General features: G+C 33.9%; 60 protein-coding genes, 1 tRNA gene and 1 riboswitch (2 of these 62 cut by a window edge). Of the genes, 32 read left to right on the top strand and 29 right to left on the bottom strand.

What is annotated here, in order from left to right:
* The 4 genes in view from DICTH_RS07530 to DICTH_RS07515 are tightly spaced (at most 35 nt apart) and all read left to right on the top strand, a layout consistent with a single transcriptional unit that may run on beyond the window.
* Window positions 1-1448 carry the 3' portion of a sugar ABC transporter ATP-binding protein gene (locus tag DICTH_RS07530; protein WP_012547171.1) on the top strand. It extends 61 nt beyond the left edge of the window, so the window shows 1448 of its 1509 coding nt (coding positions 62-1509); the start codon falls outside the window, past its left edge; the stop codon is at window positions 1446-1448.
* Window positions 1449-1465: 17 nt separating this feature from the next.
* A complete protein-coding gene (locus tag DICTH_RS07525) occupies window positions 1466-2449 on the top strand; it encodes an ABC transporter permease (RefSeq protein WP_012548251.1) in 984 nt (327 codons plus the stop codon).
* A gap of 35 nt (window positions 2450-2484) precedes the next feature.
* Entirely contained in the window at window positions 2485-3882 is a 1398-nt protein-coding gene (locus tag DICTH_RS07520; protein ID WP_012547975.1) for a DUF4388 domain-containing protein, read from the top strand.
* 11 nt (window positions 3883-3893) lie between these two features.
* The gene (locus tag DICTH_RS07515; protein ID WP_012548040.1) at window positions 3894-4652 is read left to right on the top strand and encodes a metallophosphoesterase family protein; all 759 of its coding nucleotides are present in this window, start codon (window positions 3894-3896) and stop codon (window positions 4650-4652) included.
* A gap of 54 nt (window positions 4653-4706) precedes the next feature.
* Here the strand turns inward: DICTH_RS07515 and DICTH_RS10120 are convergent, their stop codons facing one another.
* The 9 genes from DICTH_RS10120 to DICTH_RS07470 all read right to left on the bottom strand — a co-directional run bounded on the left by DICTH_RS10120 (window position 4707) and on the right by DICTH_RS07470 (window position 11985).
* Window positions 4707-5345: a hypothetical protein gene (locus tag DICTH_RS10120; protein WP_012547514.1), complete on the bottom strand. Its 639-nt coding sequence runs from the start codon at window positions 5343-5345 to the stop codon at window positions 4707-4709.
* Between the two features lie 122 nt (window positions 5346-5467).
* On the bottom strand, window positions 5468-6259 hold the full coding sequence (gene thiD / locus DICTH_RS07505) for a bifunctional hydroxymethylpyrimidine kinase/phosphomethylpyrimidine kinase (RefSeq protein ID WP_012548194.1): 792 nt from the start codon (window positions 6257-6259) through the stop codon (window positions 5468-5470).
* Window positions 6237-7490 (bottom strand): phosphomethylpyrimidine synthase ThiC, encoded by a 1254-nt coding sequence (gene thiC / locus DICTH_RS07500; protein WP_012547463.1) that lies wholly within the window; start codon window positions 7488-7490, stop codon window positions 6237-6239. The genes thiD and thiC overlap by 23 nt, the downstream gene beginning before the upstream one ends.
* Window positions 7471-8142 carry a thiamine phosphate synthase gene (thiE, locus tag DICTH_RS07495; RefSeq protein WP_012548529.1) on the bottom strand — a complete coding sequence of 224 codons (672 nt, stop codon included), beginning with the start codon at window positions 8140-8142 and terminating at the stop codon, window positions 7471-7473. The genes thiC and thiE overlap by 20 nt, the downstream gene beginning before the upstream one ends.
* Entirely contained in the window at window positions 8135-8740 is a 606-nt protein-coding gene (gene thiF, locus DICTH_RS07490; RefSeq protein ID WP_012547978.1) for a sulfur carrier protein ThiS adenylyltransferase ThiF, read from the bottom strand. The genes thiE and thiF overlap by 8 nt, the downstream gene beginning before the upstream one ends.
* A complete protein-coding gene (gene thiH / locus DICTH_RS07485) occupies window positions 8740-9846 on the bottom strand; it encodes a 2-iminoacetate synthase ThiH (protein WP_012548582.1) in 1107 nt (368 codons plus the stop codon). Before thiH ends, thiF begins: the two co-directional genes overlap by 1 nt.
* A 4-nt stretch (window positions 9847-9850) precedes the next feature.
* On the bottom strand, window positions 9851-10624 hold the full coding sequence (locus DICTH_RS07480; RefSeq protein WP_012548236.1) for a thiazole synthase: 774 nt from the start codon (window positions 10622-10624) through the stop codon (window positions 9851-9853).
* 5 nt (window positions 10625-10629) lie between these two features.
* On the bottom strand, window positions 10630-10818 hold the full coding sequence (gene thiS, locus DICTH_RS07475) for a sulfur carrier protein ThiS (RefSeq protein WP_012546940.1): 189 nt from the start codon (window positions 10816-10818) through the stop codon (window positions 10630-10632).
* A 56-nt stretch (window positions 10819-10874) separates the two neighbouring features.
* A riboswitch (TPP riboswitch) is annotated at window positions 10875-10994 on the bottom strand.
* 43 nt (window positions 10995-11037) lie between these two features.
* Window positions 11038-11985: a YbgA family protein gene (locus DICTH_RS07470; RefSeq protein WP_012548550.1), complete on the bottom strand. Its 948-nt coding sequence runs from the start codon at window positions 11983-11985 to the stop codon at window positions 11038-11040.
* Between the two features lie 62 nt (window positions 11986-12047).
* Between DICTH_RS07470 and DICTH_RS07465 the strand changes: the two genes are divergently transcribed.
* The 3 genes from DICTH_RS07465 to DICTH_RS07455 all read left to right on the top strand — a co-directional run bounded on the left by DICTH_RS07465 (window position 12048) and on the right by DICTH_RS07455 (window position 16667).
* The gene (locus DICTH_RS07465) at window positions 12048-12983 is read left to right on the top strand and encodes a phosphotriesterase family protein (protein ID WP_012547626.1); all 936 of its coding nucleotides are present in this window, start codon (window positions 12048-12050) and stop codon (window positions 12981-12983) included.
* A 174-nt stretch (window positions 12984-13157) separates the two neighbouring features.
* Window positions 13158-14885: an ABC transporter ATP-binding protein gene (locus tag DICTH_RS07460; RefSeq protein WP_012547588.1), complete on the top strand. Its 1728-nt coding sequence runs from the start codon at window positions 13158-13160 to the stop codon at window positions 14883-14885.
* A 3-nt stretch (window positions 14886-14888) separates the two neighbouring features.
* Window positions 14889-16667, top strand: coding sequence for an ABC transporter ATP-binding protein (locus DICTH_RS07455; RefSeq protein ID WP_012548321.1), 1779 nt, complete (start codon window positions 14889-14891; stop codon window positions 16665-16667).
* Window positions 16668-16685: 18 nt separating this feature from the next.
* On the opposite strand, the gene DICTH_RS07450 is transcribed toward DICTH_RS07455, so the two are convergent.
* The gene (locus DICTH_RS07450; RefSeq protein ID WP_012548232.1) at window positions 16686-17237 is read right to left on the bottom strand and encodes a DOMON domain-containing protein; all 552 of its coding nucleotides are present in this window, start codon (window positions 17235-17237) and stop codon (window positions 16686-16688) included.
* 152 nt (window positions 17238-17389) lie between these two features.
* Here DICTH_RS07450 and DICTH_RS07445 point away from each other — a divergent pair, with 152 nt between their 5' ends.
* The 5 genes from DICTH_RS07445 (at window position 17390) to DICTH_RS07425 (ending at window position 21369) form a co-directional block, all read left to right on the top strand.
* Window positions 17390-17902, top strand: a complete 513-nt coding sequence (locus DICTH_RS07445; RefSeq protein WP_012547135.1) for a rubrerythrin family protein — start codon at window positions 17390-17392, stop codon at window positions 17900-17902.
* Window positions 17903-18030: 128 nt separating this feature from the next.
* Window positions 18031-18807: a mechanosensitive ion channel family protein gene (locus DICTH_RS07440; protein ID WP_012546937.1), complete on the top strand. Its 777-nt coding sequence runs from the start codon at window positions 18031-18033 to the stop codon at window positions 18805-18807.
* Between the two features lie 33 nt (window positions 18808-18840).
* Window positions 18841-19707: a TraB/GumN family protein gene (locus DICTH_RS07435; RefSeq protein WP_012548210.1), complete on the top strand. Its 867-nt coding sequence runs from the start codon at window positions 18841-18843 to the stop codon at window positions 19705-19707.
* Between the two features lie 45 nt (window positions 19708-19752).
* Window positions 19753-20811 (top strand): endo-1,4-beta-xylanase, encoded by a 1059-nt coding sequence (locus tag DICTH_RS07430; protein WP_012547782.1) that lies wholly within the window; start codon window positions 19753-19755, stop codon window positions 20809-20811.
* 18 nt (window positions 20812-20829) lie between these two features.
* Window positions 20830-21369 (top strand): PsbP-related protein, encoded by a 540-nt coding sequence (locus DICTH_RS07425; RefSeq protein WP_012548007.1) that lies wholly within the window; start codon window positions 20830-20832, stop codon window positions 21367-21369.
* A gap of 25 nt (window positions 21370-21394) precedes the next feature.
* Here the strand turns inward: DICTH_RS07425 and DICTH_RS07420 are convergent, their stop codons facing one another.
* The 4 genes from DICTH_RS07420 to DICTH_RS07405 all read right to left on the bottom strand — a co-directional run bounded on the left by DICTH_RS07420 (window position 21395) and on the right by DICTH_RS07405 (window position 25735).
* Window positions 21395-22096, bottom strand: a complete 702-nt coding sequence (locus tag DICTH_RS07420) for an SDR family oxidoreductase (protein WP_012548513.1) — start codon at window positions 22094-22096, stop codon at window positions 21395-21397.
* Between the two features lie 37 nt (window positions 22097-22133).
* On the bottom strand, window positions 22134-23621 hold the full coding sequence (locus DICTH_RS07415; RefSeq protein ID WP_012548485.1) for a sugar ABC transporter ATP-binding protein: 1488 nt from the start codon (window positions 23619-23621) through the stop codon (window positions 22134-22136).
* A 58-nt stretch (window positions 23622-23679) separates the two neighbouring features.
* Window positions 23680-24696 carry a sugar-binding protein gene (locus DICTH_RS07410; protein ID WP_012547127.1) on the bottom strand — a complete coding sequence of 339 codons (1017 nt, stop codon included), beginning with the start codon at window positions 24694-24696 and terminating at the stop codon, window positions 23680-23682.
* 82 nt (window positions 24697-24778) lie between these two features.
* Window positions 24779-25735, bottom strand: coding sequence for an ABC transporter permease (locus tag DICTH_RS07405; protein ID WP_012548190.1), 957 nt, complete (start codon window positions 25733-25735; stop codon window positions 24779-24781).
* Between the two features lie 140 nt (window positions 25736-25875).
* On the opposite strand from DICTH_RS07405, the gene pheA reads away from it, so the two are divergent.
* A complete protein-coding gene (pheA, locus tag DICTH_RS07400) occupies window positions 25876-26946 on the top strand; it encodes a prephenate dehydratase (RefSeq protein ID WP_012548250.1) in 1071 nt (356 codons plus the stop codon).
* On the opposite strand, the gene DICTH_RS07395 is transcribed toward pheA, so the two are convergent.
* Window positions 26922-27734, bottom strand: a complete 813-nt coding sequence (locus tag DICTH_RS07395; RefSeq protein ID WP_012547175.1) for a sugar phosphate isomerase/epimerase family protein — start codon at window positions 27732-27734, stop codon at window positions 26922-26924. The genes pheA and DICTH_RS07395 overlap by 25 nt on opposite strands.
* A 12-nt stretch (window positions 27735-27746) precedes the next feature.
* Window positions 27747-28301 (bottom strand): nitroreductase family protein, encoded by a 555-nt coding sequence (locus DICTH_RS07390; RefSeq protein WP_012546960.1) that lies wholly within the window; start codon window positions 28299-28301, stop codon window positions 27747-27749.
* Window positions 28302-28399: 98 nt separating this feature from the next.
* Here DICTH_RS07390 and DICTH_RS07385 point away from each other — a divergent pair.
* From DICTH_RS07385 to DICTH_RS07355, 7 genes are all read left to right on the top strand, one after another.
* A tRNA-Ser gene (locus DICTH_RS07385) sits at window positions 28400-28489 on the top strand.
* Window positions 28490-28537: 48 nt separating this feature from the next.
* Window positions 28538-29035 carry a metallophosphoesterase family protein gene (locus DICTH_RS07380; RefSeq protein ID WP_012548009.1) on the top strand — a complete coding sequence of 166 codons (498 nt, stop codon included), beginning with the start codon at window positions 28538-28540 and terminating at the stop codon, window positions 29033-29035.
* 14 nt (window positions 29036-29049) lie between these two features.
* The gene (locus DICTH_RS07375) at window positions 29050-30684 is read left to right on the top strand and encodes a formate--tetrahydrofolate ligase (RefSeq protein ID WP_012548652.1); all 1635 of its coding nucleotides are present in this window, start codon (window positions 29050-29052) and stop codon (window positions 30682-30684) included.
* A gap of 15 nt (window positions 30685-30699) precedes the next feature.
* A complete protein-coding gene (locus tag DICTH_RS07370) occupies window positions 30700-31551 on the top strand; it encodes a bifunctional 5,10-methylenetetrahydrofolate dehydrogenase/5,10-methenyltetrahydrofolate cyclohydrolase (protein ID WP_012547432.1) in 852 nt (283 codons plus the stop codon).
* The gene (locus DICTH_RS07365) at window positions 31535-32140 is read left to right on the top strand and encodes a methylenetetrahydrofolate reductase C-terminal domain-containing protein (RefSeq protein ID WP_012548583.1); all 606 of its coding nucleotides are present in this window, start codon (window positions 31535-31537) and stop codon (window positions 32138-32140) included. Before DICTH_RS07370 ends, DICTH_RS07365 begins: the two co-directional genes overlap by 17 nt.
* Window positions 32137-33003, top strand: coding sequence for a methylenetetrahydrofolate reductase (locus DICTH_RS07360; protein ID WP_012546904.1), 867 nt, complete (start codon window positions 32137-32139; stop codon window positions 33001-33003). Before DICTH_RS07365 ends, DICTH_RS07360 begins: the two co-directional genes overlap by 4 nt.
* A 16-nt stretch (window positions 33004-33019) precedes the next feature.
* Complete coding sequence (locus DICTH_RS07355) at window positions 33020-33703, top strand: acyltransferase (protein WP_012546896.1); 684 nt, start codon at window positions 33020-33022, stop codon at window positions 33701-33703.
* Here the strand turns inward: DICTH_RS07355 and DICTH_RS07350 are convergent.
* The 4 genes from DICTH_RS07350 to nifV are packed head-to-tail and all read right to left on the bottom strand — an operon-like array spanning window position 33700 to window position 37776.
* The gene (locus DICTH_RS07350; protein WP_012547992.1) at window positions 33700-34851 is read right to left on the bottom strand and encodes an iron-containing alcohol dehydrogenase; all 1152 of its coding nucleotides are present in this window, start codon (window positions 34849-34851) and stop codon (window positions 33700-33702) included. The genes DICTH_RS07355 and DICTH_RS07350 overlap by 4 nt on opposite strands.
* Complete coding sequence (locus DICTH_RS07345; protein ID WP_012548173.1) at window positions 34852-35352, bottom strand: 3-isopropylmalate dehydratase small subunit; 501 nt, start codon at window positions 35350-35352, stop codon at window positions 34852-34854.
* A 13-nt stretch (window positions 35353-35365) separates the two neighbouring features.
* Window positions 35366-36622: a 3-isopropylmalate dehydratase large subunit gene (locus DICTH_RS07340; RefSeq protein ID WP_012548539.1), complete on the bottom strand. Its 1257-nt coding sequence runs from the start codon at window positions 36620-36622 to the stop codon at window positions 35366-35368.
* A gap of 5 nt (window positions 36623-36627) precedes the next feature.
* Entirely contained in the window at window positions 36628-37776 is a 1149-nt protein-coding gene (nifV, locus tag DICTH_RS07335; RefSeq protein ID WP_012547427.1) for a homocitrate synthase, read from the bottom strand.
* Window positions 37777-38012: 236 nt separating this feature from the next.
* On the opposite strand from nifV, the gene DICTH_RS07330 reads away from it, so the two are divergent.
* Together DICTH_RS07330 and galU are read left to right on the top strand one after the other, a co-directional pair.
* Window positions 38013-38366 carry a cupin domain-containing protein gene (locus tag DICTH_RS07330; RefSeq protein ID WP_012548742.1) on the top strand — a complete coding sequence of 118 codons (354 nt, stop codon included), beginning with the start codon at window positions 38013-38015 and terminating at the stop codon, window positions 38364-38366.
* 11 nt (window positions 38367-38377) lie between these two features.
* A complete protein-coding gene (gene galU, locus DICTH_RS07325) occupies window positions 38378-39244 on the top strand; it encodes a UTP--glucose-1-phosphate uridylyltransferase GalU (RefSeq protein ID WP_012548093.1) in 867 nt (288 codons plus the stop codon).
* Here galU and DICTH_RS07320 read toward each other — a convergent pair.
* The 8 genes from DICTH_RS07320 to DICTH_RS07285 form a co-directional block, all read right to left on the bottom strand.
* Window positions 39222-42173: an AAA family ATPase gene (locus DICTH_RS07320; RefSeq protein ID WP_012547458.1), complete on the bottom strand. Its 2952-nt coding sequence runs from the start codon at window positions 42171-42173 to the stop codon at window positions 39222-39224. The genes galU and DICTH_RS07320 overlap by 23 nt on opposite strands.
* Window positions 42170-43351 carry a metallophosphoesterase family protein gene (locus tag DICTH_RS07315; protein ID WP_012547012.1) on the bottom strand — a complete coding sequence of 394 codons (1182 nt, stop codon included), beginning with the start codon at window positions 43349-43351 and terminating at the stop codon, window positions 42170-42172. Before DICTH_RS07315 ends, DICTH_RS07320 begins: the two co-directional genes overlap by 4 nt.
* The gene (locus DICTH_RS07310; RefSeq protein WP_012546928.1) at window positions 43351-45033 is read right to left on the bottom strand and encodes an ATP-binding protein; all 1683 of its coding nucleotides are present in this window, start codon (window positions 45031-45033) and stop codon (window positions 43351-43353) included. The genes DICTH_RS07315 and DICTH_RS07310 overlap by 1 nt, the downstream gene beginning before the upstream one ends.
* A gap of 3 nt (window positions 45034-45036) precedes the next feature.
* Window positions 45037-46146, bottom strand: coding sequence for a DNA double-strand break repair nuclease NurA (locus DICTH_RS07305; RefSeq protein ID WP_012548278.1), 1110 nt, complete (start codon window positions 46144-46146; stop codon window positions 45037-45039).
* 2 nt (window positions 46147-46148) lie between these two features.
* On the bottom strand, window positions 46149-47348 hold the full coding sequence (locus DICTH_RS07300; protein WP_012547190.1) for a glycosyltransferase family 4 protein: 1200 nt from the start codon (window positions 47346-47348) through the stop codon (window positions 46149-46151).
* Window positions 47345-47818: a divergent PAP2 family protein gene (locus DICTH_RS07295; protein ID WP_012548421.1), complete on the bottom strand. Its 474-nt coding sequence runs from the start codon at window positions 47816-47818 to the stop codon at window positions 47345-47347. The genes DICTH_RS07300 and DICTH_RS07295 overlap by 4 nt, the downstream gene beginning before the upstream one ends.
* A complete protein-coding gene (locus tag DICTH_RS07290) occupies window positions 47815-48849 on the bottom strand; it encodes an SIS domain-containing protein (protein WP_012547382.1) in 1035 nt (344 codons plus the stop codon). Before DICTH_RS07290 ends, DICTH_RS07295 begins: the two co-directional genes overlap by 4 nt.
* A 74-nt stretch (window positions 48850-48923) precedes the next feature.
* On the bottom strand, window positions 48924-49589 hold the full coding sequence (locus DICTH_RS07285; protein ID WP_012548691.1) for a SagB/ThcOx family dehydrogenase: 666 nt from the start codon (window positions 49587-49589) through the stop codon (window positions 48924-48926).
* 40 nt (window positions 49590-49629) lie between these two features.
* On the opposite strand from DICTH_RS07285, the gene DICTH_RS07280 reads away from it, so the two are divergent.
* Window positions 49630-49977 carry a NusG domain II-containing protein gene (locus tag DICTH_RS07280; protein ID WP_012547495.1) on the top strand — a complete coding sequence of 116 codons (348 nt, stop codon included), beginning with the start codon at window positions 49630-49632 and terminating at the stop codon, window positions 49975-49977.
* Entirely contained in the window at window positions 49974-51518 is a 1545-nt protein-coding gene (locus DICTH_RS07275) for a bifunctional ADP-dependent NAD(P)H-hydrate dehydratase/NAD(P)H-hydrate epimerase (RefSeq protein ID WP_012547098.1), read from the top strand. Before DICTH_RS07280 ends, DICTH_RS07275 begins: the two co-directional genes overlap by 4 nt.
* Here DICTH_RS07275 and DICTH_RS07270 read toward each other — a convergent pair.
* Window positions 51499-52200, bottom strand: coding sequence for an HAD-IIB family hydrolase (locus DICTH_RS07270; protein ID WP_236608259.1), 702 nt, complete (start codon window positions 52198-52200; stop codon window positions 51499-51501). The genes DICTH_RS07275 and DICTH_RS07270 overlap by 20 nt on opposite strands.
* Window positions 52201-52317: 117 nt before the next feature.
* Here DICTH_RS07270 and DICTH_RS07265 point away from each other — a divergent pair, with 117 nt between their 5' ends.
* The 8 genes in view from DICTH_RS07265 to DICTH_RS07230 are tightly spaced (at most 6 nt apart) and all read left to right on the top strand, a layout consistent with a single transcriptional unit that may run on beyond the window.
* On the top strand, window positions 52318-53067 hold the full coding sequence (locus DICTH_RS07265; RefSeq protein WP_012547549.1) for a YebC/PmpR family DNA-binding transcriptional regulator: 750 nt from the start codon (window positions 52318-52320) through the stop codon (window positions 53065-53067).
* Window positions 53068-53544, top strand: coding sequence for a crossover junction endodeoxyribonuclease RuvC (gene ruvC, locus DICTH_RS07260; protein WP_012547027.1), 477 nt, complete (start codon window positions 53068-53070; stop codon window positions 53542-53544).
* 2 nt (window positions 53545-53546) lie between these two features.
* Window positions 53547-54128 carry a Holliday junction branch migration protein RuvA gene (ruvA, locus tag DICTH_RS07255; protein ID WP_012548642.1) on the top strand — a complete coding sequence of 194 codons (582 nt, stop codon included), beginning with the start codon at window positions 53547-53549 and terminating at the stop codon, window positions 54126-54128.
* Window positions 54129-54130: 2 nt separating this feature from the next.
* Window positions 54131-55129, top strand: a complete 999-nt coding sequence (ruvB, locus tag DICTH_RS07250; protein WP_012547779.1) for a Holliday junction branch migration DNA helicase RuvB — start codon at window positions 54131-54133, stop codon at window positions 55127-55129.
* Complete coding sequence (locus tag DICTH_RS07245; RefSeq protein WP_012548342.1) at window positions 55119-55667, top strand: epoxyqueuosine reductase QueH; 549 nt, start codon at window positions 55119-55121, stop codon at window positions 55665-55667. Before ruvB ends, DICTH_RS07245 begins: the two co-directional genes overlap by 11 nt.
* Window positions 55664-56527 carry a diacylglycerol/lipid kinase family protein gene (locus DICTH_RS07240; RefSeq protein WP_012547521.1) on the top strand — a complete coding sequence of 288 codons (864 nt, stop codon included), beginning with the start codon at window positions 55664-55666 and terminating at the stop codon, window positions 56525-56527. Before DICTH_RS07245 ends, DICTH_RS07240 begins: the two co-directional genes overlap by 4 nt.
* A 6-nt stretch (window positions 56528-56533) precedes the next feature.
* Window positions 56534-56755 (top strand): DUF2905 domain-containing protein, encoded by a 222-nt coding sequence (locus DICTH_RS07235; protein WP_012546934.1) that lies wholly within the window; start codon window positions 56534-56536, stop codon window positions 56753-56755.
* A 1-nt stretch (window position 56756) separates the two neighbouring features.
* Window positions 56757-56942 carry the start of a SpoIID/LytB domain-containing protein gene (locus DICTH_RS07230; protein WP_012548008.1) on the top strand. Its footprint extends 906 nt past the window's final position, so 186 of the gene's 1092 nt are visible here — the first part of the coding sequence; it begins with the start codon at window positions 56757-56759; its stop codon lies off the right edge, out of view.

Below are 56942 nucleotides of genomic sequence, written 5' to 3'. Positions count from 1 at the left end.
ATAGAGTAGATTTTGAAGCATATGCGGGCGAGGTAATGGCACTTGTGGGAGAGAATGGAGCAGGCAAATCGACCCTTGTTAAAATTTTAAGTGGGGTTTACAAAAGAGACTCAGGCAGAATTTATTTTGAGGGTAAAAGGGTTGAAATACAGGATCCTTATCATGCTCAACTTATGGGAATTAGTACAATTCATCAAGAATTGATGGTTACTCCCAATCAGACTGTTGCTCAAAATATATTTCTTGGAAGAGAAATCAGGAGAAGAGGAATATTGGGAGTCTTAGGTTTTGTGGATAAAAGGGAGATGGAAAGGAGAGCAAAGGAACTTTTAGAAAGGGTAGGGGCTGACATTCCTCCTGATGAATTGGTTAAAAATTTATCGGTAGCTCAGAGACAACTTGTAGAAATAGCAAAAGCCTTATCCTTTAAGGCGAAGGTAATAATCATGGATGAGCCGACATCTGCTCTTGGTCCAGAGGAGGTAGAAAAACTTTTTGAAGTAATAAAACAGTTGAAAGAACAAGGTATTGCTATTGTTTTTATCTCTCATAGGTTGGAGGAAGTATTTAGGATTGCTGATAGAATAACAATTCTAAGAGATGGTAAATTGGTAGGATATATGTCCAGAGAGGAGGCTACTCCCGATAAGGTCATTTATCTTATGGTAAATAGGCCTATTGGAGATATGTTTAGGAAAGAAGAAGTGGTAAGGGGAGAACCAATTCTTGAAGTTAAAAACTTAAGTAGTGATGTAGTTAAGAATGTTAGTTTTACTCTTTATAAAGGAGAGATTCTTGGTATTGCTGGACTTGTAGGTTCTGGCAGAACAGAACTTGTAAGGCTAATCTTTGGTGCTGATCCTAAGAAATCTGGTGAAATATTAATTGAAGGTAAGAGAGTAGAGATAAATTCTCCTGAAGACGCTGTCAAATTGGGAATTGGTTTAGTTCCTGAGGATAGGCAAAATCAGGGATTAATATTAAAGATGTCTCTCCGGGAGAATATAGGTATAACTATTATAAAGAAGATACTGAAATTTCTTAATTTTGTTGATAAAATTAAACTCACAAGAATTTCTGAAGATTTTGTTAGGAGATTAAATATCAAAACTCCATCAGTATTTGAGAAAGTTCTTTATCTTTCTGGAGGAAATCAACAAAAGGTAGTTCTTTCAAAGTGGCTTGCCTCTGAGCCAAAGATACTTATCCTTGATGAGCCTACCCGAGGTATAGATGTGGGAGCAAAGGCTGAAATACATGCAATTATGAGTCAACTTGCCAAGTCTGGGATTTCTATAATTATGATATCTTCAGAGATGCCTGAAGTACTTGCCATGAGTGACAGAATTCTTGTCATGAATGAAGGGAAAATTGTGGCAGAGGTACCCAGGAGGGAAGCTACTCAAGAGAAGATTATGGCTTATGCTTCAGGAAATATAGTTAATTAATGAGGGGAGGATTGTAAATGAAAGAAGGGGTAAAAAGTAAAAGATTGATAAAGACGTCTAGAATTCAGGAGCTCGGAATTCTTGTCATATTATTTTTATTATCTCTATTTCTAAGTTTGACCACTGAGACTTTTTTGACTTCTACTAACATTTTTAATATTTTGCGCGCTTTTTCATGGATTGCTATTAGTGGTTTTGGAATATTGATGGTTATTATTACGGGAGGAATAGATCTTTCGGTTGGTTCAGTAATGGCTATGGCAGGTTTGATAACAGCTATGATGCTTAAGGCTAATTTTGGTGTATTTCTTTCTATTCTTGGTGGAATATTTATTGGAGGATTAATAGGCTTTATAAATGGTATATTGATAAGTAAAACTAATCTTCCGCCCTTTATTGCTACTCTTGGTACAATGAATATTGCGAGAGGCTTTTGCTATGGTGTAACGGGAGGATGGCCTGTTAGAGATTTACCGAAATCTTTCATTACTCTTGGGCAATATGACGTGCCTTTTTTAGGGGTAGGTATTCCTCTTCCCGTTATATTTATGATAGTGCTGGGTATAATTACATCGATCTTCCTTAATAGAACCTCTTGGGGATATAAAATATATGCTGTTGGAGGAAATGAACAGGCTGCAAGGCTTTCTGGTATCAATACTGGAAGAATAAAGGTACTGGTTTATACTCTTTGTGGAGCTCTTACAGCTATTGGTGGTATCCTAATGACTGCAAGATTAGGGGTAGCTGCTCCTACGGCAGCTTTGGGATATGAACTTGATGTTATAGCTGCTGCTGTTATAGGGGGAGCTTCACTTACTGGAGGTGAAGGAACTGTTCTTGGAGTTATTATTGGTGCGGCTATTATGCAAGTTTTAAGAACAGGAATGGTGTTATTAGGCTTTCCTGCTTACTGGCAACCCTCTGCTATAGGTGCAATAATCATACTTGCTATTATGTTTGACCAGTATAGAAAGAGAAGAATGGGATTAATAAGATAATTAAATATTAATAAATTTTTAGAAGGGGAAATATTATGGGGATAAGAGGAGATTTGCAGAGTATTCCTCTTTGGGAAGTACTTCAGACTCTTTCTATAGGGAAAAAAACAGGGAGACTTGAGATAGATACTGGGGTAAAGAAGGCAGAAATATTCTTTGAGAATGGAAAAATAGTAAATGTTAGAAGTGGTTTTATAGAAGGATATAATGCAATTTTAGGTCTTGCTTTGTGGGATAGGGGGGATTTTGTATTCTATCCTGATGAAAAGGCACAAAATAAAATTTTGAACTTGGATCCTTTAGAAATTATTGTCAATCTTTCTCAAAATCTTGACTTGATGAATTATTTGGGTGATTTTGTTTTACTTCCTGTTAGAATAGATGGTCTTGCATTAGAGGAAGAGGTGGTGTCCTCGTCTTTTGATGGTATTGCCAAAGTAAGAGATGTGGTAATGACCTCTCCTTTGGGAGAATTAAAAACTTTAGAGTTGCTTCGAAAGCTGATAGATGAAGAGAAGCTTATTAGAGTAGATGATGATGAAAGGGTATTTTGGGTATACATATTGTGGAGATTTTGGAGATTTTTGACTCAGGAAGATGGTAGAAAGTATCTAACCAATGAGAGAGCTTTAAGAAAAGATATCCAGACTTTCATATCTAAGATGGAGGAGGATATTTCAGGATTATTAGAGGATTTGATAAATTCTGAAAAAACATCGTGGCACTACTTTTATAGGCATTTGTTGAGAATGGGAGCTAACGAGATTGAAGTGTTTATAAGAAATGTATTTGATTTTTTAAACAAGTATGTAAAGAGTGAAATTGATAAGACAAAGTCTGAACAGTTCTCCACAGTATTAAAATCTGAAGGAAGTGATATATTTCTTCCCGTAGGCAGAGATTTAAAAACCGACGAGTTTATAATATCTTACCTATTTAATGGGGAAAGAACCCTAAGGCAAGTTTTTGATTACTCACCTTTTGAAAAAATCCATACACAAAATGTGATTACAACGTTAATAAATAATAATTGTTTGATAAATATTAAAACTGATTATAAGCTTGCTTTGATCCACTCTTTTTATATTTTCTGGAGTAATTTAACCAGAGAGTTAAAAGATAAAAGCTTAATTCGGGAGATCGAAAGAGTATGGAGCGAGTTTAAGGAGGGCTGTTTGCTTGATGTGAAATATTTATTCGGACATATAATCTTGGATAAAAAACCGAATTTTATATACTTTTATAAAGAAAAGGACAAGTATGGAGAGGATGAGATTAAGAGTTTCATAATTAGTAGCATGGAGGTAATATATAATACATTGGAGGGTAGATTGGGGAAAGATATTAAAGAAGAAATTCTTAGTAAAATTATAAGAGAAATAGAGGATAAAATTGGGAAAACAAAGGAGATATATACTAATTTAATAAGGTAAAGAGATAACAAATGAAGCAAATAAAGAAGTTAATAACCATAATTCTCTTAATCATAGGTCTGTGCTCTTTTGCTTATGGTTTTACTTTTGCAGTAATAGGAGATAGAGCAGGAAGGCCTGTGCCAGGGGTTTTTGAAAGAAATCTTTCTGAAATTCTAAAAAGGAAGCCTGATTTTATTATCCAGCTTGGAGACATATTAGTAGAGGGTACTGAGAAAGAATATAAATATATAGGCGAACTTTTAAGAAATGTTAATATACCCTTTTACATTGTTCCTGGAAATCATGATCTTTATAAGGATCCAAGGGGAGAAAAATTTCAAAAATTTACTGGTAGGCCTTTGTATTATTATTTTGATTATGAAAACGCAAGATTTATAATTTTAAATAATTCTTCGGGAATTCTTGGAAAAACTCAACTTGAATGGTTAACTAATGTACTTAAAGAGAACGATAAGAAGTATAAATTCGTCTTTATGCATCAACCAGTTATATCTCCAGGTTTATTTTTTCTGCTTCATAAAGCTGATCCTGTGGAATCAAAGATGCTAATGAAGTTATTTGAAGAGTATAAAGTAAATTATGTTTTTTCTGGACATATTCATATGTACTACAGAAAAGAAATTAATGGGGTAGTATATATTATTTCTGGTATTGGGGGAGCACGCCCTTATGTTTCGTCAGATCTAGATGAAGGAAAACCTCATTTTGTTTTGATGGAAGTTACCGATAAGGGAATAAAAGAGGAAGTAGTGAGATTAAACTGGTAAGAGCGAGGAGCTTATACCTAAAATTGTTAAGCTCCTCGCTCAATCTTAGCTGATTTAGTAATTAATTGAATCAAGCCAGTATGAGCCCTCTAAAGTTTCGCCTGCTGGAGTTTGTCCACCCATTTGAATTTTAACTCCAATTGCTTTTATTTTAGTTATGTCTAAGTTATTATCACTTCCGCCACCTGACCAGCTCCATCCAGGATTGTCAAAGTTTAGAGACACTTCTATCCATTTACCTACTTTGTCATCTGTTACTGAGATCCATGGACCTGCTCCATAGGACCAGTCATCATCTTTTGCAAAGATTTGTATACCATTGTTTGTTCCTTTTATGGCAGGGTCAATATACATATGAATTGTTAATGTTTTTCCTGTCATATCTACAGGATTAGCAAAATATACTTCCACGCCTGCTTTTTCTTGTGTTCCTTTAATTAGTTTTACATCTACCTTTAAACTACCACTCCCTTTATATGCTTTTGAGGTATCCTGTGATACATTTATTACTGCTGAACCATCATCTCCACTTGCTTGTTGCCACCCTTGAGTTTCATCTTCAAAGTTATATATTGCTGTGTCTTGCTCGGGCTGTGGTGGAGTTGGTGGTTTGGAGGGAGCACAAGCAGTGCTGGATAAGATCAAAAAGAGAAAAGAAATGATTAATAGTGAGATTAACAAATTTTTTCTCATAAATTCTAAACCTCCCCCTTAAGAAAATTTACGGATAAATTATAACACAAGGAGTTCATAAATGTAAATAGTTTCAGATAAAAACTATTGTATAAACATTTTCTTTGCATTTTAGTTCTTTCTTATAAATTTATCACGTATTGTCCTTTTGAGATTTTTATAGCCCTTTTAATAAATTTGTTAAAATTGTTTTCTGTTTCATAAAATGCCTTCTCTATACTTAGATTTTGGGCAAGAAAAAAGGTAAGAATTGATGAAAAAAGGCATCCTGTTCCATGAATGTGCTTATTTTTCAAATATTCCTTTTTAAAGGATATAATCTTGTCTTCGGTATATAGCAAATCATATACTTCGTTTCCTATGGCTAAGTGTCCACCTTTTAGGATAATATTTTTGATATTAAATTTATCTCTAATTTTTAGTAAGGAAAACTCCATATCATCAAGGGACTTTATTTTTATTCCACTTAAAAATTCTGCCTCTGGTATATTAGGGGTTATAACACTGCAAAGGGATATAAGTTGAAGTAAGGAAGAAAAGGCATCCTTTTTCAGAAGCGGTTTACCTTTTGTGGGATTAATAACTGGATCAAGGATTATATTTTTGAGTTCGTATGTTATTATTAAATTTATTATTAAATCAATTATCTTTTTTGAATATAGTGCGCCTATTTTTACACCATCAAAGTAATCAACGTCCTTTATTAGGGCTTCAAAGGTTTTTAAAAAATATTTTGGGTTTATCTCATAGGTTTTGTAAACTTTTTGAGTGTTTTGAACAGTAAGACAGGTAGGAATACAAAAGGCATAACCTCCAAGATAATGGATTATCTTTGTGTCTAATAGTATTCCTGCACCGCCTGATGGATCAAATCCAGCTATGACTAATATCTTAGTTACTGTTTTTGATGGCACAAAGTTCACCACACATGGTACAAATGTTGTTAAGCTCTCCTCTGTACCTTTTAGCTTTTTCAGGATCTATAGATAGATTTATGATCTTTTCCCAATTTAAATCTCTTCTTGCTATAGAAATCTCTATATCTCTTTCTAAGGCTTTTTTAAAGCCTCTTGCTATATTTGCACTATGGGCTGCAATCTTGAAGGCAATAATTCCTTCTTTTACATCTTCCAGATCAGGCAATCTCAAATGTTCTGCTGGAGTAACGTAACATAGAAAGTCAGCTCCAGCAAGAGATGCAATCAATGCTCCCATGCTTCCGGATATATGATCATATCCTGCTGCTATATCTGTGGTAAGAGGTCCTAAAACATAGAGGGGAGCATCCTTACATATTTTCTTAATCATTTTAACAGTCCAGTATATTTCGTTGGCTCTTACATGACCAGGTCCTTCTATAATTACTTGTATGCCATATTCTCTTGCTTTTTCTGCAAGTTGGCTTACTATGTAGGTTTCTCTTATTTGTAGTTCTTCTCCTGCATCCTCTACGCATCCTGGTCTAAAAGCGTCTCCTATACTTATGGTTACATCATATTTTTTTAATATCTTAAGCACGTCATCAAAGTATTCAAAATATGGATTTTCAGCTTTATTTTCTTTCATCCATTTGTAGATCATAGATCCACCGCGAGATACGATGTTGAGTATACGGTTTTTAGTGCTTATCTTTTCAACGAGTTCTCTGTTTATTCCTGCATGTATGGTGACAAAATCAACTCCTGTTTCTACATGTTCCTCAAGGACTTCTAAAAAGTCTTTAGGTTTTGCTTTTGTAAAATCTTTAAATCTGCCAGAAAGATCATACACTGGTACACTTCCTACTATGAAAGAAAATTCTCTTATAAGTTTTTCTCTGAATCTTTGGGCAAAGGCGCCACAGGAAAGGTCCATAACTGATTCCACATTATATTTTTCACAAAGTTCGGCCTTCTTTAGCTCTTTATCAAAACTAGAATAATTTGCTGTTACTCCAATATTTGCGTTAATCTTTACGGTACAACCTTTTCCAATGGCATAATATTTTTCTCTTTTTCTTTTTTTATTTGCTGGAATAACTGTTTTTCCTTCGGATATATTTTGTAACAAGATCTCAAGGGATGGAATTTCTTCATTTTCAAAGGCAGATTTTATTTCTATGGATATTTCTTTGTTTTTGGCTTTTTCAAGCAAGGTTTTTTCCATTTTTATATCCCTCCAATATACGAATAATATTCTTTGTTTTCTCATAAATATCCTGAGAAGAAACTATTTCGGTTACCATTGCAATACACTTTGCTCCATGTTTTAGGACTTCGTAAATGTTAGATTCTTTTATGCCTCCAATGGCTACTATGGGAATATGGACGTGGTTTACAGCCCACTCAATTATCTCTAAGCCTATGGGAGGATGGGGTTTTTCCTTTGTATAGCTTGGGAAGATAGGACCAAGACCAATGTAGTCGGCTCCTTTTTGAAATGCTTCTATAACTTGTGTCTTTGTATGAGTGGTAAGACCTATAATAAATTCATCACCTAAATACTCTTTAGCAACTTCTATGGGATAGTCTTCTTGACCAATGTGTACTCCATCGGCTTCGACGATTTTAGCAAGGTCCAGATGGTCGTTTATTATGAGCAGGGCATTGTATTGAGCTGTTAATTCTCTTATTTTCTTTGCTTCTTGGTATTTTTCTCTCATAGTTTTTTTCTTTTCTCGGTATTGAATTATCCTAACACCTGCATTAAGAATTTCTCTTACCACATCGATATTTCTTCTACCTAAGGAGTAATCTTCACAAGTTAAACAGTACAAATTATAATCTTTAAATAAGCTTAGTTTTTCTCCTTTATTCATAAAGCACCATCCTCAATATTTCATCACACTGAAGACTTGATATGGCAATTACTTTAGGGGCATATGGTTTAAAAACCGAGTTGTCACTTTCAAAGTCTCCAATAATAGACACATTATTATTAATTCTTCTTATTTTTATCTTTTCAGAATTTCCATAGCCACACACTCCTGAGGCAGAAACTACTTTTTTATTAAGTTTTATAGCAGTGTTTAAAATGAGGGCTTTTGTCTGAGCGGAGTCTACTGCTTCCATGATGATATCTCCTTTATGCATAAAGCTCTCTATGTTTTCAGAGGTTATTCTTTCTACATACTCTTCAATGTAACAATCAGGGTTTATTTTTAATATGTTTTCCTTCAAGGCTTTTGCCTTAGGCATTCCTATTTGATTAAAAAAATAAGCTTGACGATTTAGGTTTGAAATCTCTACCTTATCATGATCTATGAGTATGAAATTTTTAAATCCTGTTCTGGTTAATGTGATGGCTCCATTTGAGCCAAGCCCACCACAGCCCATTATTACTATGCGGGTTTTTTGTATCTTATCAAGTTGTTCTTTGGTAAAATAGCTTAATAACATTTCTTCAAAAAAGTTCATTAATAAAGACCTCCTCTTATCCAATTTGTAAATTCTGGTCTATATCCTTTATTTTTTATTGCTTTAACAATTTCGTTTACACTTCTTTTATCATCAGTCTCAAACTGAGCGTTGGTATTTTCAATCTTGGAATATCCTCCTACAGTGGTTCTTGATCCTGCAGACATTTTAGTAACGCCATAGCCTATAATACTATCTCTAAACATACTGCTTTCTCTTGTGGATATAGTTATTCCTACGTGAGGTAAATATATTCTTGCACAGAGGATAAATCTTAAGAGAGATTTTTCGTTTACCTCATATTTAGGTTTGAAGCCTGTTTGGGGATCTCTAAATCTTGGGAAGGATATGTTAATTTCTGCCTTAGGATATTTTTTAGAGAGGTACTCTGCGTGAAGGATTGTTTTAAATACATCTTCCACAGGATCATGGAGTCCTAATAGTACTCCTACAGTTACCTCATAAACTCCCGCCTTTAGAGCTCTTTCTTGAGTATACAGTCTATATTCATAATCACTTTTTGGACCTATAGGATGAAGTTTTTTATAAGTTTCCTGATTGTATGTTTCTTGATACTGTACTACTCCTGTTAGTCCTTCTTTTACTAATATCTCATATTCCTCTTCTTCCATAGGGTAAACCTCTATGGAAATTTCAGAAAAATAATTTTTTGCAAGCTTTACTGCATCAAGTATGTACTCGAAAGGTGTATTTATTTTATCGCATCCCGTAAGAAGTAAAATACTATCAATATTCATTTCTTTGATTGCCTCATATTCTTTTACTATTTCTTGTTGATCAAGCTTCTTTCTAAAAATTTTATTTTTAGCTGAGAAACCACAATAATCACAAGGAGAAAAGCAGTAATTGGAAAGATAAAGAGGAGTAAAAAGAGTTATAGTCTTTCCAAAGTATCTCTCAGTAAGTTGCTTAGCTTTTTTAGCCATGAGTATAAGGTTTTCGTCAGAATTGTCCGTGAGAAGAATGATTAGTTCTTCCCTTGATATTTTAGCTTTCTCTAAGATTTTCTTTATATTAACCCCTTTATGTTCTAGATTATTAAGATTTTTCAAAATTTCATCTGCTTCTTTTAAGATTTCTAACATAATCTCACCTAATTCCTTTTATAAAATCTACTAATGGAGATGAAGCATCAGCATATTCTTTTTCTTGAGGAAGGCCAATTTCGTAAGCTAATCTTCCTGCTTTTACCGCTAAATCAAAAGCTTGTGCCATTTTAAAGGGATCATTTGATGTGGCTATAGCAGTATTTATGAGTACTGCATCAGCTCCTAATTCCATAGCTTTTGAGGCATGAGAGGGTTTTCCTATACCTGCATCAATTATTACAGGTAGAGATATTTCATCTATAATTGCTTTTAACAAGGTTTCACAGTCTATGCCTTTATTGCTTCCTATAGGAGAACCTAAAGGCATTACTGCAGAAACCCCTATTTCCTCTAATTTTTTTGCCACCACCAGGTCTGGTGATATGTAAGGAAATACTTTAAATCCTTCCTTAACAAGTATATCTGCTGCTTTTATAGTCTCTTCATTATCAGGTAATAGATATTTTAGTTCCCCTGATATCTCTATCTTTACCCAGTCAGAACCTGTCAGTTCTCTCCCTATTTCCGCAATTTTTACAGCTTCTTTGTGATTTCTTGCTCCAGAAGTATTTACCATTATTTTGGCAGTTTTGGGGAGGAAATCTAAAATAGAATATCCCTTACCACTTTCAGGATTTATTCTTCTTACTGCTACAGCAAACACTTCTATTTTGAGTTCCTCATGCATTTTAGGGATGATACTATAATCAGGTAATTTTCCTGTGCCTACAAATAAACGATTATTTACAACGGTGTTCGCAATAATCAAGCTCATGTTATTTAACCTCCTCCTACAAGGGAGACAATTTCTATATAATCTTCATCTTTTAACTTCATGTTTTCCCAGTTTTCCTTTTTTACAATCTCTCCGTTTACCAATACTACGATTTTCTCTGTGGGATAATTTAGAAAAAGAAGTAGGTCTTTTAGATTGCCTTTAAATTTTATTTCTCTATCGTTTACAAGCATGTTCTTCCCTCCTAATTAAACATAAAGGACCGCCCGGTTTATACCGAGCGGTCCTTTATTTTCCTTATGTTCTCTCCCTCCGCCGGCATTACCCGGGTCAGGTTCAAAGGGTCGAGACCGGGATTTTAGGTCTCCTCTCAGCCGAGCTTATCCCCTCAGCTCCCCTGGAAACCTATATTCAATTTTTAGTTTTAGAAATTATATCATAAAGATCGAGGTTTATTCAATATGTGTAAGTTCATCAGGATATGGATTTAGGTAGGTTTGATTTAAAAGGTACTGATCATCAAATCTATATGCCCAACTTTTTAAAATTTCAATAATTGGTCTTAAATTGATTTTTGCCTTTCTGTATAGATTGAGAAGATATAAAAAATGGTTTTTTTCTCCTTCTTTTAATTTTTTTGAAAAGTATCCATATATGTGGAAGATAACATTTGTATGGTTTCCTCTTTTAGGAATCACAGAAAGGGCCTCTCTGAAGAAAATGGTATATTTCTCTATTAATTCCTCAAAAGAGTATTTAGTTTGATTTGCCAATAGGTTTCCTAGCTCCTTTAGGTGTTTTTGGGAATAAGCCATAAGAAGATATTTATTATTCTGGTGAAATTCTATTAGGTCTCTTATTTTTGGGGGTCTTTCTTTTAGAATTCTCAAATCTGCCAATACAAATATTCTCGTCAAGAATCTTTCTCGAATTTCTGGATTTCTAAGTCTTCCCTCATCTTCTGCAGGAATATTGGGGAATTTTTCTAAAACTTTATGAGCAAAAAGACCTATTCCCTTAGAATGAAAGATTTTTCCTTCTTTATCTTTATAGATCATAGTATTTGATAAACCGCAAGAAGGTGATTTGCTTTTTAACAGAAAGCCATCTACCTCTGGAAGTTTACCTAAGAAATCTTCAGAAAAATCCAACATCTTATTGGTAAGGTCTAAGCCTGTTTTGGGCTGATAAACCTTTATTCTATTTTCTTCAACATATAATATTATTTTATCTCTTGGGACTCCAAGGCCTATAGAGATCTCAGGACATACAGTTATCACTTCGCAAAATTCTTTTAGCTTTAAGGCAAAGGCATCTCTTATTATGCCTCCATCATACCTCACAGGTTCTGAGGTAAGACAAGTGCTATATATTATTTTGGGTTTGTTAAACTTCCTCATATCTTATATTATATCTTTTTTTGTGAGAGAATATTTTAAAAAAAGAAATGAGGTGATCTATTATGATTATGACTGTAAGAGGGGCAGTAGATAGAAAAGAAATAGGGAAAAGTTTGGTACACGAGCATATTCTGGTGGATTTTTCCTCTGCTGAAGAACAGATAGTTATTGATGACAATTTAAGAAACGATATTGTGGAAGTTATGCTACCCTATTTAGTAGAAATCAAAGAATTGGGTTATAACAGCTTTTTTGAGTGCACTCCTAAATATGTGGGAAGAGATGTAAAGATTTTAAGAATATTATCAGAAAAAACCGGTTTGAATATTATAACAAATACAGGTTTTTATGGGGCAGGAGAGGATAAGCATGTTCCCAAAAAGTACCGGCAACTTTCTCCGGAAGATTTCGCAGAGATGTGGATTAATGAATGGAAAAATAGTATTGAAGATGGAATTAAACCTGGTTTTATTAAAACTGCTGTAAATCCTGGTCCTTTAAATGATATAGATGAAAAATTAATAAGAGCTTCTGCCTTTGCTCATCTTGAGACTGGACTTACAGTGGCGTGCCATACTGGAGAAAAGCAATGCGCTCTTGAAGTTGCAAAGATTTTTGAAGAAGAAAAAGTAGATCTTTCTGCTCTTATTATTGTCCATGCAGATGCTATTGAGGATTTTGATGTTCACCTTGAGTTATTAGATAGAGGGGCTTTTCTTGAATATGATTCCGTAGGAGGAAGGCCAATAGAATATCATTTAAATCTAATAGAGCGAGTTATAAAAGAAGGATTTATAGATAGGATTTTAATTTCTCATGATGCTGGTTGGTTTACAGTAGGAAAGCCTAAAGAATCTCAAAATATAAGGCCTTATACTGATATATCTTACAAGCTCATTCCTAAACTTGTAGAGAGAAATATTGGAGAGGATATTATTAATAGATTACTTGTAGACAATCCAGGTGAAGCCTTTGATATAAAGGTTAGAAGAAGGTAATTTTACAAATAGTAAATATTGTTTCTCGTGTTACAGTGGTTAATTTTTAATTGCATCAATTTTTTTGCTATTTTTGAAACTGTGATTTAAATTTTTAACTCTTATATTGACAAAAATTGAGTTTAAATTTTAAAATATTACAAGTAAAAATTAAAAATTTTAGAGGTGTGACGGATGAGAAAGGGATTTATTTATTCTATTTTAAGGAAAAATCTGTCTTTGTTATTGTCTATAATTCTTTTATCTCTTATGGTGGCATTTATTAATATTTATTTTAGAAATATGGAGAGATACCTGATAGATTTTGTTCTAGCAAAGAATCTGGAGGGCTTTAAGAGGGTTTTTCTTACAGTACTTTTAATCTCTATTGTAAGAATTTTTTTAGAGTATGTTAAGGCCTTTAACTTAGGAAAATTTGCCGAAAAATATATGAATGAGTTAAGGTTAGATATTGGTAAAAAGTTGACAAAAGTTAATTTAGAATTTATCGAAAAGAGGGCTACCGGAGATTTTATATCAAATCTTTCTAATGATCTATCTTTGATACAAAATTTTCTTAACTCTTCTTTAGGAGATATTTTTTACCAGCCTTTTGTGTTTATTTTTGGGGTAATTCTTGCCTTCCAGATAAGCTGGAAGTTGACTCTCTTTACTTTTGTCATAATCCCTATATGTATTTATCTTTCAATCATTATCTCAAAACCCGTGGAAAAGTATACAAAAAAACAGCAAGATGAGTATGGAAATGTGAACACTTTAGTTCAAGATACATTATCAGGGATAACAGTAATAAAAGCTTTTAATCTCAAGTCTGAAATGGTGAGTTTATTTGATGAAAAGATTAAAAGAGCATTCAAAGAGGGATTAAGATCTGCAAGCTTTGAAGTGATTCTTGATCCTATGAAAGAGATTATTTCTTTAAGTCCCTTTATAATGATGTTTCTATTTGGAGGAAGGTTAGTGATAAGTGGTGAGATAAGTGTTGGCGGAATAATATCTTTTATAGGATTAATCAATATTTTTATAGCACCCATGAATGTACTTCCTAACATTATAAACTCCTACCGAAAAGCTAAGGCAGCTTTAGAGAGAATTTGGGAAATATTGTCGGCAGAAGAGGAGAGAAGTGGAATTATCAATGAATACGATCCAGATTGTCCTTATGTTGTGGAGTTTGAGAATGTGAGTTTTTCTTATGATGGGGCTGATTACATTCTTAAAGATGTGTCTTTTAAGATTAAGAAAGAGGAGAAGGTGGCTATAGTAGGTGAAAGTGGTGGAGGTAAATCTACTATAGTAAAGCTTATTCTTGGACTTTATAAACCTACAAAAGGCCATATAAAGGTGTTGGGAATAGATCTTAATGAATGGAATCTTTCTTCTCTTAGAGGTAGGATATCTGTGGCAAATCAGGATGTTTATCTGTTTCCTGAGTCTGTAGAGGAGAATATAAGGTATGGAAACTACAATGTGGACAATAAAAAAATTGAGGAGGTTTCAAAGAAGGTTCTTGCTTATGATTTTATAATTTCTGACCTTGGAGGTTTTGATAAAGAGATAGGGGAAAGAGCTCTTAAGATTTCTGGAGGAGAGAGGCAGAGAATAGCCCTTGCGAGATTTCTATTAAAAGAAGCGGATATCTTTATTATGGATGAGGCTACCTCTGCTCTTGATTCGAATACAGAAGCTCAGATACAAGAGACTCTTTTTGAAAAGTTAAAAGACAAAACCCTAATTGTTATAGCGCATAGATATTCTTCTATAAAGTTTGTTGATAGGATTTTGGTTATAGAGGATGGCAAAATTGTAGAAGATGGAACTCATGAGTATTTGTTAAAGAAAAAGGGAGTTTATTATAAATTGTATTCAAAACAATTGGGAGAGGTTGAGTTGGGGGTATAGTCTATGAATAATAATAGGCTCATAAGACTTTTTTCTTTTATGTGGAAAGATGGGGGAAGTATATTTTTAGGGATTATGTACTTAGTTTCTTTGTTATTCTTATCCTCTCAAGTATTTCTATTAAATTATTTTGCAGCAATAAGTTTAAAATTAATCTCCGATGGAATGATAGAGAAGAGTACAAATAAGCTTGCCGAGGGAGTATGGTACTTGCTTACAAGATTTGGTTTGTTTCTTTTAATAATACCTATTTTTGCTTACTTGTATCAGTATGCTGTTAGAAAAACCACAATTATAATAAGAAGAAGACTTTTTGAGCACATAATAGATCTTCCTATGTATGAGTTTGAAAAAAATCATACAGGAGATTTTTTGTCTCGGATAAATTTTGATGTAAATACAGCAGAAGGAGTTTATTCCTGGCAATTAATGGTTTTATTGATGTCCATTGTAAGTGCTATAGGATGTAGTGTAGCAATCTTTCTTATCAACAAAATCATATTCTTCTATGTGGTTTTAGTAACTTCTGTGAATATTTTGGTAAATGCTATTTTTATGAAAAGGCTAAGAGAGATAAGTAATAAAATACAGGAAGCTTTTTCTAAGGTTACTCAAAAATTGTCAGATATTGTTGGAGGAGCTTACATAATACGTGCTTTTGATATCGCAGATATGATATTTAAGAAATATGTGGAGATAAACTCTCTCCTTTATAGACTTGCTCTAAGAAGGGTAAATTATAGCTCTATTCTGGCTTCTTTTAATTACACCGTAGGATATTTTATATTCTTTGGTATGTTGGCTCTTGGAGGTTATCTTATGATAAGGGATAAAATCACTTTTGGAAATATGGTGGCTGCTGTTCAGTTGATGGGACCTGTAGTATATTTTTTTGGCTCTTTGGGTAACTTCTTGACAAATTTACAAATATCTCTTGCAGGAGCGGAGAGAATATTTGAGATTTTAGATAAATCTAAAGAAGAGAATGAAAGAAAAAAATATGAAAAGAATATTCACATTATAAATAAGAATAATTGGGTGATTAGGTTTGAAAATGTTTCTTTTTCCTACGATAGTACTCAGGAGGTTCTTAAAGGCATCTCCTTTGAGGTGAAAGAAGGAGAGAAAATTGCAATTGTTGGTCCTAGTGGCGGAGGAAAAAGTACTATTTTTAAATTATTATTGGGATTTTATCCTCATTATGATGGAAATATCTATGTTTTGGGAAAAGAAATAAGATCATATACTTTAGAAGAGTTAAGAAATTTAATAAGTTATATGCCTCAGGATGTTTATCTTTTCAACACGTCGGTTTATGAGAACATAAGGTATGGTAATTTAAGGGCAAAGGATGGAGAAATAACTGAGGCTCTAAAAAGGTCTAATTCTTATGATTTTGTAATTAAACTTCCTGACGGTTTAAGTACAAAGGTGGGAGAAAGAGGAGTATTTCTTTCGGGAGGCCAGAGACAAAGGTTAAGTATTGCTCGGGCTATATTGAAGAATTCTCCTATTTTACTTCTTGATGAGGCTACTTCTTCTCTTGATTCTGAATCAGAAAACTTAGTAATTCAAGCACTAAATAATTTGATAAAGGATAAAACTGCATTAATTATTGCCCACAGGCTATCTACTGTAAAAGACGTTGATAGAATCATAGTCATAGATGGAGGAAAAATAGTAGAAGAAGGAAATCATTCAGAATTATTAGAAAAGGGTGGAAAGTATAAGGAGCTTTGGGATAAAGGGTTTCAAGTAAACGGAAGAGAGGGGAGAGAGTAGTTTCTCCCCTCTAATCTTTTAATTTATCTTTAGTTCACCGTATCCTCTCTTTACATGCATGGAGTTGGGATCATCGGAATTTCCTAAAGCCCAAACTATTTTTAGCGTTCCTGTTTTAGGAAATACCTTATCATACTTATCTTTTGTATCTAATTTTCTTCTAAACTCAATATAGGTGTATTCTTTATCTTCTGTACCTGCAAGCTCAAGAATATCGTTTTTTCCACCAAGTTTTTCGTCAAGAGTATGTCCCATATGTTTTTCAGGGGCATAATAGTCTAAAACTTGTGCTCCTTTATCGGTTACATATCCTATGATGTAGTCTGCATCTCCTGCTTTTACTGTAGGATTAATTCCTAAAGCTACATAACCCTTTGTTTTGCCTATCATGAGTATGTAGACTTCATCGCCTTCTATTTTCCAATATATCTGAAAATCTCCGTTGGAAAAAGAGGCATAATACGGATATTCATTTGGGGAAAGTTTTCCATCAATTTTAGGCTTTGAAGTTTGAGCAAAGGCAAAGGTTAGAAGAAACAAGGTTATGGCTAATATTAAAGCCTTCCTCATTTTTAGCACCTCCTTTTGTTAAATTTTTCACAATATAAATTATACCATTTTAATGTAGATTTTTGTATTAAAATTATATTAAGAATAATTTTTGATTGCATATAAAAAACTTAAGTGTTATAATTTTTAAAAATAAGTAAGGGGGTGGATCTATGAGGAAAATGACCGAAGAGTTTCTTCACAACGCTTTTGCAGGGGAAAGTATGGCTCATATGAAATATCTAATCTTCGCTGATGAGGCAGAGAGAAAGGGGTTAGTTAAACTTGCCAATTTATTTAGGGCTATTGCTTATGCAGAGTTTGTACATGCTAGGAATCATTTTAGAGAATTAGGGCTTTTAAAACAAGAGATGATAGATAATGTTCAACAATGTATAGATGGCGAAACTTATGAGATTGAAGAGATGTATCCAGTATATAACAACACAGCAGTATTTCAGAATGAAAAGGGAGCAGAGAGAAGTACAAGATTTGCTTGGGAAGCAGAAAAGATTCACGCAGAGATGTATAAGAAGGCTAAGGAGCTTGTAAGTAAAAATGAAGATTATCCAGCAAATAAGATTTATATATGTCCTGTTTGTGGACATACGATAGAGGGTGAACCACCTGAGAAATGCCCTGTATGTGGTGCTCCAAAAAGTTCTTATAAAGAGTTTTCAGTGTAAGATTTTGGGGAGAGAATCTTCTCTCCCCTTTTTTGTTTGACCCTCTTTAAACATTAAAAACCCCTTTATGATAAAATTGTAATATAATTTTTTACTTTTTAATCATGAGTTTAGGAGGTTATTTTTCTATGCTTTATATTAATCTGTTCTGGAGTCTTCTGGTGATTTTTCTATGTTTTCTTTCTCATAACTTAATAATGAGAGCTATTAATAGAACTGTGTCTCATGTAGGTAAGGAGATAAAGGCTCCTAAAACCATATCTATGATTATTGGGTTCCTAATTTATGGTTTTGGTATTGCTATTATAATGTCCATATGGAATATTAATCTAATGCCATATCTTACAGGTCTTGGAATTTCTGGTGTGGTTTTAGGTCTTGCTTTCCAAGAGCCACTCACAAATTTTCTTTCTGGAGTCTTAGTGCTTGTTACAAGAAAGGTTTTTGAGGGAGAGGCTTTAGATATAGATGGGATTAGCGGAGTAGTAGATATGGTAGAGATGAACCATACTAGGATAAAAACTTTTGATGGGAAAATGGTTTTGATACCCAATAGAAAGGTATGGTCTGGAACTGTAACAAAGTTTTGGCCAGGTCCTTACAGAAGAGTGAGCTTTGATGTAAGTGTGGATTACTCTTCGGATCTTGAAAAGGTTATAAGTTTATTAAGAAGAGCATTGGAGGAGGAAGATCTTGTAGTAAAAGATGAGAGTGTGAGTAATATAGTTGTTTTTAAGGAGTATGGAAGTTCTGGAATAACTTATACCGTATACTTTTGGGTAGATAGGGAAAATTATTTTAATGCTATAAATGCTTTGAGTGCGAGGATTAAAAAGATTTTTGAGGAAAATAATATTTCTATTCCATATATGATTGTGGATTTAAGGGTATCTCAAAAGAATTAATTAGGGGAAATAAAAATTTAGGGGGAAGGGTAAATGAGATATCTTAAAAAGATTGTTTTTTATTTACTAATTTTTATTTTGCTTCTCAACTTCATCTTCTGTCAAACTAAGGGGGTTTTTTATGAGATAAGTTCTGATGATTCAAGGGTTTATACTTTGGGGTCTATACATTTGGGGACCCCAGATCTATATCCTCTTGATCCTATAATTGAAAAGGCTTTTGAGAAATCTGAAGTTTTAGCAGTTGAACTTGATATAACTGATCCTAAAAATGTGTTCAAAGCACAAGCTTACATACTTAAAAAAGGCTTATATAAAAAGGGAGATAGCATTGAAAATCATGCAGATCCAGAATTGGTAAAAGATTTAAAAGAAGTTTTAGGAGAGGAGAATTTTGAGAAAATAAAGTTTTATAAGCCCTGGGTGTTACTTTTTCAGATCAGCTCTTCTTTGGCTTATAATACCTTGGATGTAAAATATGGAATTGATTTCTATTTTATAAACAAGGCAGAGGAATCAGATAAAAAGATCGTGGCCTTGGAAACTGTAGAAGAGCAACTTGATGCATTTTCAGAGATACCAGAGGAAGATCAGTTAAAAATTTTAAAATCTAACTTGGAAGAATTGAAGGATTTGAAAGATAAAAAAATCGAAGAGTATTATTCGGAGCTACTTAATGCCTATAAAAATGGGGATAAGGAGAAGCTTGAGGAATTGTTGTTGGGTGATTTGAAGAAAGAAGGTTATGATGTATTTTACCAATATGTCTATATTAAAAGGAATTTTAGATTTGCGGAAAGAATAAAGAGCCTAATGAAAGATTACAAATCTATATTTGTGGTAATAGGTGCAGGTCATTTAATAGGTGAAGAAAACGTGGTAAAATTATTACAAAATTAGGGGTTAAAGTAAGTAAAATTTTAATGGAAAGGGGATGATGGTAAAATGATTAAGCAAAGGTTTTCTATCCTTGTGCTTCTTCTAATTTTGCTCACTTTCTCATTAGGATTTTTAAAGGAGGAGGCTAAAGGTATGGAGATTCCATCACTGAAAGAAGTTTATAAAGATTACTTTACTATTGGAGCGGCAGTTAGTCACTTAAATATTTATCATTATGAGAATCTTTTGAAGAAGCATTTTAATAGTTTAACTCCTGAAAATCAAATGAAATGGGAAGTTATTCATCCTAAACCATATGTTTATGATTTTGGACCTGCCGATGAGATCGTAGATTTTGCAATGAAGAATGGTATGAAGGTAAGAGGGCATACTTTGGTTTGGCATAATCAGACTCCAGGATGGGTTTATGCAGGTACAAAGGATGAAATTCTTGCAAGATTAAAGGAACACATTAAAGAGGTAGTAGGACATTATAAAGGTAAAGTTTATGCTTGGGATGTGGTTAACGAGGCCTTATCGGATAATCCTAATGAATTTTTGAGAAGAGCTCCTTGGTATGATATTTGTGGTGAAGAAGTTATTGAAAAGGCATTTATTTGGGCTCATGAGGTAGATCCTGATGCTAAATTATTTTATAACGATTACAATTTAGAAGATCCTATAAAGAGAGAAAAGGCTTATAAATTAGTTAAGAAGCTCAAGGATAAAGGAGTTCCTATTCATGGTATTGGAATACAGGGACATTGGACATTAGCATGGCCAACTCCAAAGATGCTTGAGGATTCCATAAAGAGATTTGCAGAGCTTGGAGTTGAAGTACAAGTTACAGAGTTTGATATTTCTATTTACTACGATAGAAATGAAAATAATAATTTTAAGGTTCCGCCTGAAGATAGGCTTGAAAGACAAGCTCAGCTTTATAAGGAGGCTTTTGAAATCTTAAGAAAATACAAAGGAATAGTTACTGGTGTTACTTTCTGGGGTGTAGCAGATGACTATACTTGGCTCTATTTCTGGCCTGTTAGAGGAAGAGAAGATTATCCATTACTCTTTGATAAGAATCACAATCCTAAGAAGGCTTTCTGGGAGATTGTAAAGTTTTAGGTTGTATAGGAGGTTTAAATGAGAAAATTATTAAGGTTTTTGATTTTTTCTCTATTAGTTTTAGGACTTTCTTTCAATATTATTTTAGCTGAGACTGAGAAATATGTGGATAAGGATTTAGGTTTTTCTATTGTGCCTCCTGAAGGGTGGGAGGTAAAGGATGGAAAGCCTTATAACTTGGCTGTAATTTTTGTTGGCCCTGCAGATGAAGGTTTTATGCCAAATTTCAATTTAAACATAGTAGCTGTTCCTTCGGAGGTTACGGAGATTAACGAAGATCTTTTAAGAGAGATAAAGGAAGAGTTAAAGGCTGCAGGAGAATATTATGGTTCTTTGGAATTTGTTTCGGAAGGAGAAAGGGAAGTATCAAACTACAAGGGATATGAAATTGTATACACTATTAATTTGAGTGAAGATTTGACTTTAGAACAAAAACAGGTCTATGTTCTTCAAGGAGGGAAATTTTATATCTTTACGTTTACTTCTTTGGAAGATACTTTTGAGAAATATCTGCCTCTTTTTGAGGAGAGCTTAAGTACCTTTGAGATACTCCAATAAAAATGGGGGGCTTAACGCCCCCTTATTACCAAGTCATTAGGTTCCCTTTGTAATCCATATAAATATTTTTGTCCTTAGGATCCCAATCTTTCACAGAGAGATTGTATATACCTTCTGCTGCCTCTTTAGGGTCAATATCTGCATCTGGTCCTCCCATATCAGTTCTCATCCATCCAGGATGGATAGATAAAACTTTTATGCCTTTAGGAATACTGTAGTTTTGTAAAATAGCAGAGAGCATATTTAGGGCTGATTTTGACATGCAATAGGCATATTCTCTATCTCTCCAACAATTAGAGATACTTCCAGCTTCTGATGATATATTTATTATTAGTTTTTTATTTCCCTTTTCGACAAGGGAATAAAAATACTTTAGCACCCTTAAAGGTCCAATAGAGTTTACATTCATGGTTACTATAGCTTTTTCTATGTCTATGTTTTCTATAGTTTTACTTTTATCTTCTAGGTAAACTGCTGCATTATTTATAAGTATATCAATGTAGTTAATCTTGTTTTTCAAATATTCATAAGTATTTCTAACGGATTCTTCATCGGAGACATCCATAGGATGCAGAATTAGGTTTGGATGATTCTTGATTTCTTCTAATTTTTCAAGATTTTTTCGGTAAGTTGCTATCACTTTGTGGCCTTTATCAAGATAAAGTTCTGTAAGAGAAAAACCTAAACCTTTTGAAGCACCTGTTATAAAAACAATATAGTTTGACATACGAGAATCCTCCCTTTTGTTTTGGTAATAGTATATATTATATTATGGCGTATTGCATTATCTTTTCCTGGGTAGCTTCTTCTTTACTTATCTCTGCAGTAATCCTCCCTTTTGAAACCACAAGAATTCTATCGGAGAGGGCAAGAATTTCTGGAAGCTCTGAAGAGATAAGAATAATTCCAATACCTTCTTTGGCCATCTCTCCAATTAATTTATGTATTTCTGCTTTTGCTCCTACATCTATTCCGCGAGTGGGTTCATCAAGTATTAGGATTTTAGGCTTTAGAGCAAGCCATTTTGAAAGTACAACTTTTTGTTGGTTCCCTCCAGAAAGATTTACAACTTTTTGAAAAATACTTGGAGTTTTTATTTGTAATTTTTGGACGAAATGTTCTGCAAGATCATATTCTATCTTTCTCTTTATAATTCCATTAGGGAATAAATACCTTAGGGAGGGTAATGAAATGTTCTCATAAACCATCATATCAAGAATAAGTCCTTGAAGCTTCCTATCTTCTGGCACCAAGCCTATTTTATATCTCACGGCATCTTTAGGAGATTTTATCTCTATTTTTTTACCTTCTAGATATATTTCCCCAGAGATTATAGGATCAGCTCCAAATATTGCTCTTATAATTTCTGTTCTTCCTGCTCCAACAAGCCCTGCAATTCCTAACACCTCACCCTTTCTAAGTTCAAAAGATATATTTTTGACCTTTTTAGAGGATAGATTTCTTACTTCTAAAATAACTTCTTCTGTTTTTGTAGATGGTTTGGGTATTACTCTTATTTCTCTTCCTACCATCATTCTTATTACATCATCATATCTATCTTTTTGAGCAGGTAATTCTCCAACTCTTTTTCCATCCCTTAGTACCACAATTCTATCCGCAATTTCAAATACCTCCTCAAGTCTATGGGTGATAAATATAATTGAAATACCTTCATTTTTTAGTTTTCTCATTATTTCAAACAGTTTTTTAACTTCTCTTCCAGCAAGAGCAGAGGTTGGCTCATCCATAATAATCAGCTCTGATTTTTGAGCAAGAGCCTTTGCAATTTCTACCATCTGTTGTTCAGCCACAGTAAGATCTTTTACTAAAGTTTCTGGAGGTAGTTCTAAGCCGAGTAGTGCTAATAATTTTAAGGATTCTTCATAGGCTTTTTTGTAATCAAAAATCTTTATAAACTTACCCTTTTTAGGTTCATTACCTAAGAATATGTTGGTGGCGATATCAAGGTTTGGAGCCAAATTGAATTCTTGATAGATGATGGATATTCCTAAACTTTGGGCTTCATGAGGATTTTGGGGATTTATTTCTTTCCCTTTGAATATAATTTTCCCTTCGTCTTTTTGATATACTCCCGTAAGAATTTTCATAAGGGTAGATTTTCCAGCGCCATTTTCTCCTACAAGGGCAAGAATTTCTCCTTTGTAAACTTCTAAATCTACTTCATCTAAAGCTTTTACCCCAGGGAAACTTTTTGATATTTTCTCAATTTTTAGTAGGAGCTCTTGATTCATCTTTTAAGCCTCCTTAAAAGGGTATAGGGGGGAGAACTTCTCCCCCCTTATTTTTTAATTACCACCCTTGTACAGGTATTCCGAGTTCTTGAAGTTTCTTTCTATATTGTTCTACTGTTAAAGCTTGTACGCTTTTGATGCTCTTTACGTATTTATCACCTGCTACCACATCTACACCAGTATCAATTATTCTATTGGCTGGGAGTTCTTTAAGAGTTGCATCAACGCCTTTTTGTGCCATCTTAGTTAGAACTTCAACACTCTTGTATCCCATCATGTATGGTCTTTGTCCAACGGTAGCAGAAATTACTCCTTCTTTTATAAGTTGCATATGTTCTGCAGTAGTATCAAAACATACTATTAATACTTGTCCTACTTTTCCTGCGGCCTTCACTGCTTTTGCTGCGGCAGGTCCATTGAAAGCATAAACGCCAAAGAATCCTCTTAGATCAGGATATGTTAAGAGGGCTTGTTCTGCAAGGGTAACTGCTCTTCCTGTATCCTCGAAGTCGCAAAGGGCTGGTTTTGTCACTACTACGATTCTCTTGTTGGAGGCTATACCGTCCATAAAACCACGGATTCTTTCTAAAGAGTTCATTGCGGTTAGAGATCCTGTACCTATGGCTACTTTACCACCTTTTATTCCAAGAAGATCATTCATGACCATTCCAGCAATTTTACCTGCAGAGTAGTTGTCGGTTCCAATATAGACTAATCTTTTACTTTGAGGAGCATCGGTATCAAGAGTAATCACTGGGATACCTTTTGCCATTGCTTTTTCAATAGTTGGCGCTATAGCTGTTGGGTCGGAAGGAGCAATAGCAATACCATCAACGCCCATAGCGATAAAGGATTCCATTTGAGATATTTGAGCAGGAATATCTTCTTTCTGAGGTACGAAGAATGTGGCTTTTACCCCTAAATCTTTAGCTGCCTGTTTAACTCCAAGCTCTACTTCTGCCCAGTAAGGGTGTACTGATTTTCCAATAACTGCTACATGTATCTCTTTGGAATATCCTATAGAGAAGATAAGAGGGAAAAGAATAATTAGAATAGCAACTAAAATCTTACGCATTTCAAACACCTCCCATTAAAATTTTTTGAGAAATTGGTAAAATGAGAAAGATTAAATATTTTCTCACCCCCCTAAATTATTTTTACTTTCTTTTTCTCTTCCTCCAAATATCTATGGTGACGGCTGTGACTATTACAAGTCCCATTACTACATCATGCCAATATGAGGAGATTTCAAGGAGTATAAGACCATTATAAATTACCGACATGATGCTTGCACCAATTATGGTACCTAATATGGTTCCCTCTCCTCCAGAAAGAGAAGTGCCTCCTATTACGGCTGCAGCTATAGCACTTAATTCATATCCGCCTCCAACTCCTGCTTGTCCTTGGCTTAATCTTGAAGCAATAATTATTCCTGTAATTCCTGCAAGGAAAGAACCGAAAACATAGGTAAACATTCTTATTTTATCAACATCTATACCAGAGAGTCTCGCAGCTTCAATGTTTCCACCCACGGCGTATAGGTTTCTACCTAACACTGTGTATTTTGTAATAAAGAAAGCTATTATTGCAAAAACTATTAATATAACAGTAGGAAAAGGAATACCCCAAAGATCGCCTTGACCTATAAAAAAGAATTTTTCGGGAAGGCCAATAATAGGCCACCCTTTAGTGATTACTGAAGCAAGACCTCTTGCTGCAGTAAGAGTTCCTAAGGTTATTATGAAGGGAGGAACGTTAAGTTTTGTGACAAAAAGTCCATGCCAGAGTCCTATAAGACATGAGATGAGTAAAACTATGAGTATTGCTAATATCATGTCTATTCCATTTTTCATAAAAAGAGCTACTAAAACTCCTGTAAGGGCAACAAGAGAGCCAACGGAAAGGTCTATGCCACCCCCAATTATTATTAGTGTTTCTCCTATAGCAAGAAGACCGTAAATCGCTATTTGTCTAGCAACGACTTGTAGGTTAAAGGGGGTGATAAATTTGGGGTTCATTATAGTGATAAATACACATAATACAATAAGAGCGAGAAGAATGTTCAATTCACGAAAATAAAACTTAGGCTTTTGATTATTAGGTCTTATCTTCATCAACCCCTCTCTTAAAAGTTTACGTTATCGATTTCCCAATAGTAGTATAGTTTTATTTTGAAAAAAATGCAATATTGACCTTACAGAGATATTTCTATAGAATTTATAAAATACATTTTAAGCTTAGGGAGAGATGCTCTGTGAGGGAATTGGAAGAGCTTAGAAAAGAAATTGATGAATTGGATAAAAAGTTACTTGATATATTAAATAGAAGGGCGCAAATAGTGCTTCAAATAAGAGATTGGAAGATTAAAAATAATTATCCTACATTTGACCCTTCGAGAGAGAAAGAACTTTTGGATAGACTGGTTAAAGAGAATAAAGGACCTTTAGATAAAGATGCAGTAATTGGTATTTTTAAGACAATTATTAGTTATTTGCGATCTTTAGAAAAAGAAATCGAGGTTTTGTATTTAGGACCTGAGGGTAGTTTTACTCATCAAGCTGCTGTAAAATTTTTTGGAGAAGGCTCTAAGTTTAAACCTTTATTATTAGTGGAAGATATATTCAAATCTTTAGAGGAAGGGGCAGAATATGCAGTAGTTCCTATAGAGAACTCTTTGGAAGGTACTGTAGGAAGTACTATGGATCTTCTTGCTATCACTACTAAGAAGGTTATTGGGGAAGTTTATTTAGATGTGAAACATTCGTTGATATCTTTTGAAGATTCTATTGACAAGATAAGAAAAGTTTATTCGCATCCTCAAGCCCTTGCTCAGTGTAAGAAATGGCTAAGACAAAACTTGCCAAATGTAGAGGAGATTCCAACTTCAAGTACTAGTTTTGCTGCTAAATTGGTAAAGGAAGAAAGAGGAAGTGCTGCTATTGCGAGTAACTTTGCGGCTAACATTTTTGGATTGAATATTCTTGCTGAAAATATTCAAGATTTTTGGAATAATAAAACAAGGTTTTTAGTACTTGGAAGGGAAATTCCAAAACCTACAGGAAAAGACAAAACCTCTATAATTTTTTCTGTAAAGCATCAGGCTGGAGCATTATATAGAGCGTTAAGGCCTTTACATGATTTTGGATTAAATATGACTTTGATTCAGTCAAGGCCAGTACCTGCTAAACCTTTTGAATATAGGTTCTTTGTTGATTTTCAGGGGCATATAGAGGATGAAAAGGTATCCTGTGCCCTTGAGAAGATAAAGGAGGAGTGTATTGATTTTAAGGTTTTAGGCTCCTATCCAGAAGCTAATGATTTTTGAGGAAAATTGTTTATAATAAATTCTCTACTGTGCTTTAAGTCTTCTATTTTATTATCAAAGACGGTTTCTACTGTTAAAGGTCCGTTATAGCCAAGTTTAAATATTTTCTCAAATAACTCCCTAAAATTGATTAATCCTTCTCCTAGTTTTAAATACCTTCTCTTGCCCTCGTCATCAAAACTTTGTCCGTCATAATCTCTTATATGTATATTCCTAAGATGGTTCTTTAATAATTCTTCAGAATATTTGTTAAGTGAATATTGGGTGGAATGTAAATATTCTATATCGATAGTTATACCCACATGGTTTTTGTATCTTTGGGCAAGGGCAGAATAAAACTCTGGAGGATCGAGAAGATAAGGTACATTTTCTATCGTTAGTAAAACATTGTGTCTTGCAGAAAAGTGAATCACATTGTCAAATATATAGAAGATGGTTCTTAAAAGTGAATTCATTGTTTTTTGAAAAGGAGGATGTAGAACAATGACTTTTATTTCAAGATCACTACATTTTTTGATTAATTTTACTAAATCAGGGAATATTGATTTTATTGGCTTGTGGAGCGTGTTTTTAGGAGCATGAAGTGTTAATATTTTTCCTTTTAACTTTTTAGCTTCCTCAAAGAGTATCTCTTTCTTTTCTTCGTCAAAATCTTTAGGAAGAAAAAGTTCAATTCCATCGTAGTGGTTTTCCAAAATAATATTTAAAGCTTCAATGGAATTTTTTAATTTTTCTTCCGTTGTCATTTCTGGTTTTAAAAATGCCGCAGTTGAACAAGAGATTAACATTTTTCTTTTATTTTACTTGTATTTATTAAGGTATACAAACTCTTTAATTGGCAATCTTTCAGGTCTTTTAAATTCCCTTTCTTTTTGTTCTTCAGAGAGATTAGGATTTATTTCTTTTGCTCTTTTTCCAAAGACGATAAGAAGTATTGCAGTCATGTCTTCTGGTATATTCAAGATCTTTTTTACCTTTTCCTCGTCATAGCCTGCTATAGGGTGGGCAATAAGGCCTAACTCAGTAGCCCTTAAAAGCATAAATCCAACAGCCATTCCTGTATCAAGTAAAGCGTAGTTTCTTCCTTTTATTTGGCAGTCTAAGTCTTCTTTTGTAAAGACTGTAACTATTAGAGAAGAATTGTTAGCCCAGTTATTTCTTGGTGTTAGCGCAGTATATAATTCTTTAAGAATATCTGGATCATAAGTAAAAATGAATCTCCATGGTTGATTATTAAAACAGGATGGAGCTAAAGAAGCTGATTCAGCTAAGTCGTATATTAATTCTTGGGTTACTTCAAAGGGTTCAATAGATCTCAAAGCTCTTCTTTCAAGAATCGCCTTTTTTACTTCCATATCTTTCACCTTTTTTATTTTTTTACTTGTAGATAAGATTATACCACAAAATTTTAATTTAAAATTAAAATTTTTATGGTATAATTTTCTTGGACATCGGGGAGGTGTCCGAATTGGCTAAGGGGCCGGTCTTGAAAACCGGTAAGGCCTTCGCGGCCATGTGGGTTCGAGTCCCACCCTCCCCGCCATTTTTTTGATATAAAATAATGGTATGAATATTAGAGAAGGAGGACTCAATGGTAAAGATTGGAGTAATTTCAGATACTCATCTTCCTTCTCGTTTTCCTTATCTTCCTCAGGTAATAATAGACAAACTTCAAGGAGTTGATCTTATTATTCATGCTGGAGACTGGGAAGATACCTTCTTTTTGCCAGAACTTCAAAGGATTGCAGAAGTTATTGGCGTGCATGGTAATATGGATAATTTTGAGGTAAAAAGAATACTTCCTGCAAAGAAGATAATAACTATTGAAAGCATAAAAATTGGTATTACTCATGGAAGTGGAGCTCCTTGGGGGATTAAAGATAGGGTTAGAGAAGTTTTTGAGGGAGAGGATTTGAAGGTTATTGTCTTTGGACATACTCACAAACCAATGATGGAATGGGAAGACAACATATTCTTTTTTAATCCAGGATCTCCTACTGATAAGTTTTTTACAGATAAGAATACTATAGGTTATTTATACGTAGATAAAGACAAAGTATGGGGAGAAATAATACCAATTGAGATCTAATTTGGAGGGAGAAGTTGAGACGAATTTTAGAAATCATATCGGATTTGGGGATTCCAGAAGAATTTTTTATTCCATATGGTTGGTATATTGGAAAAGTTAAATGGGATTATTATAAGGAAATTCAGAAAAACCCTTCAGGTAAATTGATTCTTGTGAGCGCTATGAATCCTACTCCTTATGGAGAAGGTAAGACTACCACAACTATTGGATTAGGAGATGCCATCAGAAGACTTTCTTATAGGTCTTTTGTTTGTATTCGTGAACCATCTATGGGGCCTGTTTTTGGTATAAAGGGAGGAGCAGTAGGAGGAGGTAAGGCAAAAGTAGTACCTGAAGATAGTATTAATCTTCATTTCACAGGAGATATCCATGCTGTTACTTCTGCCCACAATCTACTTTCGGCTTTAGTTGATAATCATATCTACCATGGGAATGAATTGAATATAGATGTCAGACAAATTCTTTGGAAGCGATGTCTGGATATGAATGATAGACAGTTAAGATTTGTTGTAAGTGGACTTGGAGGAAAGGCCAACGGTGTACCTCGTGAGGACGGCTTTGATATTACTGCGGCATCTGAGGTTATGGCTATCATTTCCTTATCTAGGAGTGTCTCTGAATTAAAGGAGAGATTGGGAAATATTATAGTTGGAATCAATAAGAATAATACGCCCATTTTATGTAAAGATATAGGGGCACAGGGTGCCATGAGTGTTATATTAAAAGATGCTATATCTCCTAATTTGGTTCAAACCCTTGAGGGTACTCCTGCTTTTGTACACGGTGGTCCCTTTGCTAATATTGCTCATGGTACAAATTCCCTTATTGCTACTGAGATGGCTCTTAGACTTTCTGATTATGTTGTAACAGAGGCTGGTTTTGGTGTGGATCTTGGCGCAGAGAAATTTTTTGATATTAAATGTAGATTGGGAAATATAAGACCAAGTGCGGTGGTAATTGTTGCCTCTATAAGAGCATTGAAATTTCATGGGGGAGTGAAGAAAGATTTTGATAATGAGAACATGGAAGCTATAAAGAAAGGGATGTCTAATCTCTTACATCATGTAAGCGTGGTGAGGGATGTATTTAAACTTCCTGTGGTGGTAGCTTTGAACAAATTTCCTAAAGATGAGAAAAAGGAAATAGAGTATGTGATTAGTGAACTTAAAGAGAGAAATATAAGGGTGGCTATCTCTGAGGTTTATGAAAAAGGAGGGTTAGGAGGAATTCAGCTTGCTCAAGAAGTGATTAAGGCTATAGAAGAAGATAAAAATGAGTTTTCTTATTTATATGACCTAAGTGAAAGTTATAAAGATAAGATAGAAAAAATTTGTAAAGAGGTTTATGGGGCAAAAGACGTGGTATTTTCTGAGAATGCAAAAGAAGAGTTAAAAAAGATTGAGGGTTGGGGCTTTATAAACTTGCCTGTTTGTATGGCAAAAACCCAATACTCTTTATCTGACAATCCTAAACTTATAGGTAAACCTGAGGATTTTGTTATAAATGTTCAAGGAGTAAAAGTTTCAGGTGGAGCAGGTTTTTTGGTAGTTTACACAGGTAATATAATGACTATGCCAGGTCTTCCTAAGGTTCCCTCTGCTTTTCAAATGGACTTAGATGATAATGGAAATATAATAGGTCTTTCCTAAGTGGAGGTAATTCAGATGGGAGTTATTCTTGAAGGAAAGCCTGTGGCTGAGAAGTTAGAAAAAGAAATTAAAGAGAAAATAGAGATTTATAAAACAAAGGGTATTATTCCTAATTTGTGTATAGTAAAGGTTGGCGAAAATGAAGAGGCGGAAGCTTACGCAAAGAGTATAGAAAGATTTTTCTCGAGGATAGGAATTAATGTGGAGAGAAAGAATTTTGCTGAAAATGTCTCTCTGCTAGAATTTCAGAAGGCTTTAAAGGAATTAGAAAAAAATAATAAAGTACATGGAATATTGATATTGAGACCTCTTTCGGAAGAATTAGAAAGACAAAAAGCTTTTCGGTTTTTGTCTCCTGATAAAGATGTGGAAGGTATAACTTATGAAAATTTAGGAAAGCTTTTTGTTGGTGAGAAATGTTTCCATCCCTGCACACCTCAGGCAGTTATTGAACTTTTGGATTTTTATAAAATTTCTGTAGAGGGGAAAGATGTAGTGGTGGTTGGAAGAAGTATATCGGTGGGAAAGCCCCTTTCTATACTACTTCTCAATAGGAATGCAACGGTTACCATATGTCATTCTAAAACTAAAAATTTAGAAGAACTTACGAGGAGAGCAGAAGTCCTTGTTGCGGCTGTAGGAAGGCCTCATTTTATAGGTAAAGATATGGTAAAGGAAGGTCAAGTAGTAATTGATATAGGTACTAATGTGGTAGAAGGGAAGCTTGTAGGTGATGTAAACTTTGAAGAAGTAAAGGATAAGGTTGGTTACATAACTCCTGTTCCAGGAGGTATAGGTATAATAACTACTCGAGTTCTTGCTATGAATCTTCTCAAGGCGGTGGAAAAGAATGAGGCTCGAAATTAAGCCTGCAGAAGAGGTGAAAAATTTTGTTAAGGGGAATAAAGTTTTTGTTTTTTCATGTGATAATTGTGGTTTTATAGATGTGGAGGAAAAGAATCAGCAAGTTTTAAAATTTGTTGAGGGTTTAGGTTATGAATTAGTAGGTATGTATACTTTAAAGAAGGATGATTGTAATGTAGGTTCTTTTTTAAGAATTATTGATAATTTAAGTGAAATAAATGAGGCAGATACGATTTTAACCTTCACTTGTGGGGGGCTTCCTCAGATTATTCCTAACTATATAAAAAAACAGGTCTTTCCTGCAACAAACACTTTGAAAATAGAACCTGGTAGAAGTCTTGGAAGTTTTGCAAGACTGTGTTCTGCATGTGGAGAGTGCTGGATATACTATACTGGAAATTTGTGTATGGAGAAGTTATGTCCAAAAAAGATGAGAAATGGCCCTTGTGGTGGAGCAGAAGAGGGTATATGTGAGGTATTTAATAGATTATGCCCTTGGGTTATTCTCTTTAGAAATAAGAGAATAACAGAGGAAGAGTTTTTAAGAATAATTCCTCCTAAAGATTTTAGCAAAATACTACTTCAAGAATGAACTTTGAGGAGAGGTTAAAATCTGGTAAATTTGTTATAACTGCAGAGGTGAGTCCACCGAGAGGGGTGGATGTTAGTTCTTTTATCGAAAAAACTTTACTTTTAAAAGACAGGGTTGATGCTGTAAATGTTACCGATTTTCAAAATGTGGGAGTGAGAATTACATCTCTTGTGGGAAGTTATCTACTTCTTAGGGAAGGAATGGAGCCAATATTTCAAATAACCGCAAGGGATAGAAATAGGGTTGCCATCTCAGGAGAGCTTTTGAGTGCTTATACTCTTGGTATTAGAAATGTACTTGTTTTAACAGGAGATTACACTACTACTGGGATAGCAAAATCTGCAAAGCCTGTGTTTGATCTGGATGCAACTAATATATTGGTGGTTGCAAAAAGATTGGAAGATGGCGAAGATTTTTCAGGTAAAAAACTAAACAAAAATCCCGATTTTTTCTTGGGAGCAGTATTTAATCCAAATCTTGTTCCTTTGGAGATAGAGATTTTGAAATTACTAAAAAAGAAAAAGGCAGGAGCAGAATTCTTTCAAACACAGCTTTTTTTTGATCTTTCGGTAATGGAAAGAGTGAGAGAAAGGGTTGGAAATGAGATAAAAATTATAGCTGGGGTTACCATTTTTAAGTCTATAGAGATGCTGGAGTATATGATGAGTAGTGTTCCTGGTATAAAAATTCCTACTGAGATTTTAGATATGTTTAGGAATACTAAGGATATAAAGTCTTTAAGTATTGAGTTTTGTGCTGAGTTTTGTTCTAAGCTAAAAGAGAGTAAACTGCTTGATGGGATTCATTTTCTTGCTTCTAGACCTTCAGATATAATTAAAGTATTAGATTTATTAAATTGGTGAAGGGAGGCACAGTGAGGTGTTGGAACCCGAAAGGTTTTTTGAATTGTCTGGTATTGAAGGAGAGCTTTTTAGGGATATGAACTTGGTTTGGGATGCTTTGAAAACTCTTGAAAAATTCTTAAGGAAGTATGCAAAGCCTGAAATTAGAGGAATAATCAAGGGAGGGGTTTTTATAGAGGGAAACGTGTTTATAGATGAGGGAACAGTTATTGAGCCCTTTGTTTATATAAAGGGTCCTGCGTATATTGGTAAGAATTGTGAGATAAGGCAGGGTGCCTATATAAGAGGTAATGTATTTATTGGAGATAACTGTGTAGTAGGACATACTACAGAGATTAAGAATAGCATTCTACTTTCTGGAGCAAAAGCTCCTCATTTTAATTATGTAGGTGATAGCATCCTTGGACACAATGTGAATCTGGGAGCAGGTACTAAGATATCAAACTTAAAAATAGGACTTAGTGGTACAGTTAAAATAAAGGTGAATGGAGAAGTGTATGATACAGGGCTTAGAAAATTAGGAGCTATTATTGGGGATGATAGTGAGACTGGATGTAACTCTGTGCTTAATCCTGGGACTATTATAGGTAAGAGGGTACTTATTTACCCTAATGCAAGTGTAAGAGGATTTATTCCAGAAAAAAGTATTGTAAAATTCAAGCCTAATTTAGACATTATAGACATAATAGACAGAACTTAAAAGGCTTTTTTTAGTATTTCAAGTACAGTTTCATAGTTCAGTGTTCGTGGATTTGTTTTGTAAGATCCTGATTTTGGTACTTCTTGGGCTATATTAGGGAGATCTTCCCATTTTATTCCATAATTGTGAAGGCCAAGTTTGATGTTAAGTATAGAGAAGAATTCATCTATTTTTTTCAAGATCTTTTCTTTGGCAGATCTTAAAGAATATACCCCTATGGCTCTTCCTAAAGCAGAGATTTTTTCTCTGGAAAGTATTTCTAAGTTATATTCTAAGGTAGGAATGGTAACTAAGGCACAAGCAAGTCCATGGGGAATATTGGCATAAACCCCAATAGGATGAGCAAGAGCATGTATACCTCCAAGTCCTGTTTGGGTAAAAGCTATCCCACTAATGGTGCTGGCATATAATACTTTTTCTCTTAAATCAATTCTTTCTAGATTATTGTATACCCTGGGAAGATATTTATATATGGTCCTTAGTGCGGTTAGAGCAAGGGGCTCTGTAACCATATTACTATTAACTGATAAAAAGGACTCTAAAGAGTGTATAAAAGCATCAATACCACTGTAAGCAGTATTTTCTTTTGGTAAGGAAAGGGTAAGATATGGGTCTATAATGGCAAGGGTGGCATATAAAAAATCGTGTCTTATGCTTAATTTTTCTTTTGTTTCAGGATTAATAAGCACTGAAACTCGTGTAACTTCACTTGCAGTTCCTGCTGTAGTGGGCACTAGAATAGTAGGTAAACCCTTAATTGTTATTTTATTACTGTTGTCTCCTATATAATCCCATATGGTGCCAGGTAGATTTACTTTGACTGCAATTGCTTTTGCCACATCAAGGGCACTTCCACCTCCAATACCAATAACAAGGTCTATACCTTTTGTTTTAGCGATTTCTGCTCCTTGATCTACTATATAATAAGGAGGTTCAGGAGGTACCTCGTCGAAAACATATACATCAATAGGATAATTATTGTATATGTTTAAAAGCTTATCTAAAATTCCAGTGCTTTTTAGGTGTTTTTTACCAGTTACTATTAGAACTTTCTTTGCTCCTAAGGAATAGGACTCCTCGGGAATTTTCTCCCAGAGTCCTATTCCAAACTTTATCATTACTGGAATGTAAAAATTAAAATGTTGCATCTAAATTTTGAAATCTCCCTCTTTCTTAAGGTACTCTACAAGGCCTCCTGCTTGTAATATTTTTACCATTATATCTGGAAATGTGCTCTTAGAATTTATCACTATATTTTTTGTCTTGTTAAAAATTTTACCATTAAAAAGATCCACTTCCAACTCATCCCCCTGATCTATTTGATCTGTATCTGCCTCTAATAAAGGTAAACCTACATTTATAGAGTTTCTGTAGAATATTCTTGCAAAACTTTTAGCTATCACCAGGCTTATTCCTGCATGTTTGATTACTAAAGGTGCCTGTTCTCTGGAAGAACCACATCCAAAGTTTTTGCCAGCCACAATGATATCTCCAGGAGTTATTTTCTTATAGAATTCTGGATCAAGATCTTCAAAAAGGTGCTTGGACATTTCGTTAAAGTCTAAACTTTTAAATTTGTATTTTCCTGATATTATGTAATCGGTGTTTATATCATCTCCAAATTTGTGAGCTCTTCCCCTAATTAGCATAATAGACTTCCTCCTAATCCATTAGTTCTCTTGGATCAGTAATTTTTCCTAAGATTGCTGAGGCAGCTACGGTAAGGGGCGAAGCTAAATGTATAAAAGCTTTGTTGTTTCCCATTCTTCCTTTGAAATTTCTATTAGCAGTAGAGATAACATTCTCCCCATCTGCAGGTATGCCTTGATGAGTCCCTACACATGGTCCACACCCTGGATTTGTTACTATAGCGCCTGCTTCTAAGAATATATCTATAAGGCCCTCTTTCATAGCTTGTATAAAAATCCTTTTAGAGGCAGGTGTTATGATCATTTTTACATTTTTGGATACTTTTCTACCCTTTAGAATTGATGCGGCTAGTCTTAGGTCTTCTAATCTGCCATTAGTGCATGTACCAATAAAGGCTTCGTGTATTTTGACATTATCTATTTGAGAGATAGGGTAGACATTGTCCACAGTATGGGGCATAGCCACTTGGGGCTCTAAGTTAGATAAATTAAACTCATAAATAGCCTCATATTCCGCATCGGGATCCGCTTCAACCCCTTTTTCTTGTGGAAAGCCAATACTTTTAAAGAATTCTTTTGTTTTTTCATCGAAGGGCATAATACCTGCTTTTGCTCCCATTTCAACTACCATATTGGTTATAGTTGCCCTACCATCTATAGAAAGGTCTCTGATTACTTCTCCATCAAACTCTATAGCTTTATAGGTTAGGCCGTCAGCCTTAAAATACCCTGCAAGAAATAATACCACGTCTTTAGAAACGACACCTTTAGGAAGTTTTCCATTTAAAATGATCTTTACAGTATTGGGTACTTTAAACCATAATTTACCAGTGTACATTGCTGCAGCAAGCTCACTGGAGCCAACTCCTGTGGAAAAGCAGTTTAAAACTCCATATGTACAAGTATGAGAATCTGCGCCAATAACGAGGCCCCCAGGTGTAGCAAGTCCTCTTTCCATAAATACTTGGTGGCATACTCCTTCTCCAAATTCTGTAATTTGAGTGCCGTATTTTTCTGCAAAGTCTCTCATCAGTTTATGAAGATTTGCAACCCCCTCATTTGGGGGTGGGACAGAGTGGTCCATTACTAAGAGTACCCTTTCTGCGTTAACGACCTTTTCTCCTCCCAATTCTTCAAAGACCTTAATTGCAAGAGGAGATGTTCCGTCCTGCCCCATTAGGGCATCAAGTTTTGCAATTACTAAATCACCAGCTTTAACATCCTTTCCTGTGTGAGCTGAAAAGATTTTTTCAGCTATTGTCTTCCCCAATTTTTTCACTCTCCTTCTTTCTTAGCTTTTTCCTTTAAGTAATCTTGATAAAGATACATTAATTCTTTGTCAAACAGTGGTCTCTTAAGTTCTACCGCAAGGGCTCTTACTTTCTTAAGCAATTCTTGAGCATCTTCTTCAGGAAGATTTATACCATACTCCTGGAATTTCCTTATAAGAGCATGGGTTCCAGAATGTTTTCCAATTACAATTTGTCTCTCTCCTCCTACTTCTTCAGGAGAGAAGACTTCATAAGTTTTTGGATACTTAATCACGCCATCAGCGTGTATTCCAGACTCATGGGCAAAGATATTCTTACCAACAATTGCCTTATTTACTGGTAGTTCCCTTTGAGAAGCTTTTGCTACATATTCGCTAAGTTCTCTTAATTTATAGGTTTTGATACCTAAGTCTATATTGTAGATGTACTTTAAGGCCATCACCACTTCTTCTAATGCAGCATTACCTGCCCTTTCTCCAAGGCCATTTACTGTTACCCCTACATAGGTAGCTCCTGCTCTAACTCCTGCCAAAGCATTGGCAGTGGCCATTCCAAAGTCATTGTGAGTATGCATTTCTACAGGTATGCCTACTTTCTCAATTATAGTTTTTATAACCTCATACATAGTGAAAGGTTCCATAATTCCTACAGTATCGCAATATCTGAGTCGGTCTGCTCCTGCCTCTTTTGCAGCCTTTGCAAATTGTAATAGAAATTCCATATCAGTTCTTGATGCATCTTCAGCATTCACTGATACATATACTCCGTGCTTTTTTGCGAATTCTGTGGCTTTTACCATGTTTTCTAAAACCCATTCTCTGGTCTTTTTGAGTTTATACTTAATGTGGATGTCAGAGGTAGAAATGGAGATAGCTACAGCATCTACCCCACATCTTAGAGATGCTTCAATGTCACTTATCACAGCTCTATTCCATCCCATTATGCTTGCTTTTAATCCTGCTTTAACTATGGCTTTTATTGCTTCTTCTTCGTCTCCTCCCATCACAGGGATGCCTGCTTCAATTTGATGTACTCCTATCTCATCAAGCATTCTGGCTATTTGTAGTTTTTCAGCTTTTGAAAATACCACACCTGCTGTTTGTTCTCCGTCTCTTAATGTGGTGTCTACAATTTTTATATCGGTATTTTTCATAATTTTACGCCTCCCGTTCTGACATAAATTTTATTTATAAAACTAAAAAGGTGCTTCGGAGCTCACTCCAAAGCACCTTTGCATTCTCTGTTACTTTTTAATTACATTATAAATTTTAGCACATAATTATTCAAAAAAGAAGGTATGAAATGTTTAAAGTAGTATTAATTAAAGTTGCTTAAATAACCTTTAAAAGATAAAATAATTAAGACTTCTTATTTTTTTAGGAGGTTGTTATGTACCGTAGATTCTCTTTAAATGATGAGAAGTTGGAGGATTTTAAAAGAGGAAACTTTATGATTAGATTTCTAAGATTTAATGCTCCTTTTAAAAGTGAGACAGAAGTACATAAGAAAGTGAATGACATGTATATAGTGTATTCTGGAAAGGCAAAGGTTTTGTTAAGCGATGATTATGAGGGTGGAAGAGAAGTTGAACCATACGAGATTAGAGGGTGTAATATTTTAAACTATGAGACTATTGATATGAAAAGTGGTGATGTACTTTTTATTCCTGCTAATACCTCTCACCAACTTTTAGTGGAAGAAGGCTCTTTGACTATTGTAATTATAAAGATTCCAGAGGAATAGGGGGTATTGCTATGTCTATAAATAAGGCTGTCTTTCCTGCTGCAGGTCTTGGTACTAGATTTCTTCCAGCTACAAAGGCGCAACCTAAGGAGATGCTTCCTGTAGTGGATAAGCCTATAATTCAATATGCAGTAGAGGAGGCTGTAAATTCTGGAATTGACGAGATAATTATTGTCACAGGCAGGAATAAGAGGGCGATCGAAGATCATTTTGATATATCTTTTGAACTGGAATATTTCTTACAGAAAAAAGGAGAATTGGACTTACTGAGACAGGTAAGGGAGATCTCAGAGCTTGCTACTGTCTATTATATTAGGCAGAAAGAACCTCTTGGGCTTGGTCATGCTGTTTTGGTTACCAAAGAACTTGTTAAGAATGAACCTTTTGCTGTAATTTTGAGCGATGATCTTATTGTAAGTGATGTGCCTTGTATGAAACAGATGATAGAGATATATGAAAGATACAAATGCTCAGTCATAGCTGTAGAGAGAGTTCCAAAAGACGAGGTTAAAAATTATGGGGTTATAGCAGGTAAGAAGATTGATGAGGGTATATATCAAGTAACTGATCTTGTAGAGAAACCGTCGGTAGATGAGGCACCTTCTGATCTTGCTATTGTAGGAAGGTATATATTAACTCCTGAGATATTTCCTATGCTTGAGAAAGTTAAGCCTGGAAGAGGGGGAGAAATACAGCTTACGGATGGGTTGAAAATGCTTTTGGAGAAAGAAGCCATATATGCTTATGAATTTAAAGGTAAGAGGTATGATACAGGTAGTAAACTTGGATTTTTAATAGCCTCAGTAGAGCTTGCTCTTAAAAGAGAAGGACTTGGAGAACAATTTAAAGAATATCTTAAAACTCTAAATTTAGATTAGGATTATCATTATCTATTTTTGTTATTTGTCCATTATCTATGTAATAGACTTCATCGAATAGGTCTTCGTCTATCGGTACGTGAGTTACTACAAATATTTGATCAAAAAATTCTGATACTTCTCCTTGGGTTATGAGATATAATAGTCCTTTTGCTCTGTCTTCATCAAAGGACCCTAAAGGTTCATCTAAGAATATGAATTTAGGTTGTACTCCTTTATCTTGGGGAAGAGTTGCCATAGCAAAAGCAAGCCTTAAAGCTAAAGAGATCTGGTCCTGAGTTCCACCACTGAATCTTTCTTTTCCTAATGGATCTTTAGTATCGCTGGTGTATACTCTTAGTTTATAATCTTCATCAATCTCGGCGTAATGGTATCTATCTGATGTTAAGATAGGTAATATTCTTTGCATAAAAGCCATGGTTCTTGGAAGTATAGATTTTAATATGCTTTCTCTTGTACTTTCAGCAATCTTGATAGCATAATCCATTTTTTGTATTTTTCTTTCTATCTCTTTATAGTCTTCTTCTACTTTTTCTGGTATCAAGTCATCCCTTTTTTGTCCTGTTTTGCTCTCATACTCTTCAAGTATAGCCTCCTTTTCTCCGAGGGTTTTGATAAGTTCTTCTTTTTGACTCAAAAGCATTTCTTTTTCCTTAGGGTCTATGCTTATTGAAGCATAGTCTTTCCAATTTTCTTCCTTAAAACGATTTTTGAATTCTTCGATAAGTTTGGTATATTCTTTTTCTACAGCCTCTCTTTGTCCCCTCTTATTGTTCAGTTGGGATGATATACTGTCGTATTTTTCTTTTACCTTTCTTTCCTCTAAGTCTTTTATAGTATCCTTCAATTTATTTATATAATCTTCGCTTAATGAAGGTAATTTTTTCGATAGCCTTTCAATTTCATCTTGTGCTCTTTTGATATCTTCTTCAAGCTCTATTTTTCTCTTCTCTTTATCAGCTAACTCTTTTTTATCTTCCTCTATATTTTTAAGCCTATTTTCCAAAGAGCCTTTTTCAGAGCTTAAAACTAAAAGTTCCTTGTCAGGAAGGGGATCGGATTTTTTTAGATTTTCCATTTCTGTTTCTTTTTCTTTAAGTTCTTGCTTTTTCTTTTCTAAGATCTCTTGTGCCTTTAGTAATTTTTCTTCTACAGATTTAATATCTTTATTACAACTAAGCCTTGAGGCAAGCTCGGAGATTAATCTTTCAGCCTCAGTTTTTAGTGAGTTTATGTTGTCAATTTCTCTTTTTAGCTTTGTCCTTTCCTCTATTAAGGTTAAAGTGTCTATACTTGAGGCTTTTGTCTTTAACGATTCTATTATTTTTTCTGTTTTAATTTTCTTAGCTTCAAGTTCTTTTTCAAGATTTTGGAGCTCTTGTTCTAACTCTTTTTGATTTTTATCTTTAAGATGGTCAGGAATGTCTTTTTTTATAAATTCCAAAATGCTTAATTGTTTAGTGAGATCTTTATTGGTTTGAGAATAATTTCTATAGGTAAGAAAACTAAAGATTAGGAGTACCAAGGAGGGTATTAGGAAAAAGTAGTTTAAAGCAAAGGATAAAACAAAGGAAAGGATAGTTAAGGTAGAAGTAAGAATTAGTCTATTTTTAGCCTTTGAGAAATCTTTTTGTAATGAGAAAATTTGGATTTCTTTTTCTTTGTACTCTAATGCTTTTTTATAAGGATCAAGAATTTCTTTGGTATTTGAAAAGTTATTTAATATTTTTTCTAACCTTTCTTTTCTTTTTTCAAGATTTCTTTTTCTTTCTTCAAGTTTCTGGATTTCATTTTCTACTTTGTTAATTTCATCTAATAAAGTTTTTTCTTTTTCTATTTCCTTAATTGTTTCTTTATATTTTTCTACCTTTTCTGACAGATTTGGGATTATCTCTTCCAGTTTTGAGATTTTTAATTTTTCCTCATTTATTGTTTTTGTGATTTCATCAATTTGAGATTTTATATTTTTTACTTCCTCCAAAAACCTTATTTTTTCTCTTATCTCTCCTTCTTCTTTTATCCTTTCCTCTAAATTTTTAATTCTTTGTAAGTTTTCACTCTTCTGTCTTTCCAGTACTTTGATTTTTTCCTCAATACTTTTTATTTCGCTTATAATTTTCTCCTCTTCTTTGCACTTTTCTAATAGTTCCACATCCTTTTTTACTTTATCAAATTCTTCCTCTAATTTTTTAATCTCTTCTTCTAAGTTATGTAAGAGTTCCTCTTTTTTTACAATATTTTGAGATAATTCTATCTTTTCGATTTCCTTTATTCTGTTTTCTATTTCATTAATTCTTTCCTTAATTTCAGGGAGTTCTTTCTTGGCTTCTGCTGCTTTTCTAATAAGTTCATAGTTCTCTTTTTGACTTATAAATTCCTTTCTTGTATCTTTTGCCTTTTCTATTAGATTTACAAAGTAATCTAAATTAAATAGTTTAGATATAAGTTGTTGTCTTTCTTTAGCTCCTAAATTCTCTAATGTTTCTAACCTTTTCTGCCCTATGAAGCAGGTATTTATGAATATATCTTGGTCTATGCCTATTTCTTTTATAATTCTTGGATTTACACTGCTAGGGTTTGTTACGATAATAGGAGTTGGATTATTATTTTGCTTTATGCGAAGTGTAGCTTCCTGAGAGGTACTACCTTGAGGGTTTTTCTTAAGTGTTCTGCTTATAGTTAAGATTTTATCTTCAGTTTTTACTACAAGTTCAATTTCTGCTTTTTCTGTATTAAACTTTATCAGGTTTGAAATGGTACCCACATATACCGGTTTCCCAAATAGGGCAAAGCCTATAGCTTCAAATATGGTGCTTTTTCCTGCCTCATTTTTTCCCTTGATAAGGATCTTACCTTTTTCAGGAAAGTTTATATGAGCAGTTCGATATTGTTTAAAGTTCCTAAGAGTAAGACTTACAAGTTTAATCATAGTATTATTTCTCTACTTTTTAATTCTTCTTTTATCCATTTCAAAGCCTCTAATATTATCTCTCTGTCTTCAGGAACTTCTTCTATATATTTTTTTGTAATTATTTCAAGATTTTTGTCAACACTAAGCTCTGGAGCAGGGAGGGTATTTATCTCTTCACCCTTTATTCTTAAGTTTTGGGTATCAAGATCAAACAAAAAGTTAGAGTTTATTCCTGCCTCGAGAATTTTACTAAAGTTAATAGACTGATACATGGAGAGTGGAATCTCTCCCACAAGTTTGCATTTTAAAAGTAGGTCTTTGTGGGAGTTTTTTATTATTCTCTCTATAATGGAATTTGTAGGTTCTTTTTGTGGTATTTCTGTTAATTTAATTTCTAAATTTTTCATTGGCTGAACGTTCAGCTCTATATGTTCATAATTTATCCTTCCCTTTTCAATAGTTAAGAGATAAAATCCTGGTTTAAGATTTTCTTCTCCAAAATCAAATCTTTCTGTACTGCCAGGAATAATTACATGTTTGTTGGCAAAGCGATAGGTGTTTTGTTCATGTAAGTGACCTAATATATAAAGATCAAAAGGCAAATCGTAAAGAGTGTTAGTGGAGACTTGGGGCTCTTGGGCTTTGGGGTGAGCAAATTTTTCAAAGGAGTAGTGAAGAATTAGGATCTTGAATAAATTGTTTTCCTTAGGGAAATCTGGAGGAACTATTACATTTTTTTCTAATGGGTCTATTTTTCCCTTTTTTCTTGGGTCATGAGATAGGCCAGAAACAAGTATACTTATGTTATCTTTTTCGAAGATTTCATAGCTTATTGTAGACTGCGAGGAAAAGGTCTTTATTAATCCTGCTTCTTCAAAAATCCTTATAGGGTAAGAGTCAGACTCAAGCATATTTGGAGCATCATGATTTCCTCCAATAGCGTATATTTTTATGTTATTTTTTACCATTTTTGAAAATTCACGAGCAATAAAAGTTAGATCTTGGTTCCTGGGAGTTGAGGAATCAAATAAGTCTCCAGCATGGATAAAGATATCTGCTTTTTCTTCTATAGCGTAATTTACTACTTCCTCAAAGACATTTCTTAACCTTTTTCTTCGTTCTTGCAATCTTTCTGGAAGCAGTTTCTTGTAATACTTTCCCAAGTGATTGTCTGCAGTAATCACGATTTTGATCATTAGATTTCACTCCCAAAGTCAGGTAGAATTTCTGTATCATTCTTTTCTATCATAGTACTTTCTATGTTGTCTAAAGCTTTTTGGAATTCTTCTTCTAAGTCAATATCAAATCCACCCTCTGCAGTTTCTCTTTCTCCAATCTTTACCATTACAGGTATTTTGGTTAATCTTCCTAGAATTATTGCTTCTCCAATATTTAATCCTGGAAGATCCTGGAATAGATTCTCAGAGAGAGCTTCGGAAGCTTCTTTCACTGCAGTCTGATCAGTGGGATTTGTGAGTCTCATAATGATTTGACTTCCGCATTGAGAAAGAGTATTACTGCTTATTTTATAAGGTCTTTGGGTAACTACTATAAGAAATACTTTAAATTTTCTACCCTCTGCAGCGATGGAGTTTATTATTCTTGCACTTTTTAATTTTTCTCCCTTTTCTTTTGGCACTAAGTTATGGGCCTCTTCGAGTACTATAAACAAAGGATAGGGAAGACCCTCAGACTTTGCTTTTGTCCATATATCATTTAAGAGTTTACTAACTACAAGATCTTGAAGATTTTTTTCTATTCCTGCAAGATCAATGACTGATATGTGGGCAGGTTTTAATATTTTTTCAGGAGAGATATCTTTAAATCCCCATATAGGATAATCCTTTATCCATTTTACATATTTTAGTGCCTTCCTTGCTCCAATCATAGTTTCCTCAGGATATTTTTTCTTATTCTTTTTTTCCATTTTTTCTATAATTTTTCTTTCGTAGTCATCAAAGTCCAGACTAAAATCTTCTTCATCTTTTTCTTCTATTCCTGCCATATCCTTAAGTTTCTCATATAACTCATTGGGAGTGAAATCTATTCTTGACTCTCTTAATTCTTCAATTGCTTTTTCAACGGCATCTCTTATATTGCTATATTCGGATATTCCAAGAATTTCTGCTATTTGTTCATTTTCTAATTCGCTAAACCTTATGGAGTAAGGTTCCACACCACCTATCATATCATCGGAAAATCTTCCTTGTACTTTAGGAATTCTATAAATAGTGACATTATGGGCAATAGACGAGAATTCTTTTAAATTGTTTCTTTTTCTTCTTAAAAGTACATAATCACTATTAGGATCAAAGACCAGTATAGTTGCTCCTAACTTTACAAGTTTCTCTAAAAGAAGTCCTGTGAGATAAGATTTTCCTGCCCCTGTTTGAGCTATTATGGCAAGGTGCCTTCTAAGGCCGTTAGGGTCAAGGGTAACTTTTACGTTAGGTCTGTAAAGAAGAGTACCTATTTCAATAGCAGTGCTTTTATTGTGGGTAAAGAATCTTTGAAGAAGGTCATCGGGGGCAAGGTATACAGGAGAACCTGGGAGAGATACAGATCTAGGAAGAAGAATATTTCCATCTTTGTCCAAATATCCTAGTACTCTTGCAGAAGCTATAAGTTTTAGAGGAATCTTGTAGTTTAATTCCAAAAGTTTTGTTGTAGCATCGTATTCTTGATCTTCTGAGAGTACATCTGAAAAGGCTTTTAGACTTTCTACTTGAGCTAATACTTCTACTTCCTCATTTGAAGAGGCAATCCCTTTGATTACCACATATTCGAGCCTTTTAGGAGCTAATTCTTCGTTGGTAATAAATTGGAAATTATCACAATAGCTTTCTCCTACTAAGTATCCTACACATTTTAATTCCATTTATTAGTAGAACCTCCCTTGACTTCTGTCAAGTTCAATAATTCCTGGAAATTCAGTTTTCAAAATCATTATATACCTTTCTAAGTCAGGTTCTCTTTTTATTCTAACAATTTGGTCCACAAAATACAAAGGAGTTTGATATATCTTCGTATTTACACAATTTTCTCTTAATACTCCTAAGATTTGATCTATATTTATATCTTTCCCCCAAAAGTAATTTACGGAGAGTATACTCGACTTTTCTCCTACCATATTGGCTGGGAAGTCTATCCTTAGGAACTGATCTCTTGGCATAAGTCTTATATAGAAGGTATAAAAGGCTGGAGAATTATTAAGAATATTTTGAAGGTTTGGGTCCTTTTCTATGATCTCTAATTGTTTGTGACCAAGCCCCATCTCTGCTCCTATCAATAGTGGAGTTGTATATCCGGGCTCTGAAGTAAATATGCTTAAGATCTCGCTATCAGTGGGTTTGTAAGGTGTTGTTTTATCTATATCAGGATTGTCAAGAGATAGGATTTGGAAAAGAAAAGTATTTCGGGAAGACTTAGAAATAGAGATGACATCTACATTGTTCTTGGAAGAATTTATAAGATCTAAAGTGTTTATTAGTACTTCTCGAGCAAGGTTTTTGTAATTTTCATCTTCAAAACTGTATAAATACCTCAAAAGGTATGAGATTCTTGATAATAAAGAGCCATCGATAAATAATATCAAAGGAGCTTTGTTTTCTTTAATAATTTGAAGGGCAAGCCTAATTTCCAAATCTTGCATTAAAAGGTCTCTTAAGAGCCCCAGTTGAGTTTCTGGTATAGAACCCCATACAGGCTCGAGAGATACAAGAGCTTTTTCATATCCATTGGAGCCTATGGCAAGAGCTTGGGTTATTATTAAATAAGGTCCTAAAGAGAAGGATAGGGTTCTTTGGGAAGCATCTACGGCAAATGTTGGTTTGTTGGTAAACTGATAGGAGTCTGAAAGTTTATTCCAAATCTTCCCAATAAACTCTGAAACAAAAGATTTGTCACTAAGACTTCTTTTAATAAGAAGTTCCTCAAGAATGGGTCTTTTTTTCTTTATTTCGGATATAAAGAGAGATATAAAATCGGGCATTATTATATATTATATTCTTTTATCAGGTATTCATACAAGGAGAGAAGTTTTTTATTAAGGATTTTTATATGGAAAAGCTTTGAGTTATCAAGGGCATTTATAGACATTTTTTCATATAAATCCCTATTCTCAATGAGGGTTATTATTTTTTCTGAAAATATTTTCTTAGCTTCTTGATTATTGGGTATTAAAAAACCATTTATTCCATTTTTAACAAAATCTGAAATTGCATCATCTTCTATAGCCACCACAGGAAGTCCTGATGCCATCGCTTCAAGAATGACTAAGCCTTGAGTTTCTGTAATTGAAGAAAATACAAATATATCAGAGGCGTAATAGGCTTTAATAACTTTATCATAATCCAAATATCCAGTAAAAATAGTCCTATCGTAGACGTTTAGAGCCTTAGCTTTATTTTTTAGCTCTTCCATTACTCTTTTATCGGGATTATCTCCCACGATAACCAGATAGATCAATTTATCTGTATTATTCTTAATAATTTCTAGTACTTCGATGAGAAATTCAATATTTTTTTCCTTTCCAAGTCTTCCTACAAAAAGAAGTAGTACTGCATTAAGGGGGAGATTTAAATCTTTTCTTGCTTCATTTTTAGGAATTTTCCTAAATTTATCCAAATCTATGCCATTAGGAAGTACTTCTATGGGTTTTTTTACCCCAAATTCTTTAAGAAGTCTCTTTATTTTAGTTGAGGGAGCAATAACTAAATCGGAATGATTACAGTATTCTCTGCTTATCCAGATAGCTATTTTTCTAGCTTTTTCTTCATCTATTATGTTTTGCTTTATAAAATTTGGAAAGTGATCCCATATGTAATAGGCATAATCTGGAAGAAGTGTATGATAAGTATGGATTATTGGTCTTTTTATCCTTTTCCCTTCGTATAGTCCAAAGATTCCGAGAGAAAAAGGAGAGTGGGTGTGTATTACATGAGGATTTATTTTTCTTATCATAAAGTCATATTTTAGAGAGTAGGGTAGGGCAACTCGGTGCTCTTTCTGAAAGGGAAATGTTATGGATGGAAGGATATATATATTTTTTTCTTTAGGAAGGTTGGGAATATTGGGTATAAAAAGGTAAATGGAGTGATTCTCCTCTTCTAAAGTCTTCTTTAGAAAATTTAAAGAGGTAGCTACGCCATTCTTCTGAGGAATATAGGTATCACTAAAGAATGCTATTTTCATTTTACAAAAAATGTGTAGTATATAACATGGGCTAAGATGAGGCCGATAATTCCTCCAGTTATAGCCTCTATGGGCGTATGCCCTATAGACTCCTTTAAGTAGATCTCTTTTAACTCAGGATCTTTTAATTCCTTTTGTATAATTTTGTTTATAACTTTTGCTTGTTCCTCGGTGGCAAGTCTCACACCAATGGCATCTGCTATTACTATACCTGCAAAGAACATGGAAAGAATATATAGAGTAGAATTGAAGCCTTCTTTTATGCCAATTATGAGAGATAGTGATACTACAAGGGCTGAGTGAGAACTTGGCATTCCGCCCCACTCAAAAAAGGCTCTCCAGAGGAATTTTTTCTCCTGAAGACTTCTTATTAACCCTTTTATTCCTTGCGTGATGATAGCTACCAATATGGGGATTATGAATATTGGATTTTGTGATAAATCTTTTAATATTTGAAATATGTGGTTCATCTTGTAATAGTAACCTTTCTTATGTTTCTAGGATTGTCAGGGTCTCTTCCTTTAATCTCAGCAAGATAGTAAGCAAAAATTTGAGCTGGGTAAATAAAAGGTATAGGGGTGACGTATTCTGGTACATCACAATCTATATAGATTCCCTCATACTCTTTTGTAAGCTCAGCTTCATTGGTAAATATAAATATATCGCTTCTCTTTTCCTTTAAGGTTCCTAAAACTTCCAAGGAATGTTCCATACTTTCTCCTTTAGGAACGAAGAAAAATACAGGAAATCCTTCCGAGGCAAGAGCAAGGGGACCATGCATAAAATCTGCTGAGGAGTAGGCTTGAGCAATAATATAAGAGGTTTCCTTGAGCTTTAGAGCAGTTTCTAAAGCTGTAGATAAATTAAACCCTCTTCCAAGGATTGCACAGTGTTCCATGTATTTATATGGTTTTACTTTTTCTTTTATTTCCTCTTCTCTCTTTTGTATATCTTCCATAGCGTTTAATATTTTATCAAATTCTTCTAATGCACTTCTACCTATAATTGAATTTGTTAAAAAATAGATAGAGACCAATTGGGATAAATAGGTTTTGGTGGCTGCAACACTTCTTTCTACTCCTGAGTTTAGAAAAATATTTATTTGGGCTATTTGAGCTAGCTTTCCTTGAGGATTATTGGTTATACCAATAGTCAAAGCTCCTTGTTCATTGGCTTTTCTCACGACTTCACAGATGTCATCACTTTCTCCAGACTGGGAGATGGCAATAACAAGGGAAGATTTAAGATTAGGAGGGAGTTTGTAGATAGTAAATAAAGATGGAGCACATAAGGATACAGGAATATTCAAATGGGATTCCATATAATATTTTCCCCATGTAGCAGCGTTATCTGACGATCCTCTTGCCACAAAAATAATATTATGAAATTCAAAAGATTTTATTTTATTTGAAACTTCCACAAATTCTTCCCAGCGATTTTTGTAATTCTTGATTATATGGAGCCCTTCTCTTATTTCTTTAATCATAAACTTTTCGGACATTTTTTATTCACCTCGGATTATATATTTTTTAAAAGAGTCTAACATTACGATTAAAAATTTGTCAACAAAGATGACTAAATCTTGCCAATAGGCATTAGATAAGTAGGGAATTCAAATTTGGGTAAGTTGAGAATTCTTTTTATTTCATCATCATCAAAAGCACCTATAGCTACGGTTCCTAAGTTTAAGGAGACACATTGTAAATAAATATTCTGAGCACAGTGACCTGTTTCTATGTAGATGTACCTTATTCCTCTTTCTCCATACCTAGCCTTTGTTTTATAAAAGGAGGCACATATTATAATCACTACGGGGGCTCTTTTTATCCATTCTTGTTTTAAGGATGCTTCGTAGAGTTCTTCTCTTTTGGAACTTTTATAGATTTGTACTATCTCATGTTTTTCTGGATTATACTTGTAAATACCACTCTCAATACCATCTACCCTTAGAACTGAGACATAAATTTCTAAAGGGTATAAGGCTCCAGCAGAAGGGCATGTCCTAAACTTATAATCAGGGTCTGATATTCCTTGGGAAGCCCAAAGTATTTGGGACAATTCTTGGAGGGTGAGAGGGTTATCTTTATAAAATCTTTTAGATCTTCTTAAAAGCAGAGCTTCCTCAATTGAAATACTACTTTTTAAAAGTGGGCTTGGTAGTTTTATGGTTTTACCATTATTAGCATAAGTAAACCTTATTAATAAAATTATTATTAAAATGAACATTGCTATCCATTCCATAGTGCATCATATTATATCAAAATTGTGATATACTTAAAACATGCTAAGGAAGTATGATATAGTAGTGATAGTGATTTTTCTTTTGCTAGCATTGTTGTTGTTTTATTTTAATTATACTAAAGGTGAAGGTACTATTCTAAAAGTTTATGTTAATAATAAAGAAGTTTTATCAAAATCTTTAATTGAAATAAAAGATGGAGATAGATTTGAGGTTAAGGGTCCTTTGGGGATAAGCATTTTTGAATATGTAAAAGGTAAAGGGGTACATATGATTTCTTCTCCTTGTCCTGATAAACTTTGTGTTAAACAGGGATTTATAAACAAAAAGGAAGAAAGCATTATTTGTCTTCCCAATAAAATAATTATTACTCTGGAGGCAAAAGAGTGAAGTTAGTAAGTTCGGAGGATATTAGAAAGTTTGAATATAGGTTAGAAAAGGATTATGGTGTACCACCCTTATTGTTAATGGAGAATGCTGCATCTTTTTTATTTAGTTTTATCAAAGAAAATTTTGATGATTTAAATAATAAAAGAATTGCCATTCTTTGTGGTCCAGGAAATAATGGGGGCGATGGGGTTGCTTTAGCAAGGTATTTGTACACAAATGGAGTTAAGAAAGTTACTATATTTTCTTATTTGTGGAATAGAAAAGTATCAGATCTTTTGAAAATTCAACTAAATCTTTTACAAAGTTTGGTTGAGATAAGGAATCTTTTACAAAACTATCTAGAGCTTAAAGAGTATGATCTAATAATTGATGGAATTTTTGGAATAGGCTTAAAAAGAGAAATTGAGGAGGATTTAAAGAGGGTCTTCAAATATATTAATGGCTTAAACAAGATGGTAATTTCTATCGATGTACCCTCAGGAATAAATTCTGATACTGGGGAGGTAATGGGGGAAGCTATAAGAGCGAACTATGTTTTGACTATGTTTCTCCCTAAGATTGGTCTTTTTGAGGTCGAAGCTGTAGATTATGTGGGAGAAGTTATTGTAGGTAATTTAGGAATTCCCAAAGAGGTTATTGAGAATATTGTGGAATCTTCTTTAAATCTTGTTGATTGGAATTTTGTAAAGGATATTATTCGTATTCCCTCCAAAAGGGTTCATAAAGGAAAAAAGGGCAGAGTACTGATTATTGGAGGGTCTTTTAAGTATACTGGAGCACCTATTCTATCTGCTCTATCAGCATTGAGAATAGGTGCAGGAATGGTTTATCTTGCGGTTCCAGAGAAAATTAATATGTTATATAGGGGAAATTATCCTGAAATCATCTATATTTCGTTAAAAGATACAGAGGGTTATATTTCTTATGATAATTTAGATTATCTCTTAAATATAGTAGAGGATTACGGTATTGATTCTATAGCTATTGGACCTGGCATAGGCATAAGTGAGGATACTAAAAAACTTGTTCAAGAATTTTTGAGAAAAGTAGATAAAAGTGTAGTGGTGGATGCAGATGCTCTTTCCTTTATAAAGGACATTCTTAAGGAGATTTCGAAAAAGAGTATAGTACTTACCCCTCATTATGGAGAGATGTCAAGGGTTACGGGAGAAAGTATAGATGTAATTATGAGAAAGAGAGTTGAATTAGGTAGGTTATTTGTAAAAGAACATCAATTAAACTTGATACTTAAAGGTCCCTATTCTTTATTTTTTGATCAAGAGGGTAATGTATATGTTAATCCTTTTGCCAATTCTTTGCTTGCAACGGCTGGCTCAGGAGATGTTCTTACAGGAATAATTGCGGGCTTAGTTGCTCAGGGGTATACTTTGAGGGAGGCTTGTATCTTGGGTAATTTTGTTCATGGATATACTTCGGTGTTATGGAAAGAGCATAAAGGTAATATTGGTTTAAAGGCTTTAGATATAGTTGAAATGATCCCCTATTCCGTAGAGGAGATTATTAGAAGAAAAAGTGTTTAAATATCTCAATTAATCCCTTTATGTCTTCCTCTTTAGCTATATAGGTTGCTATCTCTTTTATTTTAGGATGACCATTGGCAGGAGTAGCCTTGTGTTTCAATTTACTCAAGAAGGGATAGTCTCCAAGGCTGTCTCCAATTCCAAGTACCTCATCATAGGATAAATTCTTTATTTCCAATAGTACATCCATTCCTGCACCTTTATCTATGCCCTTGGGTGTGATATCAACAGCTACTGACGAATATACTAAATGAAACTCTGGAAATCTATCTTTAATAAGTTCCTGAGTGTACTCGGCAAGATCTTTTACTGAAACTCCCTTTTCTGGAAATATAGATACACATACTTCTTTCCCTGGCTCTATGTGACCTAAATTTTTAATTTTCTCTTTCAAGAATTTTTTAAGTTCATCCTTTTGCTTAAGGATCTCTTCGTTTAGCATAGGGTGGAAGATAATATCATCTTTGTCAACCAAAAATATAGTACATCCATTTTCCCCTATCGAATCTTGAAACTCTCCTATGGCTTGTAGTATCGCCTCAATATATGGTTTTGACCTGCCTGTATTCAGGGATATGGGAGGTAATTTTTTAATGTTGTCTCTTATCCATTGAAGAGAACAAAGGTCTAAAGGATATCCTTTGTCTTTTGTGATACAACCTTCTATATCTGTCAGAATCAATTTTATATCCATAGTAAGATAGTTTAATTAAAAGTGCTATTCTTGTCAAACTTAATAAAATGTTGTAGAATGCTTATGAAACATAGCAAATCTTTGACTTAAGAAGGAGGCGGAATAATGTCAGGACACTCTAAGTGGGCAAATATTAAACATAGAAAGGCAGCAGCGGATGCTAAAAAGGGTAAACTTTTCTCTCAATTGAGTAAGGAAATTATAATAGCAGCAAAACATGGTGGAGGAAATCCTGAGACTAATCCTCGTTTGAGAGCTGCCATTGAAAGGGCTAAAGAGGCAAATATGCCTAAAGAAAATATAGAGAAGGCTATAATGAGGGGAATAGGAGCTATTCCTGGGGTTGCTTATGAGGAAGTAACCTATGAGGGATATGGACCTGGCGGAGTTGCAATAATGGTAGAGGTGGTTACGGATAATAAAAATAGAACTGCGGCTGAGATAAGAAGGATATTTACTAAACATGGAGGAAGCCTTGGAGAGGCAGGCTGTGTTGCTTGGATTTTTGAGGATAAAGGGAGTATATTCATTGAAAAAGAGAGTGTAAAAGATGAAGATCAATTGATAGCGGATGCTCTTGAGGCTGGGGCTGAAGATGTGCAGATAAGCGGAGATAGTGTTGAGATTATAACAAGTCCTGAAAACTTTTCTGAGGTAAAGAATGTACTTGAGGAAAAGGGATATAAAATTACCCAAGCTGAGGTAACAAAAGTTCCTAAGAATGTAGTACCTGTAGATGGGCCCGACGCTGAAAAGGTTCTAAAACTTATGGAAGAGCTTGAAGATCATGATGATGTGCAAAAGACTTATGCTAATTTTGATATACCCGATGAAATTTTGCAGTCTCTCTCATAGATGATTGTTATAGGGTTTGATCCTGGAACAGCAATAACAGGTTATGGCATTTTGAATAAAGAGGATGACAAAATAGCTGTAATTGAGTATGGAGCTTTGACTACTCCTTCCAATTGGAGTATTGGAAGGAGATTGAATTATTTATTTGATCAAGTCTCTTCTCTTTTAGATTTATACAATCCCGATGCTGTTGTAATGGAAGAGGTTTTTTTCAATAAAAATATCAAGACTGCCATCAGTATAGGACAGGCGCAGGGTGTTATAATTCTTGCAGCTCAACAACATCAGAGGGAGGTTTCCATATTAACTCCTCTTGAGGTAAAACTCTCGGTGGTAGGTTACGGTAGGGCTACTAAAGATCAAGTACAGTATATGGTAAAAGAAGTATTGAAATTAAAAGATATTCCTAAACCAGATGATGTAGCCGATGCTTTAGCTTTATGTATTTCTTACATTTATAAACAGGAAGGTTGTTGATTTTGGTATTTTTAAACCATATCTATGGAAAACTTTTAAGGATAGCTGAAGATTTTGTTGTAGTTGATACAGGAGCTTTTGGTTTTAAGATTTATATTGGAAAGAATTTGGCTTTAAAGCTTAATGAAAAATTGGGTGATAATGTATTGCTCTATGTGGCAGAGGTTATAGAGAAAGATAATGTAAAGCTTTTTGGTTTTTTGTCTGAAGAAGAAAGAGATTTGTTTGAAAGTCTTAAAAATATTACGGGGGTTGGGGTAAAAATTGCTTTAAGGATTGTTTCTACGCTTCCTCCTAAAGAGTTTTATGAGGTGCTTGAAAAAGAAGATTTGAATACACTTTTAAATATACCTGGAATTGGAAAGAAGATTGCTCAAAAGATTTTTCTTGAAATAAAAGGTGTTATTCCTAAGAGGGTTTATAATGACGAAGAAAATGTAATAAAAAATGCTCTTTTGAATTTAGGATATGATAAGAAGGATATAGAATTGGTTATGAGAGATATAAGGAAAGAATTTAAAAGTTTAGATAATCTTGAAGAGATTATAAAGTTTGCTCTAAAGAGGTTATCTCAGGAGCCATGAAAATGAAGAAGTTTCCTAATTTTTCTATTGTACAAAGAGAGCCAGCTCTTGATAATGCTTTAAGGCCCAAAAGTTTATCGGAATTTATAGGGCAAGAAAAGATAAAAGAAAGATTAGCTTTAATAATTAATGCTGCTAAAAAAAGAGAGGAAGCCATAGACCATATTCTTTTTGTAGGACCTCCCGGCGTAGGAAAAACTACCCTTGCTTTGATAATAGCAGAAGAACAAAATACTCAGATTAAAATGATATCTGCTCCATCAATACAAAAAAGTGGTGACTTGATAGCTTTACTTACAGGGATTGAAGAGAAGGGAGTTATTTTTATAGATGAAATTCACAGATTAAGTCCTTCCTTGGAAGAAATACTTTATTCTGCTTTAGAAGACGGAAGTATAAGCATTGTGGCTGGAAAGGGTCCAGGCGGTAAAGTTTTGAGTCTAAAACTTCCCCCCTTTACCCTAATAGGTGCAACCACAAGGCCTGCATTGCTTAGTACTCCTCTGAGAGATCGTTTTGGCTTTATAGCAACTCTTGACTTTTATACTCATGAAGAGATGGTTAAGATTATTGAAAGATCCCAAAAAATTCTTGGATTAAATCTTTCCTATGAATCTATTTATGAAGTTGCTAAGAGATCAAGAGGTGTTCCCAGAATTGCAAATAGGATTTTAAAGAGGATAAAAGATTATGTTGATTTAAGGGATAATAAAAATATTGATTTAACAGAAACTAAAAAAGTTCTTGAATTAATTGGTATTGATGAAAATGGTCTTGATGAGTTAGATAGAAAGATTCTTTTTACTTTAAAAGATAAATTCTCAGGAGGACCTGTGGGGTTGAAAACTCTGGCAGCAGTTCTCAATGAGTCTCCTGAAACTATTGAGTCTATATATGAACCTTATCTTTTAAGAATTGGTTTTATTCAGAGGACTTCAAGGGGAAGAGTTATAACTCCTCTCGGTTTAGCTCATATAATGAGGTATTATCATGACCAATAAGAAAATCTTTATTCATATTTGTTGTGCTCCTTGTCTTACTTATCCTCTTAAGGTATTGAGGGAAAAAAATTTTGATGTTACAGGTTTTTGGTATAATCCTAACATTCATCCCTATACAGAATATTCAATGCGTTTAAATACTCTAAAGGATTTTGCTGAGAACCAAAATTTACCGGTAGTTTATGAAGATGACTATGCTCTTGAAGAGTTTATAAGGCAGGTAGTCTATAGAGAAAAAGAAAGATGTCCTGTGTGTTATTATATGCGTTTAAAGAAAACAGTAGAAAAAGCAAAAGAGCTTGGATTTAATCTTTTTTCTACTACAATGCTTGTGAGTCCTTATCAGAGGCACGACCTTATTAAGGATATTGCAAATTACCTTGCTAATGAATATAAGATAGAGTTTTACTATGAAGATTTCAGAGTGGGTTATAGAGAGGGAGTTAATTTGTCTAAGGAGTATGGCCTATATAGACAAAAATATTGTGGTTGTATATATAGTGAGAAAGATAGATATTATAAAGGAGGTAAAAAGTGAAATACCATATTCTTTTTAATCCAACCTCAAACCGCGGAAAAGCGGAGAAAAAATATAATGAACTTATTAAAATTCTCAATGAAGAGGAAATTGATTATACTGTTGAGTTTACTTTAGGCAAGGAAGGAACCATTAGGCAGGTGGAAGAGGCTCTGAAAAAAGGAGCAGATGTAGTGGTTGCAGCAGGTGGTGATGGTACTATAAATGAAGTGGTAAATGGTCTCAAGGGTAGAGGAATTTTAGGAATTATTCCCTTGGGAAGGGGTAACGATATTGCTATATCTTATAGAATTCCAAGAGATCTTAGAGGAGCGGTAAAATTGTTGAAGAATGGAGTTATAAGGGAAGTTGATATGGGGCTTCTTGATGGAAGATACTTTGTAGGTATTGCTGGTACTGGCTTTGTAGGAGATGTAAATTATAATTCAAATAAGTTAAACTTGACAGGATTTAAAGGTTATATAATTTCAGTTTTTACCACTTTGAAAGGCTTTAAATATCCAGAATGTGAGGTTTCCTTTGATGGGGTATCTTGGAGGGGTAGAATTACTCTTATTGCTCTTGGAAACACTTCCTATTATGGCGGAGGTATGAAATTACTTCCTAATTCTGATCCTGAGGATGGATACTTTGATATAGGTATTGTTCAAAAAATACATCCTTTAGAATTAGTAGCAACCTTTCCCTTAGTATATGTAGGAAAACATACTATAAACCCTCATATTAAAATATATAGAGGTAGAGAGGTTAAGATTGTTTCAGACCATGAACTTATAATAAGCTTTGATGGAGAAATGATTATGAGTAAGGAGATAAAATTTGTCAATGTTCCAAAGTTTCAAAAAGTAATTAGGGGGTAGATATTTATGTCTTTTATGGGGAAATGGTTGATAATTTTTGGAATCATCTTGATAATTCTTGGTTTAATCTTTGTCTTTATAGACAAGATACCTTTTTTAGGAAGACTTCCTGGAGATATAAGGATAGAGAAGAAAAATTTTGTATTCTATTTTCCAATAACCACGTCTATTCTTTTAAGTCTTCTTCTTACAATTATACTTAATATAATCCTTCGATTAAGAAAGTAGTATGTTTAGAAAAGTTGTTATTACCCTATTTTTAGTCTTTCTTTTTATTTTTATAAATAACTCTCGTTCTCAAGATATTCCTTTGATAAGAATAGGTATTGCTAAAATTGATGGAGATGCATATTTTTCAAATGTAGGGAGAATGGCTACAGATTTTCTCGACATGAAAGTTGAGGGCAAAGGTTAT

It is taken from the genome of Dictyoglomus thermophilum H-6-12, assembly GCF_000020965.1.
In the GTDB taxonomy this organism is placed as follows: Bacteria; Dictyoglomota; Dictyoglomia; order Dictyoglomales; family Dictyoglomaceae; genus Dictyoglomus; species Dictyoglomus thermophilum.
Note: the sequence above shows the minus strand (reverse complement) of the source record. Positions and strands in the feature narration are given on the sequence as shown.

Excerpts from the sequence above, each read along its gene's own strand:
- thiF (WP_012547978.1), bottom strand. The coding sequence starts at position 8,740 with ATGAACTTTTTTGAAGAAATGTTATTAAGCTATTTTACCAAAGAACAA.
- thiC (WP_012547463.1), bottom strand. The coding sequence starts at position 7,490 with ATGGAAAAAACCTTGCTTGAAAAAGCCAAAAACAAAGAAATATCCATA.
- ruvB (WP_012547779.1), top strand. The coding sequence starts at position 54,131 with ATGAAGAAGTTTCCTAATTTTTCTATTGTACAAAGAGAGCCAGCTCTT.
- DICTH_RS07295 (WP_012548421.1), bottom strand. The coding sequence starts at position 47,818 with ATGAACCACATATTTCAAATATTAAAAGATTTATCACAAAATCCAATA.
- DICTH_RS07440 (WP_012546937.1), top strand. The coding sequence starts at position 18,031 with ATGCTTTATATTAATCTGTTCTGGAGTCTTCTGGTGATTTTTCTATGT.
- ruvC (WP_012547027.1), top strand. The coding sequence starts at position 53,068 with ATGATTGTTATAGGGTTTGATCCTGGAACAGCAATAACAGGTTATGGC.
- DICTH_RS10120 (WP_012547514.1), bottom strand. The coding sequence starts at position 5,345 with ATGAGAAAAAATTTGTTAATCTCACTATTAATCATTTCTTTTCTCTTT.
- DICTH_RS07345 (WP_012548173.1), bottom strand. The coding sequence starts at position 35,352 with ATGCTAATTAGGGGAAGAGCTCACAAATTTGGAGATGATATAAACACC.
- DICTH_RS07525 (WP_012548251.1), top strand. The coding sequence starts at position 1,466 with ATGAAAGAAGGGGTAAAAAGTAAAAGATTGATAAAGACGTCTAGAATT.
- DICTH_RS07300 (WP_012547190.1), bottom strand. The coding sequence starts at position 47,348 with ATGAAAATAGCATTCTTTAGTGATACCTATATTCCTCAGAAGAATGGC.
- DICTH_RS07370 (WP_012547432.1), top strand. The coding sequence starts at position 30,700 with ATGGGAGTTATTCTTGAAGGAAAGCCTGTGGCTGAGAAGTTAGAAAAA.
- DICTH_RS07305 (WP_012548278.1), bottom strand. The coding sequence starts at position 46,146 with ATGCCCGATTTTATATCTCTCTTTATATCCGAAATAAAGAAAAAAAGA.
- DICTH_RS07380 (WP_012548009.1), top strand. The coding sequence starts at position 28,538 with ATGGTAAAGATTGGAGTAATTTCAGATACTCATCTTCCTTCTCGTTTT.
- DICTH_RS07415 (WP_012548485.1), bottom strand. The coding sequence starts at position 23,621 with ATGAATCAAGAGCTCCTACTAAAAATTGAGAAAATATCAAAAAGTTTC.
- DICTH_RS07330 (WP_012548742.1), top strand. The coding sequence starts at position 38,013 with ATGTACCGTAGATTCTCTTTAAATGATGAGAAGTTGGAGGATTTTAAA.
- DICTH_RS07290 (WP_012547382.1), bottom strand. The coding sequence starts at position 48,849 with ATGTCCGAAAAGTTTATGATTAAAGAAATAAGAGAAGGGCTCCATATA.
- DICTH_RS07285 (WP_012548691.1), bottom strand. The coding sequence starts at position 49,589 with ATGGAATGGATAGCAATGTTCATTTTAATAATAATTTTATTAATAAGG.
- DICTH_RS07390 (WP_012546960.1), bottom strand. The coding sequence starts at position 28,301 with ATGGAAGTAAAAAAGGCGATTCTTGAAAGAAGAGCTTTGAGATCTATT.
- DICTH_RS07425 (WP_012548007.1), top strand. The coding sequence starts at position 20,830 with ATGAGAAAATTATTAAGGTTTTTGATTTTTTCTCTATTAGTTTTAGGA.
- DICTH_RS07465 (WP_012547626.1), top strand. The coding sequence starts at position 12,048 with ATGATTATGACTGTAAGAGGGGCAGTAGATAGAAAAGAAATAGGGAAA.
- DICTH_RS07445 (WP_012547135.1), top strand. The coding sequence starts at position 17,390 with ATGAGGAAAATGACCGAAGAGTTTCTTCACAACGCTTTTGCAGGGGAA.
- DICTH_RS07360 (WP_012546904.1), top strand. The coding sequence starts at position 32,137 with ATGAACTTTGAGGAGAGGTTAAAATCTGGTAAATTTGTTATAACTGCA.
- DICTH_RS07470 (WP_012548550.1), bottom strand. The coding sequence starts at position 11,985 with ATGAGGAAGTTTAACAAACCCAAAATAATATATAGCACTTGTCTTACC.
- DICTH_RS07435 (WP_012548210.1), top strand. The coding sequence starts at position 18,841 with ATGAGATATCTTAAAAAGATTGTTTTTTATTTACTAATTTTTATTTTG.
- DICTH_RS07450 (WP_012548232.1), bottom strand. The coding sequence starts at position 17,237 with ATGAGGAAGGCTTTAATATTAGCCATAACCTTGTTTCTTCTAACCTTT.
- DICTH_RS07235 (WP_012546934.1), top strand. The coding sequence starts at position 56,534 with ATGTCTTTTATGGGGAAATGGTTGATAATTTTTGGAATCATCTTGATA.
- DICTH_RS07310 (WP_012546928.1), bottom strand. The coding sequence starts at position 45,033 with ATGGAATTAAAATGTGTAGGATACTTAGTAGGAGAAAGCTATTGTGAT.
- DICTH_RS07515 (WP_012548040.1), top strand. The coding sequence starts at position 3,894 with ATGAAGCAAATAAAGAAGTTAATAACCATAATTCTCTTAATCATAGGT.
- DICTH_RS07245 (WP_012548342.1), top strand. The coding sequence starts at position 55,119 with ATGACCAATAAGAAAATCTTTATTCATATTTGTTGTGCTCCTTGTCTT.
- DICTH_RS07460 (WP_012547588.1), top strand. The coding sequence starts at position 13,158 with ATGAGAAAGGGATTTATTTATTCTATTTTAAGGAAAAATCTGTCTTTG.
- DICTH_RS07455 (WP_012548321.1), top strand. The coding sequence starts at position 14,889 with ATGAATAATAATAGGCTCATAAGACTTTTTTCTTTTATGTGGAAAGAT.
- DICTH_RS07265 (WP_012547549.1), top strand. The coding sequence starts at position 52,318 with ATGTCAGGACACTCTAAGTGGGCAAATATTAAACATAGAAAGGCAGCA.
- nifV (WP_012547427.1), bottom strand. The coding sequence starts at position 37,776 with ATGAAAAATACCGATATAAAAATTGTAGACACCACATTAAGAGACGGA.
- DICTH_RS07315 (WP_012547012.1), bottom strand. The coding sequence starts at position 43,351 with ATGATCAAAATCGTGATTACTGCAGACAATCACTTGGGAAAGTATTAC.
- DICTH_RS07320 (WP_012547458.1), bottom strand. The coding sequence starts at position 42,173 with ATGATTAAACTTGTAAGTCTTACTCTTAGGAACTTTAAACAATATCGA.
- DICTH_RS07405 (WP_012548190.1), bottom strand. The coding sequence starts at position 25,735 with ATGAAGATAAGACCTAATAATCAAAAGCCTAAGTTTTATTTTCGTGAA.
- galU (WP_012548093.1), top strand. The coding sequence starts at position 38,378 with ATGTCTATAAATAAGGCTGTCTTTCCTGCTGCAGGTCTTGGTACTAGA.
- DICTH_RS07420 (WP_012548513.1), bottom strand. The coding sequence starts at position 22,096 with ATGTCAAACTATATTGTTTTTATAACAGGTGCTTCAAAAGGTTTAGGT.
- thiS (WP_012546940.1), bottom strand. The coding sequence starts at position 10,818 with ATGCTTGTAAACGATAGAGAAATAAAATTTAAAGGCAATCTAAAAGAC.
- DICTH_RS07395 (WP_012547175.1), bottom strand. The coding sequence starts at position 27,734 with ATGTTAATCTCTTGTTCAACTGCGGCATTTTTAAAACCAGAAATGACA.
- DICTH_RS07365 (WP_012548583.1), top strand. The coding sequence starts at position 31,535 with ATGAGGCTCGAAATTAAGCCTGCAGAAGAGGTGAAAAATTTTGTTAAG.
- thiE (WP_012548529.1), bottom strand. The coding sequence starts at position 8,142 with ATGAATAAAGGAGAAAAACTAAGCTTATTTAAAGATTATAATTTGTAC.
- DICTH_RS07350 (WP_012547992.1), bottom strand. The coding sequence starts at position 34,851 with ATGCAACATTTTAATTTTTACATTCCAGTAATGATAAAGTTTGGAATA.
- DICTH_RS07520 (WP_012547975.1), top strand. The coding sequence starts at position 2,485 with ATGGGGATAAGAGGAGATTTGCAGAGTATTCCTCTTTGGGAAGTACTT.
- DICTH_RS07410 (WP_012547127.1), bottom strand. The coding sequence starts at position 24,696 with ATGCGTAAGATTTTAGTTGCTATTCTAATTATTCTTTTCCCTCTTATC.
- thiH (WP_012548582.1), bottom strand. The coding sequence starts at position 9,846 with ATGTTAGAAATCTTAAAAGAAGCAGATGAAATTTTGAAAAATCTTAAT.
- DICTH_RS07430 (WP_012547782.1), top strand. The coding sequence starts at position 19,753 with ATGATTAAGCAAAGGTTTTCTATCCTTGTGCTTCTTCTAATTTTGCTC.
- DICTH_RS07280 (WP_012547495.1), top strand. The coding sequence starts at position 49,630 with ATGCTAAGGAAGTATGATATAGTAGTGATAGTGATTTTTCTTTTGCTA.
- DICTH_RS07480 (WP_012548236.1), bottom strand. The coding sequence starts at position 10,624 with ATGAGCTTGATTATTGCGAACACCGTTGTAAATAATCGTTTATTTGTA.